Genomic DNA, 56,086 nt, shown 5'->3' with positions numbered 1-56,086 from the left:
ACTCCGACGCCGCGATAGTGATCACGCCATCGACCAGCCGGTGGTTCAACCGGGCCAGCATCCGCTCACGCAGGTGTTCGGGCACCGAGGGCGACCGGGCAAGGTCGAAAACCAGCTCGACCCGGCTGTCCGTGGTGTTGACTCCCTGCCCACCCGGGCCGGACGACCGGGAGAACCGCTCGGTCAGCTCCACCGCCGGGATCACCAGCCGCTGAGTGACCACCAGATCGTCCGCCATGCCTCAAGCATGCACAGGCTTGCGCGCGTACGCATCGCCGGTATTGGCCGTTCATCGCCGCGCGAGGGCCGGTAACGTCCGCCGGCATGAGACCTTTCCGCCTGCTGGTGGCCGCCGTGGCCGCCGCGTCCGTGCTCGCGCCGGCCCTGCCGGCCGCCGCCCAGACCGACCGGCTGCCGTCGTGGCAGCTGACGCCGACCGGGACCACCAACCAGTTCCGTGGCCTCGCCGCGCTCAGCCGTACGACGGCGTGGGTCGCCGGCGTCAAGGGAACGGTGCTCCGCACGACCGACGGTGGCCAACACTGGCTGAACGTCTCGCCTCCGGACGCGGCCGCGCTGGAGTTCCGGGACGTGGAGGCCTCGGACAGCCGGCACGCGACCGCGCTGGCGATCGGCGACGGCGATGCTTCCCGGATCTACTCCACGTCCGACGGCGGCGCCCATTGGACCCGTACTTTCACCAACGACGACCCCAAAGCCTTCTACGACTGCCTGACGTTTTTCGACACTCGACGCGGCCTCGCGTTGTCGGACCCGGTGGACGGGAAGTTCCGCATTCTCTCCACTGTGGACGGCGGACGGACCTGGAAGGTGCAGTCAACGGACGGGATGCCGGCCGCACAGACCGGCGAGTTCGCCTTCGCCGCGAGCGGCACGTGCCTGGTCAGCTCCGGCCCCTTCGACGCGTGGTTCGCGACCGGCGGCGGGACGGCGTCACGCGTCTTCCACTCCACCGACGGCGGCCGGCGCTGGCACGCGGTGGACACACCCATCCCGGTCGGCGCCACCGCCGGCATCTACTCGCTGGCGTTCCGTACGCCATGGCAAGGCATCGCCGTCGGCGGCGACTACAACACGCCAGCCAGCGCGCCGAACGCGGCCGCGGCGACGATCGACGGTGGGCGTACGTGGCACGGATTCACGGGACCAGGGGAATACCGGTCCGGCGCGGCGTGGGTGCCCTTCACACGGGCGACAGTGCTGGCCGTCGGCCCAACCGGCAGCGATGTCACCCGGGACGGCGGGCGCACCTGGCAACGCTTCGACACCGGCAGCTTCGACTCGGTCGAATGCGCGCCGGACGGCGGCTGCTGGGCCTCCGGCTCCGCCGGCCGCGCCGCCCGCCTCCGGTAAAAAGCCGTACCCCCACCGAAAAGTGCCGCCCCCGAATCGAGACTTCTCCGGGGTGCCGACAGTTTCGGGCCGTACTGTTTCGGGCCGTACACTGTGCCCGCTCGGCGCGTCACCACGAGAGTCACAGCTCCATCGACCACTCGCCCCACGCCCACCACCGGGCCGTCGAGGTCGTCCTCACCGAGGCGGGGCACGAACTCATCGAGCAGGTGGTGGACGACCTGCTGACCGACGAGCTACGGCTCATCTCCGGCCTTGCGGAAGGCGACCGCGACCAGCTCGCCGAGCTGCTGAAGGCACTGCTGGCGGCCGTCCACGAACGGGTCGACCCGGAGCCGAGCTCGCCGGTCGGCTATCAGAATCCCTGAGCGCAATCTGGCACCGATTCATCGTGGCTCTTGCCCAGAACGAGCAAGGTGGGACATATTCAGCCAGACCCATTGTCACGATCTGTCGAGGTGCCGATGACCGTACGTCGTATCGCCCGGATCTGTGCTGCTCTCGCCGCGTTCGTCCTGTGCGCGACTCTCGTCCCAGCCGCCAGCAACGCGGCTGCCAGCGCCCCCCCCCTACCAGCACTACGTGGCTCTGGGCGACTCGTACGCCGCCGGCCCGCTGATCCCGCTGCCGCGGCTCGATCCCCTGTTGTGCGTACGGTCCACGAACGACTACGCGGCCCTGCTCGCGTCCCACCTCGGGCTGTGGTCGTACACCGACAACACCTGCTCCGGTGCCGACACGAGCAACATGACGGGCTCGCAGTCGCTGGTGCTTGGCAGCCACGCGCCGCAGTTCGACGGCCTGACCGCGGCCACCGACCTGGTCAGCATCTCTATCGGCGGCAACGACTACAGCGTCTTCGGCTCGATCGTGGGCACCTGCCCCGGTCTTAAAGACAGCGACCCGACCGGCGCGCCCTGCAAGGCGCATTTCACCGTCAACGGCACCGACACCCTGCTCGCCGCGCTGGCCAACACCACCAGACCAACATCACCACCGTCCTTAACGGCATTCACCAGCGATCACCGCACGCGAAGGTGCTGGTCGTCGGCTACCCCGCGGTTGACACCGACCAGCGGTTACTGCGCCGATCTCCCGCTCGCCGACGGCGACTACGCGTGGGCGGACTCACTGGAGCGCGCGCTGAACGCGGCGGCTTCCAGCGCCGCCGCCGCGACCGGTTCGACCTTCGTCGACACGTACGGCCCGTCCCTCGGCCACGACGTCTGCGCGCGGCGACGTGGCGTGGGTGAACGGCAAGGACCTGAACCTGCTGGCCGCCGCGCCCTACCACCCGTTCTACGCCGGGATGGCGGCAGAAGCCTCGCTCGCGTACAACGTCCTCGCCGGCCAACCGGCCAGTGCCGGCACCGCCCAGCAGGCCTTCGCCGCCGCGCAGGCGACGCAGCGGCTGCAGCCCAAGGCCGTCGACCCCAACACTGCGAAGCTGGCCAAGCTTCTCGGCCTCCACAACGGCGCCCCGCTGAGCCCGACCGCCCAGCAGGCCCTGTTCCCCACCCACTAACCGTCGCCAAGGCCGGCGTTCGACCTGCGGACGCCGGCCGCTGGCGGGACTATCAGCGGCATGACAGATCACACGTACCGAGTCACCGAAATCGTCGGATCGTCCACCGAGAGCATTGACGCGGCCGTACGCGGCGCCATCAGCCGCGCCGGGCAGACGCTGCGCGGCCTCGACTGGTTCGAGGTCACCGAGATCCGCGGGCACATCACCGACGGCCAGGTCGAACATTTCCAGGTCGGGCTGAAGGTCGGCTTCCGGCTCGAGGACACCCCATAACCGGCGTCAACCACTGCTTCGAAACACCCAGTGCGGCGCGAAATTGTCGTAGGTGTCTGTTTTTTTTTCCCCCTCCCTTTGAACGGGCGGGGGGTGGGTTGAGAGGTGGACCTTAATTTTTAGTTGAACATTGGTCCTCGAACCCGCCCCCCACCCGTCACTGGGTGGGGGTGATTTTTGGGGGTGGGTACGACAGTTTCGCGCCGCACCGGCACTCGATGCCAACCCAGCCACACACTTCCGCGCCACTGCCACTGCACGTAACCGCTGACGCTGCTCGCTGCCGCTAACCCAACCTCGCCCGCGCGGCGGCCGAAGGCCGCCCAGGTTTGTGGCGGTGGGGTGCCCGCCCTTTGGGCGCCCCGGCGACACGAACCGGACGCGCCGCCGCAGGAACTGCGGCCATCGGCTCTGCCATCAACTGAGAGCGGTCTCGAGCTCGGTTGTCAGTCGAGACAGCGACCGGGCTCCGACCACCGAAAACACGACCTCGCCGTCGCGGTAGACGGACAGCGTCGGGTTGGCCAACACGCCGGCCTCGCGGGTGATGCCCGGATTGGTGTCGGTGTCGACCTTCGCGACCTTCAGTCGGCCCTCGTACGCCTGCGCGACCGAATCCAGCACCGGCACCATTCGCCGGCAGGGCGGGCACCAGGTGGCCCAGAACTCCACCAGGACGGGGATCGAGCTACGCCGGACCTCCGCGTCGAAAGTGTCGTCGGTTACGTTCACAACGCTCACCGCAACTGCTCCTCAGCTTGTCAGGGATGCCTCGCACGCGGGCGCGCGCGCACTGGACCTGGGCGGCCGCGGCCAACCGGGCGGCGAGATCGGCACGGGTGCGCTGCAGCCGGTCGATGCCGTCGTCCAGGTCTGCGAGCTTGCGCACATACGCCTCCTGTGATGCGGCGCACACGTCAGCGGACGCGTACCCGGCCCGCAGGCAGTCCACGAAAGGACGGGTCTCCTCCAGCGCGAACCCGTTCTCCACCAGCGTCCGGATCTGCCGTACGGCCCGCAGGTCCGTCTCGTCGTCGTAGCGGCGGTAGCCGTTCGACGACCGCTGGCTGGCCAGCAGTCCCTGTTGGTCGTAATAGCGCAGCATGCGCGTACTCACCCCGGCCAGCGCGGCCAGCTCACCGATCAGCACCGGCACCCCTCCCACGAGACGAACACGGATCCTCGACCCGCGCCCCGACGCTAAACTCTGACAAGCACGTCAACGCTAGACCGCGTGCTCGGGCGTCGCTATGAGGACGACCAATCCGGGACGTACCCCGCAGCCGGCGATCAACCGGTCAACTGCTACAAGTGATTCCGGTGAACCCTCACCCAACCATCGGCCCTGGTGCGGCGTCTGAGTAGCTGTGACAACCGTGACCGCCACCATGGACCTACCGCTAGGAGGGCACTTGGTGCGCGCGGACGAGACTGCCGTGCGCGAGCTCTACGAGGCGGAATACGGCCGGTTGGCAGGGTGGTCCAACAAGCTGGTGAACGACACGGAGCTGGCGCACGACATCACCACCGAGTGTTTCGTACGCCTGATGGCTCGTTGGACGAAGGTGACCCAGCCGCGGCCGTGGCTCTACATGACCGCGACCAACCTGATCCGCGACCACTGGCGCCGGCAGCAGCGTGAGCGCAAGGCGCTGGTACGGCTGGCCGAGGCGCCGCAGAACGTGCCAGCGCCGGACCCGACCCTGCGTGACCTGGTCGAGAAACTGCCGGACCGGATGAAGACGGTGGTGCTGTTGCACTACTACGCGGACCTACCCGTACATGAGATCGCCACCGTCCTGGGCAAGGCCGACGGCACGGTGAAGAGGGCGCTCTTCGACGCCAGGCAGAAGCTTTCCGAAGCGCTGAAGGCCGACGAGACGCCGCACAGCCAGGAGCACAGCCGATGACAGACCCGTTGGATCGCATCTTCGCCCAGCCGGAGCCGCTAGCCCCGCCGCAGGGCCATTTCGGCGCGATCGCCGCCCGGGCCAAGCGCCGCAAGATGCGCCGGGCCGGCGTGGTGTCCGCGGTGTTGGTGCTGGTGGTCGGCGTCGGTACGGCCGGCGGCGCGGTGCTGCACCAGCGCGGCGAACAGCCGCCGACAATCGCCGCGGACGGGTCGCAGTCACCTCCGCCGCAGGTCTACAAGGATGCCCCGGATGCCGCCTCGTCCAACCCGACGCCGGCGAACCCGGCGAGCGGGATCCCCAAAGGCGCCCTCCCACTACCTACACACTTCCAACCGTTCTCAGTGAGTACGATCGTGGCGACCACGTATGTGATGGGCAACAGCACCGGCTGCGGTCGGTCGAAATGCACATCCGTGGTACGCAGCACCGACAACCGGCAGAGCTGGCGGACGCTGCCGGGACCCAAAGCAGCCACTCCCGGCCAGTTCGACACTGCCGAGACCAGCCCGGTCGACGACGTAAGGGAAGTGCGGTTCGCCACCCAGATGCACGGCTGGGCGTACGGCGGCGGGCTTTACTCCACGCACGACGGCGGCGCCAGCTGGCACCAGCAGTCGGTGGGCGGCACCGTCCTGGACCTGGCGATCAAGAACAGCACCGCGTACGCGCTCGTCGGCCAGTGCGGCGGCACGTCCTGCGACACGGTCACGCTGATGTCCACCGACATCCACTCGGACGGCTGGAAGGCGGTCAGCGGGGTCAAGCCCGGCGCCGGCAGCGGCCAACTGTCCTTCGGGCAGGGCGGGGTCGCGATCATCGGCAGCCAGGTCTACGTGTTCCAAGACGCGCGGTGGCGGGCCGCCGCCGCGGCGCCCTGCTCGGTGCGGCCGCGGTCAGTGACCGCCAGCGCCGGCAGCGGCCGGATCTTCGCGCTCTGCCCCGCTGGGGACTCCGGCGCCGGCTCCTCGTCCTTCACCACCGTCTACTCCGACGACCAGGGGCAGAGTTGGCACGGCAGCGGCACCCCCGTAAGACTGTCCAACGCGGCGCAGACCACCTTCACCGCGGCGAGTTCGCGGACGGTCCTCATCGGGGACTCCGACTCCTCGATCGGCACTCCCAACCTGCAGGTCAGCCGGGATGCCGGCAACACCTTTGCGACAGTGTCGTCGCTACCCAAGAAGACCGGCGGCTGGCGGTACGTCGGTGCGACCAGCGCGTCCAGCCTGGTGGCGCTGCCGGCGACCCCGGACGGCAGCCTCTACGTGAGCGTTGACACCGCTTCGGACTGGGATTCGCTGCCGCTGTCCGGCTGAGGTTTGTCGACCCCTTCGCGAACGAACTCGACGTTTTCGCTGCCGACACGCCGGTGGCCGCTACCAGAACGTCGAGTTCGCGGTGTCAACGACGCGAGACCTCAGACCGCGAGGACGCGGGCGTGGATCGACGTACGCTGCTGCAGTGCTGCCCGCAACGCGCGATGCAGGCCGTCCTCCAGGTAGAGCACGCCCTGGAAGTCGACCACGTGCGGGAAAAGGTCGCCGTAGAAGGTGGAGTCCTCGGCCAGCAGCCGATCCAACGCGAGCTCCCGCTTGGTGGTGACCAGTTGGTCCAACCGGACCGGCCGGGGAGGGATGTCTGCCCACTGCCGCGCGGTCAGACCGTGCTCAGCGTAGGGGCGTCCCTCGCTCACCGCCTTGAAAATCACGACCGCTCCCTTCATCGCGCCCACCCGACGCGACCCCACCACCCTAGTCGAGCCAGCCGGCCGCTGAGTTGTTGGCCGCAGTTCCTGCGGCGGCGCATCCGGCTCGCGTCGCCGGGGCGCCCAAAAAAACGGGCACCCCACCACCACGAACCTGGGCGGCTGAGTTGATGGCCGCAGTTCCTGCGGCGGCGCATCCGGCTCGCGTCGCCGGGGCGCCCAAAAACCGGGCACCCCACCGCCACGAACCTGGGCGGCCTCCGGCCGCCGCGCGGGCGGGTGGGGATTCGTGTGGCTGGGATAGCGTGGGCTGGGTGGTGTCAGGGGCGCTTGACGGCGCGAAATTGTCGTACGTGTCTGTTTTTTCTTTCCCCCTCCCTTTGAACGGGCGGGGGGGTGGGTCGAGAGGCAGACCTTAATTTTTAGTTGAACATCGGTCCTCAAACCCACCCCCCACCCGTTCACTGGGTGGGGGCAAATCTGCCGGAGGGGTACGACAGTTTCGCGCCGCACCCGGTTTTCAGGTGCAGCTGGGTGGCTCGGCGCGGGCCGGTTCTGGGGGTGTTGGGAGGGCGGCCGGGGACGCTTCTGCCGAGGTGTAGTTGCGGATCGCGGGTACAAACAGGGCGACCATAAGGACGACGATCACGCACACGATGCCGCCGCCGACCCAGGAGGCGGAGGCGCCGAGGCTGGCGGCGACGACGCCGGCGCGTACGTCGCCCAGGCGTGGTCCGCCGGCGACCACGACGGTGAAGACGCCCTGCATTCGGCCGCGCATCTCGTCTGGGGCGTAGACCTGCAGGATCGTCTGCCGGTAGACGCCGGAAACGAGGTCGGCCATGCCGGCGAAGGCGAGCAGGACCACCGCCAGCCAGAGGTGACCGGCGAGGCCGGACAGGGTGACCGCGACGCCCCAGCCGGTCACCGCGACCAGCAGCGCGACGCCCTGCCGGCGGACTCGCCCGATCCAGCCGGACGCGAGGCCCCCAACCACCGAGCCGATCGAGATTGCCGCGAACAGCCAGCCGACCGCCTCGCCGCCGCCGAACCGATCCGCGCCGATCTCCGGGAACAGCGACCGCGGCATCGCCAGCACCATCGCGACGATGTCGACCGCGAAGGAGGCGAGCAGCACCGGTCGGGTCGCGATGAAGGCCAGACCCTCCACGATGGACCGTAGGCCCGGCGGCGACTTCGGGCCGGACGGCGGCATCGCGGGCAGCCGGATCGCCGCGTAGAGCGCGAAAGTGAACAGCACGGCATCAAGTCCGTAGGCGATCGCGTACGAGCCGTGCGCGACCAGGACGCCGGCGAGCAACGGTCCAGCGATGGTGCCCACATTGGACGCGGTGAAGTTGAGAGTGTTGGCCGACGGCACCAAATCCACCGGCAGCAACCGCGGGATGATCGCCGACCGGGTCGGCGAGGTGACGGCGAAACCGGCCGACTGCAAGGCCACCAAGGCGAAAATCAGCGCGATGCTGCGCATTCCCAGCAGGGCTTGGAAAAACAGCCCCCCCACGTCGACATCCAGGTGACCACCGACGAGACCAGCAGCACCACCCGCCGGTCGAAGGCATCAGAGATCGCCCCACCGGCCAGCCCGAAAAGAACCAGTGGCACCAAAGCCGCGGCGCCCAGCGCGCCCACCCACAGGGATGAGCCGCTAACCGCGAAAACCTGCACGGACACAGCCACCGCGGTGAGCTGAAACCCGACGAAAGACACCGCGTTTCCAGCCCACAACCGACGAAAGTCGGTGTGCTTCAACGGTTTCGTGTCGATCGCCGCGGTGCGCAGCCAGCGCAGCAAGGTCACGGAGAAAGCCGCTCGACGACCCAGTTCTGGCCGGTACGCCGGAACCGCAGCCGGTCGTGCAGCCGGCTCGGCCGGCCCTGCCAGAACTCCACAGTGGACGGTACGACCCGGAGCCCGCCCCAGTGCGGCGGCCGCGGCACCTCGTCCCGATAGCGCTCGGACAGCCGGGCGCTCGCCTCCTCCAGCACCTCACGCGAGGAGACCACGCTGGACTGTTCGCTCGCCCAAGCACCGATCCGCGATCCGTACGGCCGGCTGGCAAAGTACGCGTCCGACTCCGAATCATCCACCCTGACAACCGATCCGGTCACCACGACTTGGCGTTGTAGCGCATACCAGGGAAACAACAGGCTGGCGTGTGGATTCACCAGCGCTTCCCGGCCTTTGCGTGACCGGTAGTTGGTGAACAGCACGAGTCCGCGCTCGTCGACGCCTTTGCACAGCACGGTACGGCTGCTCGGCTGGCCGTCGGCGGCCGTGCTGAAGACCATCGCGTTCGGCTCGACCACACCAGCCGCGTACGCCTGGTCGTACCAGCGGCGGAACTGCTCAAGCCAACTGCCGGCGAGGTCGGCTTCGGCGAGCCCGGCGAGTGCGTAGTTGAGCCGCGTCCCGGCCAACTGGGCGGCCGGGTCGTCCGGCGGTGGTTCGGTCACCGTCCTATCCTCACCCCGCCCGTCCCGCCTGCGCATGACCACCCCAGGCCGACGGTCCTATCGACGATCCTCAGAGGATGTCGACCGAAGGTGGCCGCCAGCTGCCTTGGAGTGCTTCGGGTTTCGGCGCGTACAGGCGCATGGTGAGCGAGAACTCGCCGGTGGCCGGGATCGGGAGCCAGTTATTCCGTGGCACCGCCACGCCCGGATCGGCGTTCTGGACGGTGATGTCGACTGAGCCGTCGGCGTTCTTGGTGAGTGGGAGCTGGTCGCCCAAGGAGAAGATGCCGGTGGGATTGGCGACCAGGAAACCGTCGGCGTCATATGCGGTGAGCGACCAGAACGCGTTCACCGGTGGCAGTTGACCGGCCCGAAAGTGCAGCCGGAATCGCCGCGGAATGCCTTTGTCGTCGGCCTTTGCGGTGAAAGCCGGGTACAGCGCGTCCTCAGCCAGGTTGGCGCCCAGTCCGAATCGGGAGATGTATCCGCGCAGTGGGTAGTTGGTGCTGTACGTCCCCCAGTCGAGGCTGTAGACCCAGCCGTCGACGGTACGAGCCCGTGGATCCCGATAGGCCGCGATCCGCTGCTTGGCCGCCTTCACCGCGTTGTCCAGGACCGCGGCCTCGGTCGTGGGCTTGCCGCCCGGGGTGATGCCGAGACTCGCGAAACGTCGTACGGCTGGCTGGTCGGCGGCAGCTGGCGGATTGGCGGCCATCAACGTACAAAGCCTGGTGAAAAACGTCGACCCGTCCATCGCCGCGACGGTGGAAATCGGGTTGGCTTTGCGGCCAGCCTGGCTCAACGTGATCCCGGGCCGGGAAAGGGCGGGGTTCTCCTGCCAGGCGCTCAGTGGCGCCAGCTCGATCTCGCGCTCAATCGCGCCGACCGCGGCGACATCGCCGGGTCCGTCGACCTGGACGCGGACGATGACCCACACCGTACGGGTGGGCAGTCCAGCCGGGTCATGCCGGCCGGGACGCTGCCGGTCCAGCCTGGGCCGGTAATCAGGTAGGTGAACGCCGCGGCCGGCTGCCCCGCCCGGGTCTGCGGTTTTACGCTGCTGGGGTTGTGCACGGTGTTGGTCCAGGCGTCGAGTAGCTGGATCAGCCAGTAGCGACCCGGTTCCATCTTGGGCACCTGGAGCACCAGCGGCTCGGCCTTGAGGTCCAGCCACGCCTGGGAATAAAGGGTGTCCCGGTTCATCCGCACGATCAGCCGATCGGCCGCGGTCGGGAACGAATCGTTGTGGACGAACTGATTCGCCGGACCGCTCGCCGCGCGAGTGGCGTCCATCAGCACCAGCGGATAGCCGAAGACGTACGCATCCGTGGCAACCGCGGCCGGCTCGTTGCTCTCTGTGCCGCTGCCACTCTTGTTCGCGCCGCAGGCGGACACCACCGCGCCGGCCGCCGCCACTAGCCCCACCCGAAGGGCCATTCGCCGGCTGACGTCATGCACCATCTGGGCTCCCTCACCATCAACGGGCTACGGCAAAGCATTTCTGTGCAAACAGGCGTGGTTTCTTGCGAACAAACATCGTTGCGAACCGCGGTCGCGCGTATTTAACGTCCTGGAGCAGGATTTGTCCAACCTTATTCGAGTATCGAATCAGTTACTTTCGATGACCTCGCGACTCGCACCGGTGGTCGGATGGGAGACGATGGGCGGATGACGCCAGCCCTCACACTCGACCACATCGCCGACGCGGCGACTGTCATCGATCCAATTTTTCTTGGCACGCCTCAGTTTTTCGACGCTGGGCTGGCCGAGAAGTACGGTCGCCAGGTGTTGCTGAAGGTCGAGACACTCAATCCACTCCGGTGTTTCAAGGGCCGCGGCGCGGACTACTTCATGCGTACGGTCGGCCCCGGCCGGGAGGTCGTCTGCGGATCAGCCGGCAACTTCGGCCAGGCGATCGCGTTCACGGCCACTCGACGCGGCATCTCCGCGACGGTTTTCGCCGCCGAGAAAGCAAATCCAGCCAAGGTGGCGAGAATGCGCGCGCTCGGCGCCGAGGTCGTCCTTCGCGGCGCGGACTTCGATGAGGCCAAGTCCGCCGGTCGCGCGTACGCGCGAGAGCACGGCCACCTTTTCGTTGAGGACGGCCACGAGCCGCTGATCAGCGAAGGCGCCGGCACGATCGGCCTGGAGCTGGCCGCCGAACGGCTGGACACGCTGCTCGTACCCGTCGGCAACGGCGCGTTGATCAGCGGCGTCGCGCGCTGGATGAAGGCGCATTCGGCGGGCACCAGGATCGTCGGCGTGTGTCCGGCCGGCGCGCCGTCGATGGAGCGGAGTTGGCGGGCCGGAAAGGCGATATCCACCGAACGAGCGGACACGTTCGCGGACGGTCTGCAGGTACGCGTACCGATACCGGCGGCGATCGACTGGATGCGGACGGTTGTCGACGATGTGGTGCTGGTTGATGACGACGCGATCTTCGCCGCGCTGCTGACTCTGCGGGACCACTGCGGTCTGTTGCTGGAACCGTCGGCCGCGACTGGGCTCGCGGCGCTGGACGTACATGAGATCCCCGGTGGCCGGGTCGGCACGATCCTCACCGGCGCCAACTACAGCCCGGAGCTGCTGAGGCGTTTGACCGGCGATCACCGCGGATAGGAAGTAGGACGACCGGCATGCACGGCGGTCTGCCGCGCTGCATGATGTATCGGCTGACTCATCCTCTGCCCGCGGGAGCTCGTACCAATGCCGAAAGACTTCAAGCCAGGGTTGGAAGGCGTCGTCGCCTTCGAGACGCAGATCGCCGAACCGGACCGTGACGGCGGCGCACTTCGCTACCGGGGCGTGGACATCGAGGACCTGGCCGGCCAGGTCTCCTTCGGCAACGTGTGGGCGTTGCTGGTGGACGGCCGGTTCGGGCCCGGGCTGCCGCCGGCCGAGCCGTTCCCGATCCCGGTGCACTCCGGCGACATCCGGGTGGACGTGCAGTCCGCGGTCGCGATGCTCGCGCCGTACTGGGGCCTCGGGCAGCTGCTGGACATCAGCGACGAGCAGGCCCGCGACGACCTGGCCCGGATTTCGGTGACAACGCTGTCTTTCGTGGCGCAGTCGGCGCGCGGGATCGGGCTGCCGGCGGTGCCGCAGAAGGAGATCGACAAGGCTCGTACGATCGTCGAGCGGTTCATGATCCGCTGGCGCGGCGAACCGGATCCAGCGCACATCAAGGCCGTCGACGCGTATTTCACCTCCGCCGCCGAACACGGCATGAACGCGTCCACCTTCACCGCCCGGGTGGTCGCCGCCACCGGCGCCGACACCGCGGCCTCGATCTCGTCGGCGATCGGCGCGCTGTCCGGCCCCTTGCATGGCGGTGCACCCTCACGCGTACTCAAAATGCTGGACGAGGTCGAAAAAACCGGCGACGCAGAGGCGTGGGTCAAGAAGGCGCTCGACGAGGGCCAGCGGCTGATGGGCTTCGGCCACCGGGTCTACCGCGCCGAGGATCCACGAGCGCGGGTGCTCCGGCGTACGGCCAAGGAACTGGGTTCGCCACGGTACGAGGTCGCGCAGGCGCTGGAAAAAGCCGCGATCGCCGAGCTCACCGCCCGCCGGCCGGACCGGGCGCTGCGTACGAACGTGGAGTTCTGGTCGGCCGTCGTGCTGGACTTCGCGGCCGTACCGGCGCACATGTTCACCTCGATGTTCACCTGCGCCCGTACGGCCGGCTGGAGTGCTCACATCATGGAGCAGAAGCGGCTCGGCAAGCTGATCCGCCCGTCCGCCGAATACCAGGGCCCCGGCCCGCGCAAACCCTGCGAGGTCGAGGGCTGGGACGCCATCTCCCCGATCTGATCTGACCCGTCCGCTCCGCTGGCTGAAAGCCCAGAGATGCAGGTCACGCTCCCCGCGCATCGAGGCGAGTGGCCTGCGGTGGGAGGATCGGGGGGCAAATCGCACCCGATCCTGAGAGGTCCCGATCGTGAGCAGCGCCAGCCCACCAGCCATCCAGATCCCCGTTGACCTGCTGCCCGCCGACGGCCGGTTCGGCTGTGGGCCGTCCAAGGTACGTCCGGAGGCGGTGGAGGCGCTGGCCAAGGTCGCGTCCAGTTACCTGGGCACCTCGCACCGGCAGCCGGCGGTAAAAGACCAGGTCAAGCGGGTACGGGACGGCATCAAGCAGCTGTTCTCGGTGCCTGCCGCTACGAGGTGGTGCTCGGCAACGGCGGCACCACGGCGTTCTGGGACGCGGCCACCTTCGGCCTGATCCGGGCCAACTCGCAGTTCCTGTCGTTCGGCGAGTTCGGCGGCAAGTTCGCCACCGCCGCGAAAAAAACCGCGCCGCACCTGGGCGAGGCGACCGTGATCAAGGCCGAGCCCGGCGACGCCCCCAGCTTCCAGCTGACTGACGGCGCGTCGACGTGTACGCGACTCCGCAGAACGAGACCTCCACCGGCGTCGCTATTCCGGTCCAGCGAGTCGCCGGTACAGACGCGTTGATGCTGCATGACGCCACTTCGGCGGCCGGTGGCCTGCCCGTCGACATCACCCAGTCCGACGCGTACTACTTCGCCCCGCAGAAGAACTTCGCCTCCGACGGCGGCCTGTGGATCGCGATCCTGAGCCCGGCCGCGCTGGCCCGGATCGCCGAGATCAAGGAATCCGGCCGCTGGCAGCCGGCTTTCCTGGATCTCGCGACCGCGCTGGACAACTCGGTCAAGGAACAGACGTACAACACGCCGTCGCTGGCCACCCTGTTCCTAATGGCCGAGCAGACCGAGTGGATCCTCGGCAACGGCGGCCTGACCTGGGCGGTCTCGCGTACGGCCGAGTCGTCGGACGTGCTTTATGACTGGGCCGAGCAGTCCAGCTTCGCCCACCCGTACGTGACCGATCCGGTGAAGCGGTCCGCGGTGGTCGGCACCATCGACTTCGACGACGCGGTCGACGCCAGCAAGGTCGCAAAGACATTGCGGGCAAATGGGATTCTGGACACCGAGCCGTACCGCAAACTGGGTCGCAACCAGCTCCGAATCGCCATGTTCCCGGCAGTCGACCCGGCCGATATTCGGGCGCTGACGGCCAGCATCGATTACGTGGTCGAAAAACTCTCCTGACGCGTGGCGCCGTTGCGGCGTGGCAAGGCCGGCGATCCGGTCCCCACGTCGTACGGTGGAGGGTGCCTGCCATCGACGATTCCCGGAGGTTTGCCGATGCGACCCGTCCGGTTCGTCGCCCTTGCGGAGGACGGCCGGTCACTCGTACTCAAAGACGAGTCGGGCCGGATGCTGTCGCTGGCGATCGACGAGCGAGTGGCAGCCGCGATTAAGACGGACCGCGCCGGCGTCGCCGGGCAGCTGGCGATGGAGATGGAGAGTGCCTTGACACCTCGCGACATTCAGGCACGCATCCGCTCCGGCCAGTCCGCGGAGGAGGTCGCGAAAGCGGCCAACACCCCGCTGGAGAAGATCCTCCGGTTCGCCGGCCCGGTGCTGCAGGAACGCGCGATGATCGCCGACCACGCCCGGCGCACCCGGTTGCGTACGTCCGAGTCCGGCTCGTCGCTGTCCGCCGTGGTGGACGTACGGCTCGCCGGCCACGGCGTCGATCCGGACGCGGTGGAGTGGGACGCGTACCGGCGCGAGACCGGCACTTGGCGAGTGGTGGCCAGCTGGCCGTCCGGCAAGGCGACCGCGTATGCCGGCCTGGGACATGGACGCGGCCCGCAGCGTGGTCAGCCCGACCGACCAGATGGCGTCGTACCTGTCGGTGGAGAAGCCGCCGGAGATCCTGGTGCACGACGAGATCGCCGCCGAGCTGGACCTCGGCGACGTGGACACCCAGGAGCTGCCGCGGATGTCGCCGATCTCGGTGCTGCGCCCGCGCCAGCCCACCCCCCCCGAGCCGGAGCCCGAGCCCGTGCCGGTCGCTCAGCCGACCCCGCCGCCCGCGCCTCGACAGGCCGCGCCGACCCCGCCGCCGCCGTGCGTACGCAGCCGGCCGCCAAAGCCAAGCCGGAGCACCTCCCGCACACCGAGCCCGAACCCGAGCCCGAACCGGTGCAGCCCGAGCCGCAGCGCGCCGAGGCGGCTTCCGGCAGTGGTTCGCGCCGCGGTAAGCCCGAGCTGCCCGGCTGGGACGACATCCTCTTCGGCGCCCGCCCGCACCGAAACTAGTCCTTTCTCGCGTTTTTCGCGGCAACCACTTGCCCTGTTTCCGCCTTTTGTATCTAATGGCCCTCGTTTTCCGGTGGATGGGGCCCGCGGACAAACAGCGGAAGGGAACCATGGGCAAAGATGTCGAAATTCGGGTGCTCGGGCCACTGCAAGTCACCGTCGCCGGACGTTGTGTGCAAGTCCCGGACGGAAAACCACGGACACTGCTCGGCGCGCTGATCGCCCGCGCCGGGCACCTGGTCAGCTTCGACCGGCTGGCCGACCTGATCTGGGACCAACGGCCACCCGAGCGTACGGCCGCGGCACTGCAAACCTGCGCGTGGCGGTTGCGACGCAGCCTCGGGGTGGACGTGATCAGCACGCACCCGCACGGCTATCGGCTCAACGACAGCGAAACGCGGGTTGACCTGATCCGGTTCCACCAGCTGCTGACCAGCGCCGCAGCGGCCCGCTCGGCCCGGTCGCCGGCCGAACGGGATCACCTCACCGAGGCGCTCGCGTTGTGGCGCGGGCCGGCTTTCGTGGATATTCCGTCGTCACCGCTGCGAGACGAGATTGTCCCGCCGCTGACCGACGAAGAACGCCTCGCCGCGTACGAGCGGCGGATCGATCTCGATCTGAACCGCGGCCTCGCGGACCGGGCGATCGCCGAGCTGCGCACGCTGATCGGCGAGCATCCGCTGCGCGAGTCGCTCTGGAGCCGGTTGCTGAAAGCGCTCGCGCTGGCCGGCCGGCCAGCCGAGGCATTGGCCGCTTACCATGATTTTCGCGGAAAACTGGTCGACCAGCTCGGGGTCGAGCCGGGCGGCCAGCTCTCCTCGGCCTATTTGCGGCTGCTCACGCCATTGCCGCGAGCCGCCGAACCGGCGATCACGCGCCCTCGCCGGCATAACCAACGGCCGTACGCCTGAGACGTTTTCGGGAGCCGGATTTTCTTGCCGGCTCCCGACATTCGGCTACCACCAACCGGTGCAGGCGACCTCCGGGCGGTTGCCGGCCTTGCCGCAGGCCCGCATCAGGTGTCCCTGGTCGTTGTAGGCGGCGGTAAAGGTCGTGCGGCTGTTGGTGGGAATCGTGGTGATGCTGAGCTGCTCCCAGTGCGCGCCGCCGTCATAGCTGCGGTCCACCCAGACCAGGTCGCCGGGATCGCCGTTGGAAATCCGTCCCCAGCCACAGACATTGTTGGTATTGGCCCGCAATTCGATCGTACGCGACCACACCGAGGTCGAACGCGCGGTTTTGGCGGTGTTCTGGTTGCAGCCGTCCGCCGCGTTGGCGGCCGACGGCGCGGCCGCCACCAGGCCGCCGGCCAGCCAGCAGTCCGGTCACGGCCAGGCTGACGAGTGTTCTGCGCTGAAATCCCATGCCTTGCTCCCTCTTCAAGACTGGCGCGCATCCGTTTCGTACGCGCCTGGCCCTGACGTTAGGGAGCGGCCCTCACCGTTGGCTCACAGTCATCTCACCGCCAGCGAGAATGCACTTTCTCGTCGCGACCGCCGATCGCCGTTGACCGGTGCCACAAATGTGCGTACGTCAGCAGAAATCGCTCCACCGATGCGAGCTGATCTGGTCGTTGGCGAAAGAGCCGTCACTGAAACGTTCGATGCCGAGGTTGAGGTCGCCCCAGCTGTCTCCACGGCTCAGGCACATGAACGGACCGCCGTAATTGATGTCCTTGAACATCAGCACCCCGTCCAGGTTGGCGGCATACCCGTTGTTCCAGACCGAAGAAGCGGTGTCGTTGAAATTCCCGCAGCCGCCGGAAAAAAAAACCAGTTCGCCGAGTCACCCGACCAGTAGCAGCCATTCACGTAGTTGCTCTCGCGATAGGCATGGAAATTCCCGTCCGCCAACGGCCGAATCCCGGTCGGCTTCAGGTTGCTGGGATGCGGATTTCCCATCGCCTGCTGGCCGGCCGACGGCACCGGCGCCGCCGCTGCGCCGGTGCTGACGACTGCCGGAACACCCAAGGCGACCGACACCGCGACCGCGGTGAGCACTGCCTGCACACTTGTCCTCATCGTTCTTCTTCCTCTCTTGCCTGCGTGCGTACGCAGGCAAAACCGGGGCGCCGGCTCAGGACGAGACAACGGCGCGGGGCGCGTACGACAGCGGCGGTTTCCAGCCGGTGCCGGTTGTCGACCTCGGTCCGGTATTGCTGCTCGACCGCCGTCGCGTACTGCGCGTCAAGCCGGTGAGCAGTGGCGGCGAGGTCCGTCCGGTTGGCGCAGGTCGCCTCGGCGACCGCTGTGCGGATTTCCGTCGCCCGCGCGGCCGGCGTGTCAGAAAACGACACCGAAGCGCGCATTTGGTCGGGCGTACCGAAAGCGAAGCCCATCGCTCGTACGCATGTGCTCCAGTGGCCCACTGCGGCGAGATAGGCAGGGTCTGCCAGCACCCGCTGCGCGCGTAGCCCGGCCAGCGTGTCGGTGACCTTCTTAGCCTGATACCAGGCCGAAAGATCGAGGTAGAGGGTCCGCTCAGCAGCCGACACGCACCCTTGTGCACTGTGCTGAACAACTCCACCACCGGGCACCACGGCTTTAAGACCGGTCGGCGTCGGGCCATTCAGAGCGGTGACGGCGGCCTGCTGCCGCTGTGGTGACAAGGTGGCCAGATAGCGGCTGTTCGGATCCGCCGCGCGCAATTGATCAACCTGCCGATACAGGTCACTCCCATAGCCGTGCCGGCTCGCCCACGCCACATCGTCAACGACGTAAGGGAAAGTCTTCTGGTCGGGGATCTGGTTCGGTGTGGTGACCCAATACTGGAAGCCATCTTCCCGCATGCACCGCTGAATCAACAGCTCTTCGGCGCGTCCGAGCAGCGCGGAATCGGCGACTGGTGCCGATGTCGCCGCCGGGCGTACGGGCGGCTTCGAGGTGCTGTCCGTGGCTCGCGCCACAACCACTGCACCGACCCCAACAGTTAATACAACCAGTGCGACTAGGAGAAAAACTCGACCGCGCGGCATGAGGTCCCCCGTCGACGCCGGATACCGTGACGGTAGCCGGGGAATTCTCACCCACCCATCGCTCACCGACGACTCACCAATGTCGTCGTGACAAAGCGATAATCGGTGATTGACATTTATCATTGTTGCCAGACATGGAAAACCCGGGCGAAGGAGCTCGCCCGGGTTTCGGAGTGGGGTGAAAGGATCAAAGAGCCGCTGTCATCGCATCCAGCGCGCTGTGCTGGCGGGCCGCGTCGATCGAGTCGAGAGGTCCGGCCCACGACAAGCCGTAGCGGTCCATCCCATCGCGGTCATGTGCGTACGCTGAATCGGCTTGCCTGCCAAGGAAAGTCGCGTACGCATTGCCAGTCGCGCGACTGAGCTCGCCGAGGTTGCGGACGAAGACTCCCTTGAAGGAGGGTCCGTCGCCGCCGCAACTGGACGGCTCGCAGGGCTCCCGCAGAATGCCATTCGGCGCGATCACCGAACTCGTGGTGGCCGCGTCCGCGATCTGCCGGGCCGTGGTCAGATAGCCAGCGTTGCCGGTGGCCTTGTTCAGCTCGACCAGGCCGCCCAACACAATGCCCTGGTTATAGGTCCAGGTGGTCTGGCCGTTGTTCTTGCAGGTGGAGTTGTCCAGGCCGTCATTGATCAAGTGGCTGCCGTTGATCATCCCGCTGGCCGCGAACCAGTTCCAGATCTCGGTGGCCTTGGCCAGATATCCGGTGTCACCGGAGATCCTGTTGTGCAGGGCCGCGGCGAGTTTGATGTAAAGCTCGTTGGTGACGGCGTTCTTGTAGTCTTTCTGCGTCCGCCAGTAGATTCCGCCGCCGCATGTGCCGTCCTTGAAAGAATAGATGTAGTCGGCGTCTGTCCTGGCCATATCCAGGTAACGGCTGTCGCCGGTCAGGTCGTACGCGCGAACCCACGCGAGCCCCCACCAGCCGGTGTCGTCCATGTAGTCGTTGGTGAAGTTGCCGCCTTTGTTCTTGTCAAAGGTGTTCGCGATGGCATAGCGATAGGCGGTCGAGCCGGAGCGCTGACTGTAGTCGATCAACGCGGTCAGGTCGTTGGCCGAATTCCACCAGCCGGTGGTGTTCCACAGGCCGGTTCCGTTGTTGTAGAACTGCATCAGCGCGGTCGCCGCCGCGTCCGCGTGGGTGCCCGCGTTGACCGTCGAGCGGGCCCACGGCGTACAAGCGATGTCCGAGCGGTTGCCGGCCTTCCCGCAGGCACGCAGCGCGCCGACGCCGTGGTTCGCCGGGTCGTCGACGTTGTACATCAGCGTCCGCCAGCCACGCTGGCCGGTCGGAATCGTGGTGTCGCCGAGCTTGCTGCCGCTCGACCAACTGTTGCCGCCATCGAACGAGCGGTCCAGCCACACCTCGTCGGTGGGGTCGCCGTTGTCGATGCTCGCCCAGCCCATGTTGTCGCCGTCGGAGATGTGCAGCACGATCTGCCGGCCGAAGACAGTTGCGTTAACGGGCGTCCGGTCGCCGGCCGCCACCGCCGGATCACGCTGGTCACAGTATTTGTTGCAGACCGCGGCCGCCGGCGCCGCGGTTTGCCGGCACCGCCGGCGCCAACAGGAACGTGGCGGCGGCCGCGATCGCGAGCAGACGAGTGGATTTTGGCACGGATAACCGCCTCCTGGCACGGATCGGGCAGCATGGCTGCGGCCAGCCAACCGGCACCTGGGAACGTTGTCAACCGCTATCGAACGAAAGGCGAGTGTTCGCCCAGATTTCGACCCCTGACCGCGCCCGCCATCTCACCACCCAGCCCTCGCGCCCCACTCGCGCCGCACCTACCCAATTGCAAAATTTTCTCGCGCGCGCGTCCTCAAACCCACCCCCCACCCGATCACTGGGTGGGGGCAAGAAAACAGTATGGATACGACATTTTCACGCCGTAGCAAGTACTTCACACCCATCCGAGCGGCACCGGCCTTCAACCCAGCCCCGCCCGCGCGGCGGCCGAAGGCCGCCCAGGATCGCGGCGGTGGGGCGCCCGCCCTTTGGGCACCCCGGCGACACGATCCGGACGCGCCGCCGCAGGAACTGCGGCCAGAGGCACAGCCTTCAACCCAACCCCGCCCGCGCGGCGGCCGAAGGCCGCCCAGGATCGCGGCGGTGGGGCGCCCGCCCTTTGGGCACCCCGGCGACACGATCCGGACGCGCCGCCGCAGGAACTGCGGCCAGAGGCACAGCCTTCAACCCAACCCCGCCCGCGCGGCGGCCGAAGGCCGCCCAGGATCGCGGCGGTGGGGCGCCCGCCCTTTGGGCACCCCGGCGACACGATCCGGACGCGCCGCCGCAGGAACTGCGGCCATTAGCGAGGCACCCTGGCGAGTTGCCGGGACTGGGCGACCAGCTGGCCGTTCTCGTCGTAGACCGTGCACTCTTCGTCGAACCAGCCGTCGGAGACGAAGTCCCCGTGCATGTACGCGCGCAGCCATCCAGGGGCCGGCACGGCCCGCAGGTAGGTGGACAGCTGGACGGTCGGCGCCCAACCCCAGCGGCCGATGGTTCGGGTGACTGGCGGCAGAGCGTCCACGGCCAGCAGCGCCAAATAAGGGTCGGTCGGCGAGCCGTCGGCCGCTCGTACCCACCCGGACACCGCCAACGACCCGTCCGACTGGGTCATCGCGGCCTCCGACTCCGGTGTCATCCGCAGGTCGACATGCCGCATCAGGCCGTACTCCAGCCCGCCGGGGATCTCCACCGGCACCCGCCGGCAGTCCTCCGGGCGTACGAGCGGCAGCGGCACCTCGCGGGCGTACGTGTCCGCCGGCTCGTCGGAGAGCCGGCTGGTGATCACTGACGACGACAGCGTCACCACGTCGTTCTGGACGAGCGTCGTCCGGTGATAGGCCACCGTCTTGCCGGTCTTCAGCGTGTCCACCCGCACCTCGGCCTCGCCCGCGGCCGGCGCAGACAGGTAGTCGGTGGTGATGGCGACGACGTGCGGATGCGGCGACGCGTACGCGGCCGCGCGGGCCATCGGGAGGTTCAGGTAGCCGCCGTTGAGCATCCCCACGACCGACCAGTCGGGGTCCAGCTGGACCCGGTATCGGCCGTCGCCGGTCTCTTCGACCGCTGTCGCACGCTCCAGCGCGCCTTCTATCTGCGTCACGCTCCCAGTCTCACCCGGGGGTGCCCGAGCTGCGCATGATTGATGTCCCGTGTCACAGTTCGAAGCATGGATGAGCAGCCAGCGCCGGAGTCTCCGGGCCTGTACGCGCCCGGAGCCGCCGTTCTGGAGCCCAGCCCGGAGCAACCCAGCCGACCCTGGTGGTGGCAGCAGCCGCACCGCGTACTCACGTCCGCGATGGACCTGTGGTTCGAGCCGAGATCGCCGGTGCCGTACGCCGGCCCGACCCGACACTGGAAAGTGGGCCTCGCGCTTGCGCTTGCGCTGCTCTTCGGTCCGTTGCTGTGGGTGACGACGGCGACCCTCGCTCTGCAACGCGGCGGCCCGACCAGCCCGGTCGCCGGCATCGACCTCCGTAACGGTTTCGGGGACACGCTGGTCGGCGTACTTCTTCAAGCGGTGCTGCTTTTTTCGCCGCTGTTGGTGTCGCTTTCCTGGTCCTACGGATGTCTGGCGATCGGCTGCTTAATCTCGGCCTACGGCCCGGCTCGCTGCCAATGCTGGCTTCGGACACCGGTCTCACGCTGAGTGGTCTTTACCTCCCCGCGCTGCTGCTGGGCGGCTTGGTCGGCGTGCTGCTGCGGCAGGTGTTCGGCGGCTTCGCCACCAGCCCGGAGATCACCGGCGGTGACGCCGGTCAGCTCATTCGGGCCATCGTGATCGCGCTGCTGCTGGCAATCCCGACCGCGGTGGCCGAGGAAGTGGTGGCGCTCGGGCTCGCCTACCGGCTACTGGAGCGGCTCGGCTGGCCGGTCTGGCTGATCACCCTCGCGTTGGTCGTGCTGCGTGGCAGCTACCACATCTACTACGGCATCAGCGTCGTGTCGCTGCTCGGCTGGGCGTACTTGTCGGTCCTCTTCTACCGCCGCTACCGCCGGCTCTGGCCGCTCATCCTGGCCCACGCCGCGTACGACACGGCCTCCATTACCACCGCCCTCGCCGCCTCCACGCAGATCGCCGTGATGGTCATCCTGGGCTACCTGCTGCTGCCGATGGTCGCGCTCGGCACCCTGATCAACCAGCTGCGGGCTCGGTGGGGCCAGCCGCACCCGTCCACCGACATCATCCGGCCGGCCGCCAGCTGGAAGTCGCGCCTACTTGCGTCCAAACCGTTGCTTTAGCACCCCGAACACCCCCGTCCGACTGAGCACCGCCCAGCCGCCCAGGACGACGAACCAGCACGCATAGGTCGCGATCGGGCTGATGTACGCCAGCGCCGCCGAGCAGATGAACACCAGCCCGAACACCACCGCGTTGATGGCGTCCTTACGCCACGCTTTGGGATCCACGCCAGCTTTCAGCAGGTTGTTGCTCAGCGCGTACCACTGCAGCCGCGCCCGCATCAGCCCACCGAGCCCGATGCTGATCGCGTAGATAGCCACCGCGATCGGTTGGCCGCCATAGTTGGCCAGCAAGTACGACGGGAACGGCATGACCGCGATGACCAGCAGATACTGCAGGTTGAACAGCGACATCCGACGGTCGGCGTACCCGATGTCGTGGAACATCTCGTGATGCGCCATCCACTGCGAACCGATCACGTAGAACGACAGGATGAAGGTCGCGAATGCCGGCAACGCCGTTTTGTTCAGCGCCTCCACCATTGCCTGCGAGCTCAGGTTCTGCGGGATCTTGATGTCCAACACGAGCAACGTCATCGCGATCGAGAACACCCCGTCGGACAGCCCGTGATGCCGCCCCAGCGGAAACCGCCGATCCCGCCCCTTTTCCTCCTCCTCACGAACGGCCCCTGCACTTCTCTCCTGATCAGTCACGCCGGTACTGTACTTCCCGCTCAATCCCAGTGGCGGCCGGAGCCAGCTCATCGAGAAGGGCCGTCGCGACCCGCTCCCCGAAGACCGCTGTGCCAAGTTCGCGCATGGCGTCGGCCAGCGCTGGATCCCACGGCGCGTCCGTGACGCGGCCGACGCCAGGGCCGGAGACGATTCCGCGTATGCCGGCCACTTAGTCCAAAATGGACATCCGCCAAGGCACGGCGCCGGTTTGGTCCATCAGGTACACGGCAATCCGAATGCCCTCGCCGTCCGAAGTCGCCGTGGTAGTTGACCCGGCATTGGAGGCTGCGCAGCAGCAGACCGCCGACGGTGCTCGGCCAACCGGACAGGCTCACCAGCGGCGGGCGGCGCGGGCCGAAGCTGGACAGTGCCAGGGCCAGTACGCCGGATTCTCGACCCCCAGATTTCGCTGCCGGAAAAGAAAGAATGACGCTCGCCCAAAGATGGGCCAGGGCAAGACGGCAGCCTGGCCGGCGTTCGCGCAGACGGTGAAGTAAGCCGCGGCCAATGAGTTTGTCGTCTGGGTGGATGCCGGCGGTCAGTACGAGTGTGGACAGCTCATCGGCGGAGACGCCCGCGTTCTCCCGGAGCAGCCGGCGATGCTGCGCCGTGACCAGCGGCTCGTTTCCGAAAATCGTGCCCACCGCCCGTAAGACAGGACCGGACGGGCGGCTCTGGTCGTCCAGCGCGTGCTGGTCGCCTATCACGTCGACCCCGAATGCCGGCAGCAGAACACCGTTTGCAGGAGCGCCATCTCCAGCCGCTCGTTGGCCTCACCGAACTCGTGCGGGATCGCTACGTACGACTCAGCGTTGTCGCCAATGGCGAACCGGAACATCTCCGGCGGCACCCGGCGGATCGCCATCATCGCCTCTCCATGCTTGCACGCTCCCCAACCGTACGGGTGCTGGCCTCCACCGTGCACCTGCCCCAGACCGAGTCGAACCGCACCTGGCCAATAGGTGACGGTGACTCAGCGGTTGCGGAAGATTCACACGGAGATCGACTACGCGACGGCCGAGGCGTATGGGTGGGGTGATCTGGACCTCGGCATGGGTTTCATCAGACGCGGCAGGGGCGACGGTCCACGATTGCGCCGGATGTGCAGGTTGAGATTCTTGATTGACTTCTGGAGCTGAATCACGAGCGTTATCGTGAGGAAGTAGCACAGGGTTTGCACGACAAGAAGAGAGTAAAGCCGGCCGCCAAGCGCAAAACTGCGCCTGACCAGGCGGACGAGTCGATGCTGTTCTAAACAATGCCGCAGGTGAATCACAGACAGGGGAAATGAGATGGTCACAGCAGCTACCACCGTAGGTCTCTTCTGGTTGTACACATTAAGCATAACGATAATTCTGCAACCGGTACTCTCTGCCTCATTGATCTGGCGGCCAGTGGCGCGAAAAAAGCGTCCAGAAAGTCGCACTCGAGCCGGATTCAGGACTGCAAACTTCACGCCGATCCGAGAATGCAGGAGCAGCGCTGGACAAAGGTAGAGAACTACTGCGTCAAAGACGACGAGCGCACTCTGGCCACAAGAGTCAATGCGCTACTGATGATCTTCCTGCCGCCGCTCGTGGTTCTGGCGATTTTCTCCGTACTGACGGCCATGTTCGGCAATGCGGTGCCGCAGTGGATATTCGGAGACGAGCGGTTGCCGAGGATCGTCTTTATTGTTGCCATCTCCATCCTCCTTGCCCTCGCATGGTTCTTTGTCGAACGGCACAGACTGGCGAAGGAGATATACACGCTGGTGGGCTCCACGACCAGAGCAGTCCAGCTGACTACCAGCAACCAACCAGAGGACGCCAGGCAACAGCTCCAGTCGGAGTTAAGTCTCGTCTCGTCTCAGCTGGCGAGGCACACTGCTCATTCGCTTGTGCTGGGTCAAGGCGACAATCGTACGACATTGGCCGCCCACGGCCGGGCCATCGCGGACAAAATCCAGGGACTGCAGCTGAGGCTGCCGACCGAAACCTCCGCCGTTATCGAGGCTCAAACGCTTCTGGGCAAGCTCCTCTACGTGATCGTAACCGACGAGTGGAGAACGATCTCGGTCGATCCAGCCGAGGTCGAGCGATACAAGCTCGAAATCCGGCGCGAGCAGGCGACTCGACGGCGCGTTATCCGGCGAGCCATCGTAGCTGCCTTCGGCATTGTCGTTGCGGCCATAACGTCCCTGTTCAAATAGATACGAGGCCAGGAACCAGTCTATGAAGGTCGCCACCACGACGCCCGAGGATATTTTCGGCACTCATATTCACTATATCATTCCTCCCTTCCAGCGCCCGCATGTATGGGATGAAGAGGAACAGTGGCAACCGTTCTGGGAGGATGCGACGCGAGCAGCCGAACGGGTTCTTCACGTATTTGATGACAAGGGCGCGGCGCTGCTCCTCGATTTCTTTGGTACGGAACCCCCTGTCCTCGGCCAAGAAAGATATCCCGGAAGACCAGATGCGTCCGCCGGTATGGGCCCTCAAGGTCATCAGGCGACTTACACTCGACGAGTTCGACGTGCAGTTCGCCGCGACACGGTGTCGACTCGACATCGCATTTGTGAAGCTCGTGACCAGTGGCGACGAGGTGGAAGATTTTCTTCACTGCCACGGTCGACGTGGCCTTCCATGCCTCAGCTCTTCCAACGCACCCGTAACCCGCGGCTGCATTTGGGTTCAGCCGCCGCGCACCTGACCGTCCCCGTAAAGGGCGTCGATATCGATCAGCAACAAATCCTGGCGCCTGCCAGCGGCCTGCACCAAGTCGGGATAGAAGCCGTGCAAGGAGTACAGCGCAAGAACCGCATCGCGGCTATGGTGGCCTTGGTCCTCGAGCAGGTCACGGAGACGTTCGAGACGTTCTACGTCCTTCATGCCGCGCGGCTGTTGGGTGGCCTTGGCCTCGCCCAAGAGCACGACCTGCGCGTGCGAGGACTGCGGTCGCTCCCCCGGCGCAAGAGCCAGAACGTCGATCTCATGCTTGGTACGAGCAGCAGGGTCCGCGATCTCGGCCGACCCAACCGCGCCTACGCGTACGGGAGTCTCGTCGAAGGCAAATGCGCGGGTCCACTCCCGAGCAGTCTCCTCAAAGTGCGGGCCGAGAATCTTCGAGTGAAAGGTTGGCTTTGAGTCCTGCCATGCCACCTGCGCTCGGCCATGTTCGATGAGGTCGACCATAGGCAAGGTGATGAGCTGGTTGAACCGAATGACCGGATCGGCGACGGTGATCACGGGACTGCGCCCTTTGAGCAGATCCTGCTCCTTGCGCAGGTAGCCGGTGGATTCCAGCACATCGAGGGGCGCGGCCACCGCCGAGCGCTGTTTTTCCAGCATCGCTCCGATCTTCGAGGGAGTGGACGCACCTTGCGCCACTGCGGAAAGTAGATCGTAGTACAAAGTGCGATGAGTGATCCGCGGATCTTCGCGGAGCAGGAACTCCGCCTCCACCCGCGAGTAGAGTGCGCGACCCGGATCTAACAACGTATGTACGACCCAGTCGTCGAACTCTTGGGGATTGCGCGGAGGCTTTCCCGAGGTCAACGGCTGATAACCAGGAGCGCCGCCAAGGACCGGGGCGTGTCATGCCAAGTGTGTAAGCCGGAGGTGTACCCAATCGACTGGCCTGTTGGTTGGTCGGAAGGGACACCGTATGACTCGGAACATTTCGTCTCGTCGTGATGATGAGACGGCGGCTGCGCGGCTGACGGGGGCGCTCTCGACCGCGACGATCGATGCTCTACTAGCGGACGCGAAGGCCACTGGGACGCCGGTAGACGGGGCGAACGGTCTGCTGAACCAGATGACCAAGGCGGTGCTGGATCGGACGTTGCAGGTCGAGATGAGCGACCACCTGGGCTATGAGCACGGCGCGCCGGAGGGACGCGGGTCCGGCAACTCCCGGAACGGGCTAACCCGCAAGACCGTGTCCACGCTCAGCGGCCCGGTCCAGATCGAGGTGCCGCGGGACCGGAACGGGACGTTCGAGCCCACGATCGTACCCAAACGTGCCCGTCGTTTGGGGAATATCGATGACATGATCCTGTCTTTGTACTCGCGAGGAATGACAACTCGTGACATCGAGGCGCATTTACTTGAAATATATGGAGTAAACGCGTCCCGGGAGTTGATCTCGAACATCACCGACGTGGTCGTCGACGAGATCAAGCTGTGGCAGTCACGGCCGCTGGACGAGGTCTACCCGATCCTCTACATCGACGGGATCCGGGTCCGAATCAAGGACAACGGCGTGGTCACCACCAAGGTCGCGTACCTGGCCATCGGAGTGGACGTGGACGGCCGCAAACACTCCCTCGGATGCTGGATCCAGGACACCGAGGGAGCCAAGTTCTGGGCCAAGGTCCTGACGGACTTGCGCAACCGCGGCGTGCGGGACATCCTCATCGCGTGCTGCGACGGGCTGACCGGGCTCCCGGACGCGATCCGCTCAATCTTCCCTGACACCGTAGTGCAAACCTGCGTCGTGCACGTCATCCGCAACGCCATGCGGTTCGTGTCCTACAAGGACCGCAAACCACTGGCCGCGTCGATGCGCGAGATCTATACCGCGCCCACCCTGGAGGCCGCCGAGCTCGCCCGCGACGCGTCGCCAAGACCCACGGCAAACAATACCCCGGAGCCGTCGACGTGTGGAACAACGCCTGGAACGACTTCACCCCCTTCCTGGACTACCCCGCAGAACTCCGGAAAATTGTCTACACCACCAACCAAATCGAATCCATCAACTTCCAACTCCGCAAAATCACCAAAAACCGCGGACACTTCCCCGACAAAGACGCAGCCATGAAACTCATCTACCTCGGACTACGCAACATCTCCACCCAACGCGGCGGAGCCTCAGGAACAGGCACCTGGGGCTGGAAAATAGCACTCAACACCCTCACCCCACTATTCCCCGGCCGCCTAACATTCTGATATAATAAGACAAGTAAGCCAATCACCTCCGGCTTACACAGAAATCGTGACAGGCTCAAGGACCGAGTCAACCAGTAGCGCCGTAGCTGGATCCTCCACACCCCAATGGATACGAGCCGTACGGAAGTCGAACGCCGGCAGCCGTAGGTCAAGCACGGCTCTCCCGCGCAGCGGCTTCGTGCCCGACAGCAGCTCACTCATGATGCTCATCGCGGACCCGCACAGCACGATTCGCCCACCAGGCGCCTTGCCGAACTGTGACTGGTCGTACAGCAACTGCAAGAACCCCGGCACCTCCGGCGAGTGCTGCAACAAGTACGGCAGCTCGTCGATCACAAGCAGCGATGCGCCTGGTGCCCGATTGACGACGTCGAGAGCGGTGGGACAGTACGTCCTGCCATCCGTCGAGGCGGAGCGCTCCAGGGCGCACTCCGGCGTGGGCAGCGATCAACTCGCTGAATCGCTGAAGCGCGAGGACCCTGCCTTCCTCTTGTATCGCCGTCAAGTAGAGCCCCCCTGCGGCTTCAGTCAGTGCCTCCAGCAGGAACGACTTCCCGTTGCGCCGCCGGCCGGACACGATCGCCTGCCGCAGCTGCACCGCTGGGTCCAACAGGAACTCACGCAACAGGGACCACTCACGGTCTCGGTCCAGGAGACGCTTCGGCTTTGCAATTAGTTCAGCCACGACGACTCCCAAAACTGACTATGTACAGCAGGACGAATTCCGTAGACTTGAACCTTAACAGCTTTGGGTGCCCGGTTCTCGTCGCGGGACACCTCTGACCGCGCTCGTGCGCTGGAACCTTCCTGGAGAAGATAGGAGGCGGCGACCTTGACGACCAGGCATAGCGTCGGCGGCTGGCGATGGCATGCCGATTCCATCCTGAGTTCGCCTTTGGTAGCGGGTCGGCAACACACGCCGAGTCGACGCCGAGCAATCCCATGCGCGCAATACGTGTAGCAACGCGTTCAGTCCCCTTTTACGAAATTCCCGCGACCGACGCGTCAAGCGCTGAAGCAGACCCCGATCTCCCTGAACTCGGCGATCTGGAACTGGACATGCACAAGTTGGCCGACCTCGCTGATCAGTCAACTGACTCACTTACGACAGTTCTGTATCCACTCGTACGCGCTTACCGCTCCTGGATTTCCCGCCGTCAGGCGGGAAATCGGTCAACCAGGCGAACACCTCCAGGATTTCACCAGCGAGGCGCACGAAAATCTTGCGGCAGCGGCCCGAGCCGCAGACCGTATCGAGGCCGGCATCGACTTGATCCGCGATGACCCAGTGTCACTGGCCAAGTGGTTTCGGGCATCCAGGGATTGCCCATGGCGAGTTGGGTGAGTGCGTCGAAGAAAAAATGCCTTCCGTGTTTTGCGGCGGTGGCGAGGTAGCTGCGGATCGCGCAGAACTGGCGGGCGCCGGTCATGGTTCGTAGGCAGCCGGACACTTTCTGCCGGATTTTGATCATCCGAATCTCTCGCTCCGCAGCGTTGCTATCAAAATCTACGGCCGGATTGGTGGTGAAGCGGAGGTAGCAACCTCAAGAATGCCTCGCCGAAGTCCCTTGATGCTTGTTCGGATCCAACGCCCTGCTTCCCACTCGACAGTCAACGAGTCCATCCTCTTCGAGTTGCCTCGCGGCTACACAGCGCTCCTGTTCGTTGCCTGCTACCTATCTGCCGGCCACGCGAGGCTCTCTACATGAGCGCAGGCTGTTGACTGTTCGTCCGGAGTGCTGGTTACTGCTGGACGCCGACGTTGAGGAGGCTGATGTCGCTGTATTGGGAGTGCAGGCGGGCACCGGTCACCTTGGAGCCGACGAGGTAGACGGCCTTGCTGTAGCGCAGGGGAATGGTGGCCGCCTGCTGTTGCACCTGCAGGTCGAGCGCGGCCCAGGCGGCCTGCGCGGCGGCCGGGTCGGTGATCTTGGCGGCCGCGTCCATTGCCGAAATGATGGCCGGGTCGTTGAGTTGCGCCAAGTTCTGGTTGCCGTTCTGGACAATCTGCCGACCATCGAAAAGCGGCGGAATCACCGTCGAGGCGGACGGCCAGTCGGCGGACCAACTGGCATAGACCAGCTCGTCCTCGGTCGAGGGCTTGCCGACCGTCGTGTAGAACTGGTTGCGGGCAATGGGATTCGGTGTGACGGTGATTCCCGCGGTGTGGCGAAGGCCGCCTTGATCGCGGCCGCCGTACGGCCACCGGAAGCATTGTTGATGAAATCGAGTTTGATGTTTTTCGGGCAGCTCGGCGACTGGGCGATCAACTGCTTCGCGTGGGCCGGGTCGCCCTGCGGCTTGTTCGCCAGTCCGTACGGGTCGATTTTGCGGTAAGCGGAAAGCGATGGCGTGATCATGGTGGTCGCGTACGTACCAAACTGGGTGCCACCCAGGGCCGTCAGATAGGTCTGCTTGTTCATCGCATATTCGTACGCCTGCCGGCATTTGAGGTCCTTGACCTTGGCCGTGTTGACCGCGAGATACCAGACAAAGCCATCAAATCCGCTGACCACCCGCTTGCTCAGGCCACTGTCGTTGAACACCTGCTGCGCCTGCTGCACGGTCACCTGGGTGTTGCCGAACGGAATGGCCTGCTGGTCGGTGCCCTTGTCGTGGATCAGCCGGTCGGTGATCACCGACGCGTCCAGGCCGACGGTGAAGACAATGCTGTCCGGCAGATTTCGCCGAATATGGTCCATGCTCTGATCCCAGTGTGGGTTGCGGACGAACACCACCCGCTGGTCCTTCACGTGCTCGGAGAACATGTACGGCCCGTACGAGAAAGGCATGTTGTCGTATTTGACGCCGGTGTCTTTGTCCTTGCGTACGGCCGCGAAAATGCCGAGGGTAACCGCGTAGTTGAATTCCGGCACGGGCTGGCGGAGTTGGTACGAGATGGTGTCACCGGTGCAGGTCACCGACGGCAGGCCCTGCGGTTGGGTGTAAATCCCCTGATAGGTGTCGCCGCCCTTCAGATACTGCCGCTGGTAGAGCGGGCCATCGGTGAGAAGCGACGAAAAGGAGCGTTCCACACCGTATTTGAAATCAGCGCAGGTGACGTCTTTGCCATCCTGCCATCTCAGGTTCTTTCGTACGGTGAAACTCCACTGGGTGAAGTCGCTGTTGTGCTGGCCGGTGTCGGTGGCCGCGTCCGCGCCGATCTTGGTGCCGGCGAGACCGGCCGCGTTCACATATGAGGTCAGCGTCGGCGCATAAAGGACGGCGAGATGTTCTTCCGGGGTCACATAAAGCCGCGCGGGATCGTAATGTTCGAAATCGGACTGGCCGAGCAGCTGGAGCGTGCCGCCACGAGCGCCCGGCGCGTCGATGGCACTGCCGGAATCCGGCGTGCTGCAGCCGCCCACCAACAGGGCCGCGGCCATCGCAGCCGCCACCGTCCGCCCCGTTTTCCGACCGACCGACATCGCCGCTGTCCCCTCTCCTTTTCCCCGACCGTAACGAAACCTTAAACAGCTTAAGGTGCGAGTCTGGGCACTGTCTCCCAACTGTGATCTTTGGCCAGTCCAGTCGACGACCGCGCGCTGGAAATCAACTCGAGTTAACCCACTGTCCACGATGGACCACTGTTCACTAGAGCCGCAGCGCGCTGGAGCCGAGCATAGTGGCCACCACCGCACGGGTGAGTTCAGCGACCTCGTCCGGCCCGTTGGGGGTGAGTTTACCGTTCAACAGCAGCGAACCGAGGCCGTGCACGAGCGCCCAGCAGCCGATCATGAAGGCCGGCCGTTGCGCTGCCGGCACGGCGGCCGCCACTCGCGCGGCGAGCACCTCGGTGACCGCGGCGGACGCGGCGGTCGTCTCCGGATGCGATCGTGTGCACGCGTGGTCGAACATCAGCCGGAACAGCGCCGGATGGGCCACCGCATACGCCACGTAAGCCTGCGCCATCGCCACGTACTCGTCTCCCTCGGCGGCCGCCGAGTCCGCGGCCAGCAACTCGGCCCGCAACTCCCGGTAGCCGTGAATGGCCAACGCGGCGAGCAGCGCGTCTTTGTCCGGATAATGCCGGTACGGCGCGGTCGGCGAGACTCCGGCGCGGCGGGCCACCGCGCGCAGCGACAGGTCGCCCTCGTCGCCCTCCTCGAGCAGACTGAGCGCCGCCGCCAGGCAGGCGGCCCGCAGGTCACCATGGTGATAGCCGGCACGCAATGTTGACACTGCTTACTTCCTCTCCGTATGTTAGCAGTGTACACATCGACAGGAGGCATTCTCATGACAACGCTGGCCACTGAGGTCCGGCTCGCGTCCCGCCCGCACGGCTGGCCGACCGCGGCGAACTTCGAGATCGCGCAGGCGACCCTGCCGGACCCCGCGCCCGGTCAGGTCCTCGTCCGCAACCTGGTCATGACGGTCGACCCGTACATGCGCGGCCGAATGAACGACACGCGTTCGTACGTGCCGCCGTTCGCGATCGGCGAGGCGCTGGACGGCGGTGCGGTCGGCGAGATCGTGTCGTCCACTGTGGACAGTCTGCGGCCGGGCGATGTGGTGCTGCACGGGCTGGGCTGGCGGAGCCACGCGCTGCTGGATGCCAAGAACGCCACCAAGGTCGACCCGACGGTCGCGCCGGTAAACGCATATCTGGGCGTCCTCGGAATGCCCGGTCTCACCGCGTACGCGGGACTGCTGAAACAGCGGAATTCCAGCAGGGCGATGCCGTCTTCGTCTCCAGCGCGGCCGGCGCGGTCGGCCAGGTGGTGGGGCAGCTGGCCCGGATTCGCGGCGCCTCCAGGGTTGTCGGCAGCGCCGGCAGCGCGGACAAGGTCGCGTACCTGACCGACGAACTCGGATTCGACGCGGCCTTCAACTACAAAGACGGCCCAGTGGCCGACCAACTGGCCGCGGCGGCGCCCGACGGCATCGACGTCTATTTCGACAACGTGGGCGGTGACCACCTGGAGGCCGCGCTCAGCCGCCTCAACGTCCACGGCCGGATCACCTCCTGCGGCATGATTTCGGTCTACAACAACACCGAAGCCAGCGCCGCGCCGCGAAATCTGGCGCTGATGATCGGCAAGCGGATCACCATGCGTGGCATGCTGGTCAACGACCACGCGAGCCTCAAGGACACCTTCATCGCCGAGGTCGCGCCGCTGATCGCCAGCGGCGAGCTGCGCTACCGGGAAAACGTCGTCGACGGCCTCGCCCAGGCCCCCGAAGCCTTCCTGGCCATGCTCCGCGGCGAAAACACCGGCAAAATGCTGGTCAGTATCTGATCTGAGGGTTCCTACTTCGTTTTTGATCATGGGAAAATCCCGCACTTTCCTCGGAAAGTGCGGGATTTTCCCATGATCAAAAACCGTGTCAGTGGCGCCCATGGTATTTGTCCTTCGTCAGCGGGTGCGGTGCAGGCGCCGGGCTTTGCGTGCCTCGGACCGTACGTGCCGGCGATTGTTCTCGGCGATCAGATCGTTACGCCGCTCGGTGGCCAGTGCGGTCAGCATTTGTGGATGCATGAACATGGTGTTTCCTCCTTTCTCAATGAGCCTTGCGTTGGTGGCGGTCGGCCCGGCGGATCCGGCGGGCGGCGGTCAGAACGTGCCGACGGTCGTTCTCGGCGACCAGTTCGTGCTGACGTTCGGTGGCGAGTGCGGACAGCATCTCCGGGTGCAGGAACATCTCGATCTCCTCGGCTTGGTGGTTCGTGCTCTGGTGAGATCAATATTGGTCCGTACAGGCCTCAGTGGCATCCGGAGCGGATGCGTATCTTCCCTGTTCAGGGCATACCTAGATGGCTCGGGGCGGGCCCTAGCCTGAGTTTCCTCGCTAGTTTGATCTTGGGTGGTGTTTTGCCTGGTCAGGTGGGTTCTGGATGGTGGCTGGGTGTATTACCTAAGTCGTGTCAGCGGGTGGGTGCGTAGTGGTGGATGTTGAACAGGTCGGCGAGTTTTTGTTGGGTCCAGGTCATGTCTGTGAGCATGCGTTTGGCGCGAGGGCGTCCTTTGTTGCCGTCGTGGTAGAGCAGGACGGTTTCCTGGATTCCTGATAGTTCGTTTAGCAGTTCGCGGACGGACATGTGTATATCGGCGTGTTCGGCTTCGCGGCGCATGAGGTGGGCGATGGTTAGGGCCAGGACGCAGTAGAACACGTGGACGCGGATTTTCTGGTCGGTCCAGTGGTGCATGGGGCTGAAGGAGACCACGTGAGTGTCTTTGAGTTGACGGAATCCGGCTTCTACGTCGGATTGGGAGCGGTAGCCGGCGACAATGTCGGTGACGGGCCAGTCGTCGTGGCCGGTGAACAGGATCCGTTTGCCGAAGATCCGGTTCTCCAGGCGGGTGCGGGCACGCCGGTCGGTGCGCCAGGTCAGCCGCAGCTCAGCCGGTTTGTCGCCGGTCAGCGTGGTGGTGATGATGTCGCTGACCCAGCGGTGTCGGCAGATCGTGGCGATCTCGGTCTGGACTGCGGCACGGGATTTGCGGGTGCGCCCGCGCGCCAGGCGGCCCTGCAAAGCGGTGAGCTTGCCAGTCACGGTGGCGAGCGTCTGGTCCAGGCCACGAACCTGTTTGGCGTGCAGCGTCGTCGAATGCGTGAGCACGGCGCGGCGTGTCACGCCCAGCGCGGTGACGGTGGTGTCGACATGGGTCAGGCCGCGATAGCGGCCGGCGTCACCGTCGGCGTCGACCGGCCGGTACCGGGATTTCGGTATCGCCAGCAACGCCGGATGGTCGCTCGGTGGCAGTGAGCCGATGAACCCGATCCCGGTATCCTCCACCAGTTCGTGGTTGTCGGCGGAATTCTGCCCGGCGTCGTAGACGATCGTCAGCGACTCCACGGAGGTAGTCAGCTGCCGGTACCGGGCGACCAGTTCGTCGATCATCGCGCTGAACTGGGTGACATCCGGCCGGTCTCCCGGATAGGTATGGGACAGCACCGGAACCCCGCCGTCGCGGGTGACCACCAGGCCCAGCCCAACCAGCCGCAGGTCCACCCGCTTCTGCTTCGCCCTGCCCCGCTGCGCGATCGGCGCCTTCTCGTTGCCGGAGTCGATGAAGGTGGCGAAGTTGGTCATGTCCAGCACCAAACCGGTCAGGTCCAGCCCGAACTCGGTGACGATCCGCCGCCCTAACTTGGTTTCGATCGCTCGCAGGTCGGCTACCGACAACCGATCCATCGCGTTCCAGAACCGGCGATGGTCGGTCGCGCCGCGCGGTAGCCGCAGCCACCGCGCGCCGGCCGTGGAGGCCCACCAATCGGCGAACGCCAGCTTTGAGCACGGCGCCACGATCCGGTTCGCCGTCGCCAACGCGATATACGTGCCCACCGAGGCCAGCGCGTCCGCCCGGCGCGACACCACACCATCGACCGTCCCCACCACGTCCAGTCGCTCCAGCATCGACCACACCGCGGCCAGATCCCCGAACGCCTTGTGTTCGCTACGCACCGGTTCACCGGCCGCCGCGTCGGTCAGCTTGGCCACCACCTCCTCCGCGCTGCCCAGATACTGCTGCGACACGATCCGCGGCTTGCCCTGCACCCGCGCGGACTCGACCAGGTAGTAGTACGTCTTCCCCGCCTGGCGCTTCCCTACGATCGACGGCATATATAGGTAATACACCATCGACGCCTACAACCCAAACACCACAACACACAAAACACGCCGAACGATCAGCTAGCAGGGGAAACTCAGGCTAGACATACCTAGGAAAAGCCGCCGGGAGCCGCCGCGGCTGGTGATACGAGGATCGGTGAAGCCGCTAAGCCACTGTGCTCAACACGGGTGGTGGTTCTGGGTGGGGTTGGCGAACGAGAATCCGGCGTGTTCTAGTTCGGCTTCGATGCGGACGCGTTCTATGGAGTGGGCGAAGCCGCAGGTGCTGCAGAGGTCCTCGGCGATGCCCAGCGCGGCGCAGGCGTCTGACAGCGTCCGGTCGTACGCCAGCTGGATGCCGTGATAGCGGGTGGCGGACAGGTGCTGCGGGGAGTCGATCATGGTCCGCAGCCGGCGCAGGGTCGCGGCCGTACGCTCCAGTGGCGGCCCCGCCGGGGCCGGGCCGCATCGCCAGTCATGCCAGTGCTCACTGAGCCAGGAGGCAGCGCGGCCGGCGTTGAGGAACATCCGCACCAACAACGCGGGCACCGTGCACATCACCAACAACAGGGCCACGTCCGCCGCCACCAGGAGGCCGTTCATGTGTTCTCACGGTATTCCTGTCCGCCGACCCGAACAAGGTAATTAGCGGACCAACCGTGGCTTACGAACGATCGGCCCGGCGGGCGGACACCGGCTCGCTGCGGTGGCTGTCGTCCAGGTGATCTTCGGTGGACCTGGCCAGCAGCCGCGACTGCGCCGGCGGCGGCGCAGGGGCGGGCGCGGGTTTGATGCCTGGCACGGCTTCCAGTGGTCCTTCGACCTCGGTAGCGGTAACCAGATCCTCGGTGCTGCGACCGGGCGCGGTGCTGACCGCGCCGGCGGCGACCAGCCGGATGCGGGGCAGTCGGCCGCTTTCCCACCGCATCCGGGTGCCGTGCCGGTACGCGCGTACGGCCGCGAGCACACCCACGGCCAGCAGCACCGAGACACCGCCGATGACGAATCCGGCCCGTACCCCGAAAACCTGGCAGATCATGCTCACGAAGATGGCCCCGATCGGGGTGCCACCGAAGAACACCACCATGTAGAGCGCCATCACCCGGCCGCGCAGCTGTGGCGAGGCGCCGAGCTGGACCCGGGCGTTGGCGGCCGTGTTGCAGGCGATCAGGAAACCGCCGGTGGGGACGAGCACGACGCCCGCCAACCAGAACCACGGCGTCGCCGCGACCGCGATCTCCAGCGCCGCGAAAACCGCCGCGTACGCGAGCAACGCGGTGGCCGGTGGCCGGGTCCGTCGGCGGCTGCCGACCAACGCTCCACCCAGTGCGCCGACCGCGAAACATGTCGACAGCAGGCCAAAACTCGCCGCACCGACGCCGAAATCGGCACGGGCCAGCAGCGGAATGGTGAAGTTGAAGTTCATCCCAAGGGTGCCGACCACCATCATCAGCGCGAAAACCATCATCAGGTCCGGCCGGGACCGTACGTATTGCACCACTTCTCGCAGTTGGCCGCTGGCCCGGGCCACTCGCTCGGTCCGGAACAGCTCGGTCGGGCGCACCTGGAAAAAGGCCCACAGGACCGCGATATACGTCAGCGAGTTGAGCAGGAAAGCCGGGCCGACTCCGACCGCGGCGATCACCAGGCCGCCGACCGCCGGGCCGAGAATGCGCGCGCTGTTGAAGGTCGCCGAATTCAGCGACACCGCGTTGGGCAGCAGCAACTCACCGCCGACCAGCTCGGACACGAACGCCTGCCGGGCCGGGTTGTCGAATGCCTGCGCCATTCCCAACGCGGCCGCGAAAAGGAACACGTGCCACACCCCCACACCTGCCCGGAAACCACCAAAATTCCCATACCGGCGGCCAAAAACCCGAGAACAGTCTGGGTGATCATCAGCATCCGGCGCTTGTCGAACCGGTCAGCGATCAGGCCGCCGTACAGGGTCAGCACCATGATGGGCGCGAACTGCAGCGCGGTGACGATCCCGATCGCGGTGGCCGAGTTGTGGGTGAGCTGCAGGACCAGCCAGTCCTGGGCGGTGCTCTGCATCCACGAGCCGGTCAGCGAAATAATCTGACCGGAGGCGAACAACCGATAGTTGCGTACCCGTAGTGACCGGGTCATGTCCCGGATGGCGTTTAGTCGGCCCGGGCTCACAGCATCTGGGTGGTTGTCGGCATGATAGTTAGCTTAGCTCAACAATCCGCCCTGTGACTTTTCGGACATGCGTGAGCTAGGACACGGTGGCCCGTTTGGGCCACATTGTTGAAAAATTCGCAGCATCGGGAAATCAGCCGAGGCCGAGCAGTTTCTCAATAGGTGAGATGGCGAAATAGATGACGAACAGCGCGGCGATTCCCCACAGCAGCGGATGCACTTCGCGGCCACGGCCCTGCGCGCCGCGGATCACCGCGTACGACACCAGCCCGGCACCAATGCCCACCGTGATGCTGTACGTGAAAGGCATCAGGACCACGGTGAGAAAAGCCGGGATAGCCACCCCGTAGTCGGACCAGTTGATGTCCCGGATCTGCGTCATCATCAGGAATCCGACCACCACCAGCGCCGGGGTGGCCGCTTCGAAAGGCACCACCGCGACCAGCGGGGTGAGGAACATCGCGACCAGGAAAAGCAGGCCGGTGACCACACTGGCGAAGCCGGTACGCGCGCCTTCGCCCACTCCGGCGGCGGATTCCACGTAAACGGTCGTACTGGAAACACTGCCGACGCCACCGGCCGCGGCGGCGGCGCGCGTCGACCAGCAGCACCCGGTCGAAGCCGGGCAGGTCACCCTTCGCGTCCAGCAGGTTGCCTTCCTTGCTGATCCCGACAATGGTGCCCATCGAGTCGAAGAAATCGCTCAGCGCCAAGGTGAAGACAAACAGCAGCGCGGTTACCACGCCGACCCGCGACCACGAACCGAGCAGGTTGAACTGGCCGATCAACGACAAGTTCGGCACCTGCAGAAACTGCTCCGGGAGTTTTGGTACGACCAAATGCCAACCGATCGGGTTCACCGTCTTCCCGCTGACCGTCGGCCCCACCTTGGCGACCGCCTCAATGACGATCGCGAGGACCGTGCTCGTGACGATGCCAATCAGGATGCCGCCCTTGACCTTGCGGACCACCAGGATCGCGGTGAGTATCAGGCCCACCACGAAAACCAGCGTCGGCCAGCCGCTCAGGTTGCCGGCGACACCCAGCTCGATCGGCGTGCCGCCGGCGGACTTGCGAACGAAACCAGCGTCGACGAACCCGATCAAAGCGATGAACAGGCCGATGCCGACGGCGATGGCGGTCTTCAAATCCCCTGGTAAGGCGTTGAAAATCGCCCTTCGGAGCCCGACCAGCACCAGGATGACGATGACAATTCCTTCGATGACCACCAAACCCCATCGCGTCGGCCCAGGTCATCTTCGCGGCGATCCCGAAAGCGACAAAGGCGTTCAGGCCGAGCCCGGTGGCGAGAGCGAACGGATATTTCCCGATCACTCCCATCGCGATGGTGACGATCCCGGCGATCAGCGCGGTCGCGGCGGCGACCAGCGGGATCGCGTCGGCCGCCGAAGCGACACCGCCGATGAACTTCTTGTCCGCATCCATCGCGGTACCGATGATCAGCGGGTTCAGCACGACTATGTAGGACATGGTGAAAAAGGTGACGAAACCGCCGCGTACTTCCTGCCACCAGCTCGAACCGCGGGCGGAGATCGCGAAATAGCGGTCCAGGCCGCCCATCGCACCCTTTGCCGTTTTTGTCGAGCTGGCCTTGGATGTCATCGCGGCTTCCTCCGGTCGGGCTGCTGAGGTCGTCGACGAGCAGCCTGCCAGATGGGGCCGTCGATGCGTACGGCCAGATCGCGACACGCCCAACGCGCGGCGCGCCGATCTGGATCGAACCCGAGACCGCTCAAGTGGCAGGCGTGGGCGGGGGCACATAACGTCCGCCATGACCGACACCAACTGGAGGGGGTACGACGTGTCGTACAACGACGAGCGTGACGGCGGATCCGGCGGCTACGGCGGCGGAGACGACAACAGCGGTGGTTATGGCGGCGGCGGGGACTCTGGCGGCGGCGACCGTCGCGGGTCCGATTCCGGCGGCGGGTACGGCAACGACTCGAACGACTCCGGCAACTCCGGCCGCGACTCAGGTGGCTCCGGCGGCTCTTACGGCAATGACTCCGGCGGCTCCAGCGGCGGCGGCTACGGCAACGACTCCGGCGGCTCTTACGGCAACGACTCCGGCGGTTCCAGCGGTGGCGGGTACGGCAACGACTCCGGTGGTAATGACTCGGGCAGCTCCGGCGGCTCGTACGGCAACGATTCCGGCGGCTCCGGCGGCGGGTTCGGCGGCGGGGACGACAGTCGCGGCGGATCAGGCGGCGGCTACGGCGACAGTGACCGCGGAAATGACCGCGGCGGCGACTCTGGCGGCGGTGGCCGGCAGGGTGACTCCGGCGGCGGCCGCGATGACGACCGCGGTGGCGACTCCGGTGGATTCGGTGGCAACAACGACAGCGGCGGCTACCGCGACAACGACCGCTGATCTGCGCGCTTAGAACCGGGCCGCTCTCCCCGCACACGGGAGGGCGGCCCGCTTTTTTTCGCGATCGAGCGTACGAGCTGGGTGACGATCCGCCGACTGACCACGTCGGGGTAGCCTGCAAAGTATGCCGCCGGTCCCTGCTGAGCGGGCCAAGTATCCGGCTCGCCCCACCCCCGAGCCGCTCGCCGTCGACGCGGTGAAAGTGGTCGCGATCGGCATCGGCCTGTGGTTCGTCGCGACCGCCGGCGTGCTGGTGTCACTGCCATGGCTGACCGCCAACGGGCACGGCTCGTGGCTGTGGACCTGTGTCTCCGGCATCGTGGTCGGCTTCCTCGGCCTCGCCCTCTGCTGGCGCCGCCGCTCCCGATTGGGCGTACGCATCGCCGCCCGAGACGATGGCGGGGAGATGATGCCGCGGCTGCCTCGCGAGGATCTCGAGGCACCCGACCGCGCCGAACCCATGCCGTGAGTTCCTCGCGGGGGCGCACGTACCCGCGGCCCTGACAGGCCGGCGCCCAACGGGGTCAGGTTGGGGCTGGTTGTGCCGCATGCGGCCGTGCGGGTCGGCGGTGGGCATGGCAGCATCAGGGCGCATGAGAATCATCGCCAAGATCGTGGTCACAGCCCTCGCGCTGTGGGCCACCACGTTCCTGCCGGGGATCACCCTCGGCGGGAGTTCGATCTGGGTCAAGGTCGGCACTTTGCTGGTCGTCGCGATCATCTTCGGAGTGATCAACGCGATCATCAAGCCGGTGATCAAGACCCTTGGATGCGCCTTCTACGTGCTCACCCTCGGGCTGATCGCGCTGGTCGTGAACGCGCTGCTGTTCCTGCTGACCGGCTGGCTCGCAGGCCTGCTGCACCTGCCATTCACAGTGACCGGCTTCTGGCCCGCCCTCTGGGGCGCCATCGTGGTGGCCATCGTCAGCTTCATCCTGCACCTGATCATCCCCGACAGCATCGACGAGGGCGCCAAGAGCTAGTCCCAAAAGGGTCCTGCCGCTGAGCGGCAGGACCCCTTTGACCACCGCTGAACCGGTGTGGCAAGGATCGCCTCGCGGCGAGTGGCGCAACGCGGCTCCAGCCGAACGGTAGTCCGCGAAGGCTTTTTTAAATGCGGCCCGGGGATACCGAGCCACACCGGCTGTTCCATAGTAACTCGCCGTCGGCCGAGATCATTCCGGCTGGAGGCCTCGATCGCAGAACCTCCGCGAGGGTGACGTTCTGAGGGGTCAAATCCCTACAAACTCCCTCCAGAACGTCACCCTCGCGAGGGTCAGAGTTCTGAAGCCAGCGGGATGTCCAGGAGTTCGGCGACGGTTTCCGGGTCGGCGCCGCCGAGGATGGGGTGCCGGCCGGGGAACTCCGCGAGCCGCCACGGCTGGTCGAGGACGACGGCCTGCTCCGCTGGCACGACAACGTCCGGCGCGACGCGTACGTGATCCGGTGGCGGCACGTCGACACCGGCGAGGGCCTCGGCCAGGCGGGCGTAGAGCAGCGGGAGAACGGCCGCGTGTACGGACCGGGTGGGTCGCCCAGGCGCCGCAACAGATCGGTGGCCGACGCCGTGTCCTCCAAGACGTCAAGCAGGCCCGTACGACAGCCGAGAGCGGCCAGCAGCTCGTCATCAAGTACGCCACCGACCGAGTCGTCCACATCGAAGAGGCTCGGCGGGCCACCGCTGGGCCGAAGCTCCGGGACCGGGTCATAAAGACCGACCAGCTCGGCAGCGGAGGGCAGCCTGAGCTCGGCTGGGCAACGGCCGGCCAGGACTGGGCGGTGGGCGAACCACCAGCGCAAGTACGGCGTCACCGGGACGATCCGGCCGTCCATAAGCTCGCCCGTACAACTGGCCATAAGAGCGTCCCGGGCAGGCGGCGCGGCAAGCAGCCGGAGAGCTTGCGGCCAGGCGTCCGGGCGGATCAGCTCCAAGTCGCGTACGGCCGCGAAGCGAGTCAGTTGGACCGGCTCACCGTCCAGGGCGTCAGCGACCTCGTCGGCCCAGTCGGACGCCCCGTCCAGCGCCAGTCGTCCACGTCGGACAGATCCAGGTCCGGCTGGTCGACCACCGCGAAAGTGGCGAGAGTGCCGACGGCGGCCAACACGTCCGCGCCGTAGTCCTCGACCAACTGCCGGTCGGCGGTCCCGAAAGGCACGTCCGCGCCGATCAGCCAGGCCAGCGGCGCGCCCGGCAGCAGCAGCTCACCAGCGGGTCGCCAGTCGCCCTCGGCGTCCGGCAGGGCCAGATCGGCCAGCCACGGCAGCTCCCCCGGGCCGATGCCGGTGGCCGCGACCAGCGCCAACACCGCTTCGGCGACCGGCGCCGGGTCATCCAGCTCGTACGACTGCTCGACCTCTGCTCGGACCCGATCATCGGCCAGCACGGACGCTGGCGACGCCTCTCGCGCGCCCAGCCGAGCCAACAGCGGGTGGGCGGCGTCCGGGTGCGCGATGCGCAGGCCCAGCGCGGCGACCGCCTCCGCCGGCAGGTCGTCCACCGGCAACAACACCTCGCGGGCGCCGGTGACCGTACGCCCGTCGACCAGCGGCACCCGGATGGCGGCCACCTCGCCGATCTCAGTGCTCGGATCGTGCCGCAACGCGATGTCAATCGCGTCGTAGAAGTCGTGCCACCAGGAGGGTTCGCCATCGGCACCGGCGAATGCCTCGACCACCTCGGCGAGGCCCAACCGCCGGACGCCCAGCGCCCGCAATGCTGGCGCGGTCGCCGAGGTCCACCAGCCAGCCGGGAGGATGCCGTCGAGTACGTCCGCGGCGATCTCCACCAACGGGTCGTCAACAACCAAAGCGCGACTCGGCGGCAGCCACTGGCCATGCGTGTCAGGCAACCAAACGGCCGTACGCAACTGGGCGTCGACGGCCGCTCGTACCAATGAGTCCACAGTGGACAGTGGGAGGTCCGGCCCAGGCAACAGCCGGAGCACCGCCGGGTGCTCGGAGCAGCCCGCGATCAGATCGGCGACCGCCTCGGCGGCCTGCTCGGCAAGGAACCGGGTGACCGCCGCCGAATCCGGCACCCGGCGCCGGTCCGGCGAAGTCGGGAAAGTGCCGATCAGCCGTACGGGCAACGAAATCCGCTCATCGGTGGGCGTCGGCGCGTAAAGCACCTGCGCCGCGTCCAGCGCTGCCGGCTCCCCGGCCTCGGTGAGTGGCACGGCCGCGGTGACCCGCCATGCCTGCCGGATCCGCTCTTCCACCGGCCGGTCGGCGAGCAACTCCACCGGCAGGTCACCGGCCGTCGTCACATATCGCCAGTGCCGGGTTTTCTCGCCGTCCGCAAGGGCAACCGTCTGCTCGTCGACCTCGGTCCGGCGCAGCACCCGGCCGTTGACGTCCACTGTGGACAGTGTCGGCAATGCCAGCAAGAGGCTCGCGGGCACGCTGTCTAGCGCTGCTCTTACGGCTGCCAGGGCGGCATCGTCGCGCAGCGGGAGCCGAACTTCGGTGGCATAGCCGTCCATCGGCGCTCCCGGTGCCGGCCAGGCCAGCCGCAGCACCGGCGCGCGGCCATCCCGACGGTCCAGCTCAGCCGCCGCGGCACCGCCCAGCTCTCGCACGGCTTTGTCCGTGTCGGCAAGGGAAAACCTGATCCCACCGGTGGTGGACCGGATCTCCGGTTCGTCGCTGACCGCGAGAGTGGCCGCGAAACCAATGCCAAACCGACCCGTACTGCTCTGCTCGTCGCGTTTTCCGGACGCCCGCAGCGAAGTAAGGCCATCGACGCCCTCGGCGTCCAGCGCGGCGCCGGTGTTGGCCGCGGACAGCACCCGGTCGACCAGCGTCAGCCGCAGCTCGCCGGCGATGCCGGCACGGACCGCCGCGTCACTCGCGTTCTGCGCGAGCTCGACGATCAGCCGGTCCGCGTACCCACCCAGGACCAGGTCTTCCTCGGCGTTAGCGTCCTCTCGGAACCGGGTCGGCGACGACCGCCAGGCCGCCAGCACGGCCTCCCGGCGTGCCGCGGTGTCGTACCGGTCGCTCACCCGTGGCCGAACGGCTCTGCGTCGTCGCCCACCGAGCCATCGCCGGCAGGGGTCTTGACCAGATCGACGGCATTGTCATCGAACGCGATCGGCGGTGCGCTGATCGGCGTGGTCGCCTGCACCAGCGCCTCCGAGTGCGCGCCGCAGCCGTGGTCGATCGCCACCGCCCGGCCGTCGTCGGGCGCGAACATGTTGCCGCAGACGCCGAACATCGACCGCAGCGAGCCGGCCAGCGGCAGAAAGAAACCGCAGGTCCCGCAGCTCGCCGGCGCGTGCTCGGCGAGCGGAGTGTGCGGTCCGGTCTCGCCGGAGTGCCAGCGGTCGGCGGCCTCGTCACGGCCCAGCCGGGACATCACTCGTACCCGACCGACGCCCAGCTCGAAAGCATTCGGCTCGTCGACGAAGTCCTCGACCTCTGGCTCATAGCCGGCGTAGGTCGGGACCAACCGGTCGTCATCGGGATCGGTCGGCACGATGTCGCCGACACCCAGGTCGCCCGGCCGGATCCGCTCACTCCCAGGGCAGCCATTCCGGCGCCAGCACGGAGGCGTCGCCGGGCACCAGGACGACCTCGCACACGGTGGCCACCCGGGCCCGCGGCGGGCGGGCGACCGTCACCGACCACTCCCACCCGACATAGCCGCGCTCCAGCGCGGCGAACCGGTGCGACACCAACCGCTCGCCGTCGGCCCGCACACCCAGATGTTCGCCGACCTTGCCACCCTGCGCGGCATCGGCGGCGGCGGCCCGCGCGGCGTCCACCGCGTCCGCGCACACCTTGTCGACTTTCTTGTCGACCTTCTTCGGAACCAGCCGCAAAGTAGCCATCGTGGTCCCATTCAACACCACCGCCGGCCACCCCGGGACCGGCAAGGGTTTCCTTTCCCGCCGGCCTCTGGGGGTCCCTGCGGTCGTACAGCGGAGGCGGTGGGTAGCGTGACGGCCGTGCGTACGATCCGGGTTTTGGCGCTGGTGGTGGTCCTCGCCGCGGTGGCGCTGGTGGCCGGCTGCGCGAAGCCGCTGCCGCTGGCCCGGTTGGTCAGTGGCGGGCAGTTCGCGAGCAGCCCAGCAAACGCCTTCTGTTTCGACCTGAACACCACCAAAACGGCGTGTCGTACGACTGATGCCCTGCCCGGCCGGCTGACCGTCAAGGCCGGCGCGCCGGTCGGCATCGAGGTGCCGGGTGAGCTGTCCGGGGTGCCGTGGCTGGTCCGGGTGGTGGCGGCGACCGGCACGGGAAAGACGCAGGCCCAGACCACCCCACCGCAGCTCGGCGCGTCCTACCTGTCGCTGACGCCCGACTTCGGGGACAACCAGGCACTGCTGCTGGAGGTCATCGGCCTCTCCGCCGCCGGCAACCAAACCGTCGTCGTCAGCCGCTGGTCCTTCCTCCTCATCCGCAGCTAACACGTACCTGCTCGTACGCAGCTAGCACGTACCTGCTCGTACGCGGCCAGGACGCCATCAGCCCCCTGCCCAGCCAACCGCAACCCGCCGAACCCCAACCCCGCCACCCCAGCCCCGCCCCCCCCACGCGCCAGGGGCGCACCGTTCGCGGCGGTAGGCCCACCCCACGCTTTTTCGGGGCGGGCCTACCGCCGCGAACGGTGCGTGGCCAGCGGCAGGAACTGCCGCCAGAAACTCAGCCGCCGGAAACTCAGACCTCTAGTTCGCGGGCGACGGCGTGCACCATTTCGGCGACGGTTTTGGCGGCCTTGCGGTCCGGGTATCGGCCGCGCCGCAGGTCCGGCTGCACCTTCATCTCCAGCAGCTTGATCATGTCCTCGACCATGCCGTGCAGCTCTTCCGCCGGACGGCGGCTGGCTGCGGCCAGTGACGGCGCCTGGGCGAGGATGCGTACGGACAGCGCCTGCTCACCGCGGCGTCCCTCGGCGACCCCGAACTCCACTCGGGTGCCGGGTTTCAGGTCGGTCGTCCCGGCTGGCAGCGCACCCTTGTGCACGAAGACGTCGCCGCCATCGTCACGGGACAGGAAACCGAATCCCTTTTCGACGTCAAACCACTTCACCCTGCCGGTGGGCACCGCTTACCTCGCTGACCTCGGGCCGCGTTCGGCCCCGACTCATCGCACTGTTGGACGGTTGCATCGCCTCGGTTTCGCCGCACTGGCGGCGATCCCAGGAGCGGGCGCCCGAATGGGCGCCCGGCCTATCAGGCTAGCGGTGCGGGCCGACAGAGCAAGCGGGTAACCGTCCGACTCTTTCCGACAAAAGGGCAGGATTAACAAAACTCCCCCGAAAAACTGCCCGCTTTGCGGCAATTATGGCGATCAACTGGCCGGCGAGATCGCCGCCGCTCCGGTGCCGGTGACGACCCGTACCGGCGCTACGGCTGGCCGGGCTGAGTGGCTCGGCGCTGCTGGACGCGCACCGGACCTGGGGGGCAGCTATGTGCTGGGCTACATCGTGGTCGAGCAACAGGACCGCAGCCCCGCCGCCGAGCGGGCCTGGCGACCGCCGGTGCGTACGGACTTCCCCCTCACCGCCGAGATCGACCCGTACCAAGGCGCCCGCGGCTGGGACGAACAGTTCGACATCGGCCTGGAAATGATCTTCGACGGCATCGCCGCCCTCGCCGCCCACTCCCGAGTGCGGGACGGGGCGGCAACTGACGGTTAGGCGTGGCGGGTGGTTGCGGCTGACTCCAGGCCCAGCTCCTGGATGGAGACCTCGCGCATCTCGACCTTGCGGACCTTGCCGCTGACCGTCATCGGAAAATCTTCGACGACACGTACATAACGCGGGATCTTGTAGTGGGCGAGCTTGCCGGTGCAGTACGAGCGCACCTGCTCGGCGGTGAGGTCCGAAACGCCGGGGCGCAGCTTCACCCAGGCCATCAGCTCCTCGCCGTACTTCTCGTCCGGCAGCCCGATGACCTGCACGTCGACGATGTCCGGGTGGCTGTAGAGGAACTCCTCGATCTCCCGCGGATAGATGTTCTCGCCGCCGCGGATCACCATGTCCTTGATCCGGCCGACGATGTTCAGGTAGCCGTTGCCGTCCATCACCGCGAGGTCGCCGGTGTGCATCCAGCGGGCCGCGTCAATCGATTCGGCGGTCTTCTCCGGTTCGTTCCAATAGCCCAGCATCACCGAATATCCGCGCGTACACAGCTCACCGGCGGTGCCCTGCGGCACGGTCAGGCCGGTCGCCGGGTCGACGACCTTGACCTCGACATGCGGATGTACGGACCCCACCGTCGACACCCGCGTCTCGATGTCGTCGTTCGCGCCGGTCTGGGTCGACACCGGCGAGGTCTCGGTCATCCCATAGCAGATGGTGACCTCGTTCATGCCCATGTCGCTGATGACCCGTTTCATCACCTCGACCGGGCACGGCGAGCCGGCCATGATTCCGGTGCGCAGACTCGAAAGGTCATAGTCGGCGAAATCCGGCAGCGCCAGCTCGGCGATGAACATCGTTGGCACGCCGTACAAAGACGTGCACTTCTCATCCTGCACGGCCTTGAGCGTGGCGGCCGGATCGAAGCCCGGCGGGCAACACCATGCAGGCGCCGTGACTGGTGGCCGCGAGATTTCCCATCGTCATGCCGAAACAGTGATAGTACGGGACCGGAATGCAGATCCGGTCCTCCTCGGTGTAGCGGCAGCCTTCTCCGACGAAATAGCCGTTGTTGAGGATGTTGTGATGCGAAAGCGTGGCACCTTTGGGAAACCCGGTCGTACCGGAGGTGTACTGGATATTAATCGCATCGTCACACGAAAGATTTGCCTGCGCGGCGGCCAAATCCGCTGGATCGCCGTGACTGCCCCGCGCCAGCAGCGAATCCCATTCGGCCGAGCCGAGCAGGACGACCTGCCGCAGATCCGCACAGTCGCCCCGAACTTCCTCGATCATCGCCGCGTAATCGCTCGTCTTGAACTTCGGCGCGGCGACCAGCATCGTGATGCCGGCCTGCTTCAGCACGTACGCGAGCTCATGCGTGCGGTACGCCGGGTTGATGTTGACCATGATCGCGCCGATTTTCGCGGTCGCGTACTGCACGAAGGCCCACTCGGCACAGTTCGGCGCCCAGATCCCGACCCGGTCGCCCTTGCCCATGTCGGCGTCCAGCAAGCCCAGCGCCAGCTGGTTGACGACCTCGACGAACTGCCCGTACGTCCATCTCTTCCCGGCCGCTCGATCCACCAGCGCCTCGCGCTCGGCGAACCGCGCGGCGGTGCGGTCGAGGTTGTCGCCAATGGTGTCGCCCAGCAGCGGGATCGTCGAGATCCCGGACGAATACGACGGCTGGCTGGTCACAGGCCACCCCCACGGATCGGGTACGCGATCACTGCATCATGTCGCGCCCCGCGCCGCCGCGAAACCCGACAACCGAGCAGGTCCACCACCAGCTGGTTGCCGACTCAGTCCGTCGGCGGGAGTTCCAGAGCGGGGTGTTTGTAAGGCAGCTGATCGAGCGGCAGCGGGAACACCGTGTCCTCACCGAACGGCGAGGCTGGGCCTTGCCGCTCGAAGAGCAGCTCGTTCACCGGGAGGTGGCCGGGCTTGGGCACATTGCGCGGCGCGGCGGCTGTGGCGCCCTCAGCCGGCACGGGCTCGCCCTCCTCGGCCGACGAATTAGTCTCGTCCACGGTCATCGCGGGATCAGCCTCCGGAAAGCTCGGAACCCCCCAGGCAGGGCGGTCGCGGTCACCAGCAGGCTAGCGTTGATCCAATGGGCGACGAAAGCCAGCACCCGAGCCGACAGCGCGGGCTCGCCGACCACCTGCGTGCGCTCGACGACAGCGCACTGGTGGAGTTGCTGCGTGCCCGCCCGGATCTGGCCACTCCGCTGCCGCCGGATCTGTCCGTGCTGGCCAGCCGGGTGCACTCGCGAATGTCGGTGGCCCGCGCCTTGGAGCAGCTGGACCGCTTCAGCATCGAGGTGCTGGACGCGGTGCGGCTCTGCGAGCCGCCAGCGACGACCGCGGACGTGCGAGCGCTAGTCGGCGAAGTCGTGCCGGTGGCCCGGGTGACGGCGGCCATCGAGCGGCTCCGGACGATCGGCCTGGTATGGGGTTCGGACGAGTCGGTACGAGTGGTGGCCGGCGTCGCCGAGGCCGCCGGCGGCTATCCGGCCGGCCTCGGCCGACCGGCCACCGAACTGACCGGCGGCGCGAAGGTGCCCAGCCGGGCCGAGCTGGCCGCCCAGGTGGCGGCCGCCCCGATCCCAGCCACCGAGGTGCTGCAACGGCTCGCCGCCGGCCCGCCGGTCGGCACGATCCGGGGCGCCCGCCGGCCAGCCGCGCCAGGCGACGAGTCACCGGTCCGCTGGCTGCTCGCGCACGGCCTGCTGATCCCGACCGGCGACGACACGGTCGAACTGCCCCGCGAGGTCGCCCTGCTGCTGCGCGGGTCCAGCCCCCGCTGGGCGACCTGCATCCGGACCCGCCGGAGCCGGCGTCCCGCAAGTACGCGCCGGACGCCATCGACGAGGCCGGCGCCGGCCAGGCCGCGGAAGCGATCCGGGTGGCCGAGGCGGTCCTGGACACCTGCGCGGTCGAGCCACCGGCCGTCTTGCGTGGTGGAGGCGTCGGCGTACGGGAGCTCCGCCGAATCGCGCGTACGGTCGGCGTCACCGACGAGATCGCCGGCATGCTCCTGGAGAGAGACGTGTCACGCCGCTGGCCTGCTGGACGCCACCTCGGACGCGGACCCGCAGTGGCTGCCAACCGCTGAGTACGACGTATGGCTCGGCCGGTCGGCGGCCCAGCGCTGGCAACGCCTCGCCGCCGCCTGGCTGACGATGACCCGGCTGCCGATGCTGATCGGCCAGCGGGACGACCGCGATCGGCTGATCAACGCGCTCTCCACCGAGGTGGTCCGATCCAGCGCGCCGGTGGCCCGGATGGACGCCCTGCAGGCGATCGCCGCGCAACCGCCAGGGAGCGCACCCGAGCCGGCCGGCATCGTCGCGTACGTCGACTGGACCCACCCTCGCCGCGGCGCCAACGGCCGCGACGACGCCGTGGTGGCCGCGCTGGCTGGCGGAGGCGGCGGCGCTCGGCATCACCGGCCGCGGCGCGCTCACCCGCTTCGGCCGCGCGCTGCTGGCCGACAAGCCGGTGACGGACCTGCTCGGCGACCTGCTGCCGACCCCCCTCGACCACGTACTCGTCCAGCCCGACCTGAGCGTGGTGGCGCCCGGCCCGCTGGAGCCGGACCTGGCCGGCGCGATGGGCATGGTCGCCGAAGTCGAGTCGGCCGGCGCCGCGACCGTCTACCGGGTGACCGCCGGCAGCCTGCGACACGCCCTGGACGCCGGCTGGTCGGCGGACCGGATCCACCACCTGTTCGCCGACCGTTCTCGTACGCCGATCCCGCAAGCTCTGACGTACCTGATCGACGACACCGCCCGCCGGCATGGCGGCCTGCGCGCCGGCTCCGCCGGTTGCTACCTGCGCAGCGACGACGCGGCCCTGCTCGCCGGCATCCTCGCGGACCGCGCCAACACACCGCTGCGGCTGCGCCGCATCGCGCCGACCGTCCTGGTCAGTCCACTCTCTCGTGAGCGCGTCCTGGACGGCTTACGAGCCGGCGGATACGCGCCGGTGCCGGAGGACACCGACGGCGCGGTGGTGATCAGCAAGCCCCAGTCGCGCCGGTCGACGCTGCGCATGCGGTCCATCCGGCCCGGCGCCGACCTGCCGGTCCTGGACGACGAACGCCTCGCCGGCATGGTCCGGGCGTTGCGAGTCGCCGACGCGGACGCCCGACGGTCCCGGCGTACGACCACCACGATCGACATGACCGAACTGCCCGGCATGACCACCGCGACCACCCTGTCCGTCCTCCAGCGCGCCGCACGACAACGCAGCCGCGTACAACTCGGCTATGTCGACGCACACGGCGGCACCGTCCAACGGACCATTCGCCCGGTCTCTATCGGCGCCGGCTATTTACGCGCCGAAGACGACCGTACGGACGTGCTACACACTTTTGCCCTGCACCGCATCACCGCCGCCACCCCATTGGACCCCCACCCAGAAGAATCCTGACCACCCCGAATGCGGTAAATTCCTCGCGAGAGTTCGACATCGTGGATGTCGAGCGAGTCGTTGGGCCAGGTGGACTGGGGCAGACCGGGAACCTGGCCCTGCGCGTTTTCTGTTCAACATCTGGTTGATACAAATGTCTCGCTGATGTGGCCGTCGAGGATTCGTCGGTATTCCGGGCGCCCCAGGTGCGCCGCTCGAACTGCTCCGGCGACGATGTCAGCGAACCAGAACATCGGCTCGTCCAGGCCATTCCTATGATACACAACGAAAGTCCAGTTTTTGGCATGGAGAAGCGCACGCCCATCACGGTCTGCACATCGCGGCGGTCAAGCACCGGAGTCCGCGACTGGAGATAAAGAGTTTCAATTCCTCGAGACCGCAATTCGAAAGCCACCGCCTCAAGGCAGGCAACTCTCGCGCGCTCCTGTCTTTCGCGCAGGGGCGGCGAACCGATGCTCACAACATACGGAACATCGACATCGCAGCAGATCTCACGGGACTATGTGCGGTCGACTCGATAATGCGCGTACGCGCCGGTCGGGGCAGCACCCTGGACCCTGACAGTCTCTCAGACAGGGCAGACATGTTCATACTGGAGCCGAAACGTGGTTGCGGCGCGCGCGTTCAACTGCCTGGGTATCGCTTTATGGAATCGATTACGGCGGCCACTTCCGAGGCATTCGAGAAGCCCGGTTGTACGGTCGGTTGGCGGCGGACAGTGTTAGCCGGAAGCCGAGTTTGTGGCGCTGCGGTCGAAATACCGCCTTCGCGGACCGCTGGGCGCTCAGGCGTCGACCTTTTTGCCCCAGACGTGTACGGGGGTGCCGATCTTGGTGATGCCGAAGAGCGACTGCGCGTCTCGGAGCAGCATGTTCACGCAGCCGTGCGAGCCGCGTACGTTCGTCGCGTACAACGGGCTGTCCACGTCGGCGGCGTGCAGGCCGAAGTCCTTGTAGAACTGGGTCCAGAACGGCAGCGGCACGTTGTATTCGGTGGAGATCGTGTACGCCTTCTTCTGCCCGACCTCGAACGAACCGATCGGAGTGGCGTCCTCGGCCTTGCCGGTCCGTACTGGCACCGGCCCGAAGGTCACCTTCCCAGCAGTGGCCACCCAGAGGATCTGGTGGGTGAGATCGACGCAGACCGTCGGAGCGTCGGTGGCCTTGCAGGAGCTCAGGTCGGTGGCGGCCAGATCGCGGGCCACTTTCGCGGTGACCGCGTCGGCGACGCCGTTCGTGGTGGGCACCTGGGCCCACTGCTGGAACTTGGTGATCGCCTGGCAGATCGCCGGCTGCGGCGAGCTCGCGGTGACTGGGCCGAACTGCTGCCCGTACGAAGTCGTCAAATATGCCACCACGTCGCTCTGCAACGGCGCCGGGCGGGCACATGGGCCGGTCGGCAGGCCGCGGCTGGAGCGGTCCTGAATGACCCGACTGGCGGCCGGCTGGGCCTGCGTGGTGGACGCGTTCGCGTCGGCGCTCGCAGCCGGCCTGAGCAGCGACGCGATGCCCGCGATGCCGGAGACCGCCAGCACCAGAGCGGCCAGCACGCGGATGTAGCGAGGGGTGGGAGCGGGCCGATGGGCACCCCGGCGCGGGCGCCGGTGTGAGCTCTTCCCATCTCTAGGCATCGAGATCCACTGTAGCCGAGGGTTACCGGCAAACCGGACCAGGGTAAATGACGCCGTTGTGAGTCATCCAACCACTCCCTGCTGTAACGATTCCGACGGCCTGCCCGAACAGGCAGCGCGCTCACAGCTTCATCGCCGTACGCCCGTCCGCTGTTTCACCGCAGCCTCTTCCGGTCAGCGGTAGCGGGACGGCTGCTGACATTCACGGCGTACCGGAGTGCCGTCACGGCTGGCGGCGAGGCACACTTAACGGCTGTGACTGATGGCCCGCTGATCGTCCAATCTGACAAGACACTGCTGCTCGAGATCGACCATCCTGCCGCGCAGGAGTGCCGGCTGGCGGTGGCGCCGTTCGCGGAGCCTGGAACGCGCTCCAGAGCACGTCCACACGTACCGCATCACGCCCTTAGGGCTGTGGAACGCGCGCGCAGCGGGCCACGACGCCGAGTCGGTGATCGACGCGCTGGTCCGGTTCTCGCGCTTCCCGGTGCCGCACGCGCTGCTGGTCGACGTGGCCGAGACCATGGACCGGTACGGCCGGTTGCAGCTGTCCGCCGATCCGGTGCACGGCCTCATCCTGCGGGCCACCGACCGGGCCGTGCTGACGAGAGATCAGCAGAAACAAGAAGATCGCGCCGATGCTCGGCGCGAGGCTGGACGACGACACGGTGCTGGTGCATCCGTCCGAGCGCGGCCGGTTGAAACAGGCGCTGCTGAAGGTCGGGTGGCCGGCCGAGGACCTGGCCGGCTACGTCGACGGCGAGGCACACGCGATCGCACTGGCCGAGGACGGCTGGGTGCTGCGCGACTATCAGAAACAGGCAGTCGACTCGTTCTGGGCCGGTGGCTCCGGTGTCGTGGTGCTGCCGTGCGGTGCCGGCAAGACGCTGGTCGGTGCGGCCGCGATGGCCCGCGCGTCGGCGACCACCCTGATCCTGGTCACCAACACGGTCGCCGGCCGGCAGTGGAAGCGCGAGCTGGTCGCCCGTACGTCCCTGACCGAGGATGAGATCGGCGAGTATTCCGGCGAGCGTAAGGAAATCCGGCCGGTCACCATCGCCACGTACCAGGTGATGACCACTCGCCGAAAGGGCGAGTATCGGCACCTGGATCTTTTCGACTCCCGTGACTGGGGTCTGGTCGTGTACGACGAGGTGCACCTGCTGCCGGCACCGATCTTCCGGCTGACCGCCGACCTGCAGTCCCGCCGGCGGCTCGGGCTGACCGCCACACTGGTACGTGAAGACGGCCGCGAAGGTGACGTTTTCTCTTTGATCGGCCCGAAACGCTATGACGCGCCATGGAAGGACATCGAGGCACAGGGCTGGATCGCGCCGGCCGAGTGCACCGAGGTGCGGTGACGCTGACCGAGGCCGAGCGGATGGCGTACGTACGCCGTCGCCGAGCCGGAGGAGCGCTACCGGATGTGCGCCACCGCGCGTACGAAAATACCGGTCGTCAAGAAACTCCTGGAAAAGCACGTCGGCGAGCCGGTGCTCGTGATCGGCGCGTATCTGGACCAGCTCGACCAGCTGTCCGCGGAGCTGGAAGCTCCAGTCATCGAAGGGAAAACGACCAACAAGGAACGCGAACGCCTCTTCGACGCCTTCCGCCGCGGCGAGGTGCCGACGCTGGTCGTCTCCAAGGTCGCGAACTTCTCCATCGACCTGCCCGAAGCGGCGGTAGCGATCCAGGTGTCCGGGACTTTTGGCTCCCGGCAAGAAGAAGCGCAACGACTCGGTCGCGTCCTGCGACCCAAGGCCGACCACCGGCAGGCGCATTTCTACACGGTCGTCTCACGTGACACCCTCGACGCTGATTACCGCGCACCGGCAGCGTTTCCTCGCTGAACAGGGTTACGCGTACACCATCGTCGACGCCGACGACCTCCTCGGCCCAGCGATCCCGGACGTCGGCTGAGTCTCTGGCCGCAGTGCTGTGTTGATGGCCGCAGTGCCTGCGGCGGCGCATCCGGATCGCGTCGCCGGGGGCCCCAAAAAACCGGGCTGCGCCTCTGGCCGCAGTGCCTGCGGCGGCGCATCCGGATCGCGTCGCCGGGCACCCAAAAAAACCGGGCTGCGCCTCTGGCCGCAGTGCCTGCGGCGGCGCATCCGGATCGCGTCGCCGGGGCACCCAAAGCGTCTTGCCGGCACCGCACGGCAGCACCACGACACCGAGCCCACCGGCCCAGAACGAGTCGACTGCCTGTTTCTGATAGTCGCGCAGCACCCAGCCGTCCTCGGCCAGTGCGATCGCGTGTGCCTCGCCGTCGACGTAGCCGGCCAGGTCCTCGGCCGGCCACCCGACCTTCAGCGCGCCTGTTTAAACCGGACGCGCTCGGACGGATGCACCAGCACCGTGTCGTCGTCCAGCCTCGCGCCGAGCATCGGCGCGATATCTTCTTGTTTCTGCTGATCTCGTCGCCAGCACGGCCCGGTCGTGTGGCCCGAGCTGTGAGTTCATAGGTGTTCGATCGGCCTGACAGCTGTCAACCCCGTGCCGCTACGCGGTCCATGGTCCGGCCACGTCGACCAGCAGCGCGTGCGGCGCCGCGAAGACGATGAGTCGGCGGCCGCGTGCGGTGGTTCCATGTCCGTGACGTTTTCTGCCGCTGACGTCATGCGCGGCTACCTGCTCGCGACTGCCAGCCGGGACCGTTCACCGACCCGAACTGACATGGTCGCGCGAGCAGGGTATGCAGTTGCCGGAGGTCGGCCGAGGGACGGCGATGTGACTCAATGACCCTCGACCGGAGGGCTGTGGAGCACGATTCACGGCTCGTCGTCACAGCACCCGCAGCCAGCACGCCGTCCGGCGGAAGAGCGGACGAGACATGTCAGTGGTCGAGGACACATCGATCCAAGCTAGCGGGAGCAGGATGGAAGGTGCAGCCGGACCTGCGGCGCGGCGCGATACCCGGACCGCAAGGACGCCAAAACCGTGCGCCGGAATGGTGCACGCACGTCGCCGCGAACAGAGGTCTCGAGTTTTCGGCGCTGAAGTTATCTGGCGGCAGTTCTGACGGTGGCAACGCTCCCGTTGCGCGCGGTAGGCCACGCCCACGAAAAAAGCGTGGGGTGG

The 56,086-nt window shown here is 66.8% G+C and carries 58 protein-coding genes and 10 pseudogenes (1 of these 68 cut by a window edge); 24 read left to right on the top strand and 44 right to left on the bottom strand.

All coding sequences use genetic code 11. From position 1 onward, the window contains the following. Nucleotides 1–238, bottom strand: partial view of an alternative ribosome rescue aminoacyl-tRNA hydrolase ArfB gene (arfB, locus tag GNX96_RS32910; protein WP_163571857.1) — the 5' portion only. It extends 194 nt beyond the left edge of the window; 238 of the gene's 432 nt are visible here — the first part of the coding sequence; the start codon lies at nt 236–238; its stop codon lies beyond the left edge, outside the window. 86 nt (nt 239–324) lie between these two features. Between arfB and GNX96_RS32905 the strand changes: the two genes are divergently transcribed. From GNX96_RS32905 to GNX96_RS32890, 4 genes are all read left to right on the top strand, one after another. Continuing rightward, nucleotides 325–1,374, top strand: coding sequence for a WD40/YVTN/BNR-like repeat-containing protein (locus GNX96_RS32905; protein ID WP_279582117.1), 1,050 nt, complete (start codon nt 325–327; stop codon nt 1,372–1,374). A gap of 212 nt (nt 1,375–1,586) precedes the next feature. Next, a complete protein-coding gene (locus tag GNX96_RS32900) occupies nt 1,587–1,742 on the top strand; it encodes a hypothetical protein (RefSeq protein ID WP_163571856.1) in 156 nt (51 codons plus the stop codon). 214 nt (nt 1,743–1,956) lie between these two features. Then, the gene (locus GNX96_RS32895; protein ID WP_279582116.1) at nt 1,957–3,018 is read left to right on the top strand and encodes a GDSL-type esterase/lipase family protein; all 1,062 of its coding nucleotides are present in this window, start codon (nt 1,957–1,959) and stop codon (nt 3,016–3,018) included. Continuing rightward, entirely contained in the window at nt 2,960–3,175 is a 216-nt protein-coding gene (locus GNX96_RS32890; protein ID WP_163571854.1) for a dodecin, read from the top strand. The genes GNX96_RS32895 and GNX96_RS32890 overlap by 59 nt, the downstream gene beginning before the upstream one ends. Nucleotides 3,176–3,592: 417 nt before the next feature. Here the strand turns inward: GNX96_RS32890 and GNX96_RS32885 are convergent, their stop codons facing one another. Next, nucleotides 3,593–3,907: a thioredoxin family protein gene (locus GNX96_RS32885; RefSeq protein WP_279582115.1), complete on the bottom strand. Its 315-nt coding sequence runs from the start codon at nt 3,905–3,907 to the stop codon at nt 3,593–3,595. Continuing rightward, on the bottom strand, nt 3,864–4,325 hold the full coding sequence (locus tag GNX96_RS32880) for a MerR family DNA-binding transcriptional regulator (protein ID WP_163571852.1): 462 nt from the start codon (nt 4,323–4,325) through the stop codon (nt 3,864–3,866). Before GNX96_RS32880 ends, GNX96_RS32885 begins: the two co-directional genes overlap by 44 nt. A 265-nt stretch (nt 4,326–4,590) precedes the next feature. Here GNX96_RS32880 and GNX96_RS32875 point away from each other — a divergent pair, with 265 nt between their 5' ends. Then, nucleotides 4,591–5,085, top strand: a complete 495-nt coding sequence (locus tag GNX96_RS32875) for an RNA polymerase sigma factor (RefSeq protein ID WP_279582114.1) — start codon at nt 4,591–4,593, stop codon at nt 5,083–5,085. Further along, the gene (locus GNX96_RS32870; protein WP_163571850.1) at nt 5,082–6,404 is read left to right on the top strand and encodes a sialidase family protein; all 1,323 of its coding nucleotides are present in this window, start codon (nt 5,082–5,084) and stop codon (nt 6,402–6,404) included. The genes GNX96_RS32875 and GNX96_RS32870 overlap by 4 nt, the downstream gene beginning before the upstream one ends. A 101-nt stretch (nt 6,405–6,505) precedes the next feature. On the opposite strand, the gene GNX96_RS32865 is transcribed toward GNX96_RS32870, so the two are convergent. The 6 genes and pseudogenes from GNX96_RS32865 to GNX96_RS57040 all read right to left on the bottom strand — a co-directional run. After that, complete coding sequence (locus GNX96_RS32865) at nt 6,506–6,796, bottom strand: type II toxin-antitoxin system VapB family antitoxin (protein WP_163571870.1); 291 nt, start codon at nt 6,794–6,796, stop codon at nt 6,506–6,508. 517 nt (nt 6,797–7,313) lie between these two features. Continuing rightward, nucleotides 7,314–8,318: an MFS transporter gene (locus GNX96_RS32860; RefSeq protein ID WP_313885833.1), complete on the bottom strand. Its 1,005-nt coding sequence runs from the start codon at nt 8,316–8,318 to the stop codon at nt 7,314–7,316. Continuing rightward, nucleotides 8,267–8,614, bottom strand: a complete 348-nt coding sequence (locus tag GNX96_RS61590; RefSeq protein WP_313885832.1) for an MFS transporter — start codon at nt 8,612–8,614, stop codon at nt 8,267–8,269. The genes GNX96_RS32860 and GNX96_RS61590 overlap by 52 nt, the downstream gene beginning before the upstream one ends. Beyond that, nucleotides 8,611–9,270, bottom strand: coding sequence for a pyridoxamine 5'-phosphate oxidase (gene pdxH / locus GNX96_RS32855; protein WP_279582113.1), 660 nt, complete (start codon nt 9,268–9,270; stop codon nt 8,611–8,613). The genes GNX96_RS61590 and pdxH overlap by 4 nt, the downstream gene beginning before the upstream one ends. Before the next feature lie 70 nt (nt 9,271–9,340). Next, entirely contained in the window at nt 9,341–9,985 is a 645-nt protein-coding gene (locus GNX96_RS57045) for a DUF1214 domain-containing protein (protein ID WP_279582131.1), read from the bottom strand. Nucleotides 9,986–10,180: 195 nt separating this feature from the next. Beyond that, a pseudogene (locus GNX96_RS57040) lies at nt 10,181–10,473 on the bottom strand (DUF1254 domain-containing protein); the annotation flags it as partial. A gap of 465 nt (nt 10,474–10,938) precedes the next feature. Here GNX96_RS57040 and GNX96_RS32845 point away from each other — a divergent pair. The 5 genes and pseudogenes from GNX96_RS32845 to GNX96_RS32825 all read left to right on the top strand — a co-directional run bounded on the left by GNX96_RS32845 (nt 10,939) and on the right by GNX96_RS32825 (nt 16,315). Beyond that, nucleotides 10,939–11,889: a threonine ammonia-lyase gene (locus GNX96_RS32845; protein WP_163571848.1), complete on the top strand. Its 951-nt coding sequence runs from the start codon at nt 10,939–10,941 to the stop codon at nt 11,887–11,889. A gap of 87 nt (nt 11,890–11,976) precedes the next feature. Next, nucleotides 11,977–13,083, top strand: coding sequence for a citrate synthase 2 (locus GNX96_RS32840; RefSeq protein WP_163571847.1), 1,107 nt, complete (start codon nt 11,977–11,979; stop codon nt 13,081–13,083). 127 nt (nt 13,084–13,210) lie between these two features. Then, a pseudogene (gene serC / locus GNX96_RS32835) lies at nt 13,211–14,345 on the top strand (phosphoserine transaminase). Nucleotides 14,346–14,441: 96 nt separating this feature from the next. Next, nucleotides 14,442–15,404, top strand: a complete 963-nt coding sequence (gene sepH, locus GNX96_RS57035; RefSeq protein WP_279582112.1) for a septation protein SepH — start codon at nt 14,442–14,444, stop codon at nt 15,402–15,404. Nucleotides 15,405–15,514: 110 nt separating this feature from the next. After that, complete coding sequence (locus tag GNX96_RS32825; RefSeq protein ID WP_279582111.1) at nt 15,515–16,315, top strand: AfsR/SARP family transcriptional regulator; 801 nt, start codon at nt 15,515–15,517, stop codon at nt 16,313–16,315. Nucleotides 16,316–16,360: 45 nt separating this feature from the next. On the opposite strand, the gene GNX96_RS32820 is transcribed toward GNX96_RS32825, so the two are convergent. The 6 genes from GNX96_RS32820 to GNX96_RS32795 form a co-directional block, all read right to left on the bottom strand. Further along, nucleotides 16,361–16,702, bottom strand: coding sequence for a glycosyl hydrolase (locus GNX96_RS32820; protein ID WP_163571845.1), 342 nt, complete (start codon nt 16,700–16,702; stop codon nt 16,361–16,363). Nucleotides 16,703–16,937: 235 nt separating this feature from the next. Continuing rightward, entirely contained in the window at nt 16,938–17,087 is a 150-nt protein-coding gene (locus GNX96_RS32815) for a hypothetical protein (protein ID WP_163571844.1), read from the bottom strand. Beyond that, the gene (locus tag GNX96_RS32810; protein ID WP_163571843.1) at nt 17,087–17,425 is read right to left on the bottom strand and encodes a hypothetical protein; all 339 of its coding nucleotides are present in this window, start codon (nt 17,423–17,425) and stop codon (nt 17,087–17,089) included. Before GNX96_RS32810 ends, GNX96_RS32815 begins: the two co-directional genes overlap by 1 nt. Next, on the bottom strand, nt 17,422–18,309 hold the full coding sequence (locus GNX96_RS32805; RefSeq protein ID WP_163571842.1) for a hypothetical protein: 888 nt from the start codon (nt 18,307–18,309) through the stop codon (nt 17,422–17,424). Before GNX96_RS32805 ends, GNX96_RS32810 begins: the two co-directional genes overlap by 4 nt. Before the next feature lie 256 nt (nt 18,310–18,565). Further along, on the bottom strand, nt 18,566–19,867 hold the full coding sequence (locus tag GNX96_RS32800) for a glycoside hydrolase family 76 protein (protein WP_279582110.1): 1,302 nt from the start codon (nt 19,865–19,867) through the stop codon (nt 18,566–18,568). An 824-nt stretch (nt 19,868–20,691) separates the two neighbouring features. Next, a complete protein-coding gene (locus GNX96_RS32795) occupies nt 20,692–21,495 on the bottom strand; it encodes a thioesterase family protein (RefSeq protein WP_163571841.1) in 804 nt (267 codons plus the stop codon). Between the two features lie 66 nt (nt 21,496–21,561). Between GNX96_RS32795 and GNX96_RS32790 the strand changes: the two genes are divergently transcribed. Continuing rightward, entirely contained in the window at nt 21,562–22,041 is a 480-nt protein-coding gene (locus GNX96_RS32790; RefSeq protein WP_163571840.1) for a hypothetical protein, read from the top strand. After that, complete coding sequence (locus tag GNX96_RS32785) at nt 22,011–22,634, top strand: CPBP family intramembrane glutamic endopeptidase (protein ID WP_163571839.1); 624 nt, start codon at nt 22,011–22,013, stop codon at nt 22,632–22,634. Before GNX96_RS32790 ends, GNX96_RS32785 begins: the two co-directional genes overlap by 31 nt. Here the strand turns inward: GNX96_RS32785 and GNX96_RS32780 are convergent. The 4 genes and pseudogenes from GNX96_RS32780 to GNX96_RS32765 all read right to left on the bottom strand — a co-directional run bounded on the left by GNX96_RS32780 (nt 22,608) and on the right by GNX96_RS32765 (nt 24,234). Next, a complete protein-coding gene (locus GNX96_RS32780; RefSeq protein WP_163571838.1) occupies nt 22,608–23,288 on the bottom strand; it encodes a TMEM175 family protein in 681 nt (226 codons plus the stop codon). The genes GNX96_RS32785 and GNX96_RS32780 overlap by 27 nt on opposite strands. After that, nucleotides 23,281–23,478, bottom strand: coding sequence for a DUF2399 domain-containing protein (locus GNX96_RS65405; RefSeq protein ID WP_163571837.1), 198 nt, complete (start codon nt 23,476–23,478; stop codon nt 23,281–23,283). The genes GNX96_RS32780 and GNX96_RS65405 overlap by 8 nt, the downstream gene beginning before the upstream one ends. 82 nt (nt 23,479–23,560) lie before the next feature. Next, a pseudogene (locus GNX96_RS65400) lies at nt 23,561–24,016 on the bottom strand (TIGR02679 domain-containing protein); the annotation flags it as partial. After that, nucleotides 24,013–24,234 (bottom strand): hypothetical protein, encoded by a 222-nt coding sequence (locus GNX96_RS32765; protein WP_279582109.1) that lies wholly within the window; start codon nt 24,232–24,234, stop codon nt 24,013–24,015. The pseudogene GNX96_RS65400 and the gene GNX96_RS32765, both read right to left, overlap by 4 nt. Before the next feature lie 543 nt (nt 24,235–24,777). On the opposite strand from GNX96_RS32765, the gene GNX96_RS32760 reads away from it, so the two are divergent. Continuing rightward, nucleotides 24,778–25,500: a hypothetical protein gene (locus GNX96_RS32760; RefSeq protein WP_163571835.1), complete on the top strand. Its 723-nt coding sequence runs from the start codon at nt 24,778–24,780 to the stop codon at nt 25,498–25,500. On the opposite strand, the gene GNX96_RS32755 is transcribed toward GNX96_RS32760, so the two are convergent. Then, nucleotides 25,493–25,798 carry a hypothetical protein gene (locus GNX96_RS32755; RefSeq protein ID WP_163571834.1) on the bottom strand — a complete coding sequence of 102 codons (306 nt, stop codon included), beginning with the start codon at nt 25,796–25,798 and terminating at the stop codon, nt 25,493–25,495. The genes GNX96_RS32760 and GNX96_RS32755 overlap by 8 nt on opposite strands. Before the next feature lie 186 nt (nt 25,799–25,984). Continuing rightward, on the bottom strand, nt 25,985–26,755 hold the full coding sequence (locus GNX96_RS32750) for an ATP-binding protein (RefSeq protein WP_279582108.1): 771 nt from the start codon (nt 26,753–26,755) through the stop codon (nt 25,985–25,987). Nucleotides 26,756–27,008: 253 nt separating this feature from the next. Here GNX96_RS32750 and GNX96_RS32745 point away from each other — a divergent pair. Next, a pseudogene (locus GNX96_RS32745) lies at nt 27,009–28,240 on the top strand (IS256 family transposase). Nucleotides 28,241–28,273: 33 nt separating this feature from the next. On the opposite strand, the gene GNX96_RS32740 reads toward GNX96_RS32745, so the two are convergent. The 5 genes and pseudogenes from GNX96_RS32740 to GNX96_RS32720 form a co-directional block, all read right to left on the bottom strand. Continuing rightward, entirely contained in the window at nt 28,274–28,576 is a 303-nt protein-coding gene (locus GNX96_RS32740; RefSeq protein WP_163571832.1) for an ATP-binding protein, read from the bottom strand. An 863-nt stretch (nt 28,577–29,439) separates the two neighbouring features. Next, nucleotides 29,440–29,763 (bottom strand): annotated as a pseudogene (locus tag GNX96_RS32735) (IS66 family transposase); the annotation flags it as partial. Between the two features lie 220 nt (nt 29,764–29,983). Next, nucleotides 29,984–30,277 carry a hypothetical protein gene (locus tag GNX96_RS32730; RefSeq protein ID WP_163571831.1) on the bottom strand — a complete coding sequence of 98 codons (294 nt, stop codon included), beginning with the start codon at nt 30,275–30,277 and terminating at the stop codon, nt 29,984–29,986. Further along, nucleotides 30,274–31,638: an ABC transporter substrate-binding protein gene (locus GNX96_RS32725; RefSeq protein ID WP_279582107.1), complete on the bottom strand. Its 1,365-nt coding sequence runs from the start codon at nt 31,636–31,638 to the stop codon at nt 30,274–30,276. The genes GNX96_RS32730 and GNX96_RS32725 overlap by 4 nt, the downstream gene beginning before the upstream one ends. Nucleotides 31,639–31,834: 196 nt before the next feature. Next, complete coding sequence (locus tag GNX96_RS32720; RefSeq protein WP_163571829.1) at nt 31,835–32,422, bottom strand: TetR/AcrR family transcriptional regulator; 588 nt, start codon at nt 32,420–32,422, stop codon at nt 31,835–31,837. Nucleotides 32,423–32,476: 54 nt separating this feature from the next. Between GNX96_RS32720 and GNX96_RS32715 the strand changes: the two are divergent. Next, nucleotides 32,477–33,480: pseudogene (locus tag GNX96_RS32715) on the top strand (NADP-dependent oxidoreductase). Between the two features lie 117 nt (nt 33,481–33,597). On the opposite strand, the gene GNX96_RS57030 reads toward GNX96_RS32715, so the two are convergent. From GNX96_RS57030 to GNX96_RS32685, 7 genes and pseudogenes are all read right to left on the bottom strand, one after another. Then, nucleotides 33,598–33,726, bottom strand: a complete 129-nt coding sequence (locus GNX96_RS57030; RefSeq protein ID WP_279582106.1) for a hypothetical protein — start codon at nt 33,724–33,726, stop codon at nt 33,598–33,600. Nucleotides 33,727–33,742: 16 nt separating this feature from the next. After that, entirely contained in the window at nt 33,743–33,883 is a 141-nt protein-coding gene (locus GNX96_RS32710; RefSeq protein ID WP_163571828.1) for a hypothetical protein, read from the bottom strand. Between the two features lie 223 nt (nt 33,884–34,106). Then, nucleotides 34,107–35,807: an IS1634 family transposase gene (locus tag GNX96_RS32705; protein ID WP_163571827.1), complete on the bottom strand. Its 1,701-nt coding sequence runs from the start codon at nt 35,805–35,807 to the stop codon at nt 34,107–34,109. Nucleotides 35,808–35,975: 168 nt separating this feature from the next. After that, the gene (locus GNX96_RS32700; protein ID WP_163571826.1) at nt 35,976–36,398 is read right to left on the bottom strand and encodes a hypothetical protein; all 423 of its coding nucleotides are present in this window, start codon (nt 36,396–36,398) and stop codon (nt 35,976–35,978) included. A gap of 61 nt (nt 36,399–36,459) precedes the next feature. After that, nucleotides 36,460–37,611 carry an MFS transporter gene (locus GNX96_RS32695; RefSeq protein WP_279582130.1) on the bottom strand — a complete coding sequence of 384 codons (1,152 nt, stop codon included), beginning with the start codon at nt 37,609–37,611 and terminating at the stop codon, nt 36,460–36,462. Beyond that, the gene (locus GNX96_RS32690) at nt 37,494–37,925 is read right to left on the bottom strand and encodes an MFS transporter (protein WP_163571824.1); all 432 of its coding nucleotides are present in this window, start codon (nt 37,923–37,925) and stop codon (nt 37,494–37,496) included. Before GNX96_RS32690 ends, GNX96_RS32695 begins: the two co-directional genes overlap by 118 nt. Nucleotides 37,926–38,091: 166 nt before the next feature. Continuing rightward, nucleotides 38,092–39,581, bottom strand: a pseudogene (locus GNX96_RS32685) (NCS2 family permease). 169 nt (nt 39,582–39,750) lie between these two features. On the opposite strand from GNX96_RS32685, the gene GNX96_RS32680 reads away from it, so the two are divergent. The 3 genes from GNX96_RS32680 (at nt 39,751) to GNX96_RS32670 (ending at nt 41,333) form a co-directional block, all read left to right on the top strand. Continuing rightward, nucleotides 39,751–40,350 carry a hypothetical protein gene (locus GNX96_RS32680; protein WP_163571823.1) on the top strand — a complete coding sequence of 200 codons (600 nt, stop codon included), beginning with the start codon at nt 39,751–39,753 and terminating at the stop codon, nt 40,348–40,350. Nucleotides 40,351–40,474: 124 nt separating this feature from the next. After that, on the top strand, nt 40,475–40,819 hold the full coding sequence (locus GNX96_RS32675; RefSeq protein ID WP_163571822.1) for a DUF2530 domain-containing protein: 345 nt from the start codon (nt 40,475–40,477) through the stop codon (nt 40,817–40,819). A 124-nt stretch (nt 40,820–40,943) separates the two neighbouring features. After that, nucleotides 40,944–41,333 (top strand): phage holin family protein, encoded by a 390-nt coding sequence (locus GNX96_RS32670; protein ID WP_163571821.1) that lies wholly within the window; start codon nt 40,944–40,946, stop codon nt 41,331–41,333. Between the two features lie 127 nt (nt 41,334–41,460). Here GNX96_RS32670 and GNX96_RS32665 read toward each other — a convergent pair whose 3' ends face one another. The 4 genes from GNX96_RS32665 to GNX96_RS57020 are packed head-to-tail and all read right to left on the bottom strand — an operon-like array spanning nt 41,461 to nt 45,227. Continuing rightward, nucleotides 41,461–42,282, bottom strand: coding sequence for a hypothetical protein (locus GNX96_RS32665; protein WP_163571820.1), 822 nt, complete (start codon nt 42,280–42,282; stop codon nt 41,461–41,463). Between the two features lie 23 nt (nt 42,283–42,305). Next, the gene (locus GNX96_RS32660) at nt 42,306–44,354 is read right to left on the bottom strand and encodes a sacsin N-terminal ATP-binding-like domain-containing protein (protein ID WP_163571819.1); all 2,049 of its coding nucleotides are present in this window, start codon (nt 44,352–44,354) and stop codon (nt 42,306–42,308) included. Continuing rightward, on the bottom strand, nt 44,351–44,827 hold the full coding sequence (locus GNX96_RS57025; RefSeq protein WP_279582105.1) for a DUF3027 domain-containing protein: 477 nt from the start codon (nt 44,825–44,827) through the stop codon (nt 44,351–44,353). The genes GNX96_RS32660 and GNX96_RS57025 overlap by 4 nt, the downstream gene beginning before the upstream one ends. Nucleotides 44,828–44,864: 37 nt before the next feature. Next, nucleotides 44,865–45,227, bottom strand: a complete 363-nt coding sequence (locus GNX96_RS57020; RefSeq protein ID WP_279582104.1) for a DUF3027 domain-containing protein — start codon at nt 45,225–45,227, stop codon at nt 44,865–44,867. A gap of 63 nt (nt 45,228–45,290) precedes the next feature. Between GNX96_RS57020 and GNX96_RS32650 the strand changes: the two genes are divergently transcribed. Then, the gene (locus GNX96_RS32650) at nt 45,291–45,761 is read left to right on the top strand and encodes a hypothetical protein (RefSeq protein ID WP_163571818.1); all 471 of its coding nucleotides are present in this window, start codon (nt 45,291–45,293) and stop codon (nt 45,759–45,761) included. A 250-nt stretch (nt 45,762–46,011) separates the two neighbouring features. Here GNX96_RS32650 and GNX96_RS32645 read toward each other — a convergent pair whose 3' ends face one another. Next, nucleotides 46,012–46,398 (bottom strand): cold-shock protein, encoded by a 387-nt coding sequence (locus tag GNX96_RS32645; RefSeq protein ID WP_163571817.1) that lies wholly within the window; start codon nt 46,396–46,398, stop codon nt 46,012–46,014. 277 nt (nt 46,399–46,675) lie between these two features. Here GNX96_RS32645 and GNX96_RS32640 point away from each other — a divergent pair, with 277 nt between their 5' ends. Further along, on the top strand, nt 46,676–46,993 hold the full coding sequence (locus GNX96_RS32640) for a hypothetical protein (protein ID WP_279582103.1): 318 nt from the start codon (nt 46,676–46,678) through the stop codon (nt 46,991–46,993). Here the strand turns inward: GNX96_RS32640 and GNX96_RS32635 are convergent. From GNX96_RS32635 to GNX96_RS57015, 3 genes and pseudogenes are all read right to left on the bottom strand, one after another. After that, nucleotides 46,990–48,637 (bottom strand): annotated as a pseudogene (locus GNX96_RS32635) (AMP-binding protein). The gene GNX96_RS32640 and the pseudogene GNX96_RS32635 sit on opposite strands and share 4 nt — an antisense overlap. 104 nt (nt 48,638–48,741) lie before the next feature. Beyond that, nucleotides 48,742–48,975: a hypothetical protein gene (locus GNX96_RS32630; RefSeq protein ID WP_163571815.1), complete on the bottom strand. Its 234-nt coding sequence runs from the start codon at nt 48,973–48,975 to the stop codon at nt 48,742–48,744. Between the two features lie 52 nt (nt 48,976–49,027). Further along, a complete protein-coding gene (locus tag GNX96_RS57015) occupies nt 49,028–49,363 on the bottom strand; it encodes a hypothetical protein (RefSeq protein ID WP_279582102.1) in 336 nt (111 codons plus the stop codon). A gap of 27 nt (nt 49,364–49,390) precedes the next feature. On the opposite strand from GNX96_RS57015, the gene GNX96_RS57010 reads away from it, so the two are divergent. Continuing rightward, complete coding sequence (locus GNX96_RS57010; protein ID WP_279582101.1) at nt 49,391–50,056, top strand: hypothetical protein; 666 nt, start codon at nt 49,391–49,393, stop codon at nt 50,054–50,056. Here GNX96_RS57010 and GNX96_RS57005 read toward each other — a convergent pair. Continuing rightward, entirely contained in the window at nt 49,994–50,287 is a 294-nt protein-coding gene (locus GNX96_RS57005) for a hypothetical protein (RefSeq protein WP_279582100.1), read from the bottom strand. The genes GNX96_RS57010 and GNX96_RS57005 overlap by 63 nt on opposite strands. Before the next feature lie 155 nt (nt 50,288–50,442). On the opposite strand from GNX96_RS57005, the gene GNX96_RS57000 reads away from it, so the two are divergent. Further along, complete coding sequence (locus tag GNX96_RS57000) at nt 50,443–51,375, top strand: helicase C-terminal domain-containing protein (protein WP_313885831.1); 933 nt, start codon at nt 50,443–50,445, stop codon at nt 51,373–51,375. Nucleotides 51,376–52,159: 784 nt separating this feature from the next. Here the strand turns inward: GNX96_RS57000 and GNX96_RS32620 are convergent. Beyond that, on the bottom strand, nt 52,160–52,924 hold the full coding sequence (locus GNX96_RS32620) for a L,D-transpeptidase (protein ID WP_163571814.1): 765 nt from the start codon (nt 52,922–52,924) through the stop codon (nt 52,160–52,162). A gap of 336 nt (nt 52,925–53,260) precedes the next feature. Between GNX96_RS32620 and GNX96_RS32615 the strand changes: the two are divergent. Continuing rightward, nucleotides 53,261–54,925 (top strand): annotated as a pseudogene (locus GNX96_RS32615) (DNA repair helicase XPB). A gap of 216 nt (nt 54,926–55,141) precedes the next feature. Here the strand turns inward: GNX96_RS32615 and GNX96_RS32610 are convergent. Beyond that, nucleotides 55,142–55,427: pseudogene (locus tag GNX96_RS32610) on the bottom strand (DNA repair helicase XPB); the annotation flags it as partial. Nucleotides 55,428–56,086 lie beyond the last annotated feature (659 nt).

The organism is Fodinicola feengrottensis (assembly GCF_010993775.1).
In the GTDB taxonomy this organism is placed as follows: domain Bacteria; phylum Actinomycetota; class Actinomycetes; order Mycobacteriales; family HKI-0501; genus Fodinicola; species Fodinicola feengrottensis.
Note: the sequence above shows the minus strand (reverse complement) of the source record. Positions and strands in the feature narration are given on the sequence as shown.

Bases quoted from the DNA above. Each gene is read 5' to 3' on its own strand.
- GNX96_RS32905 (WP_279582117.1), top strand. From the start codon at position 325: ATGAGACCTTTCCGCCTGCTGGTGGCCGCCGTGGCCGCCGCGTCCGTG.
- GNX96_RS32890 (WP_163571854.1), top strand. From the start codon at position 2,960: ATGACAGATCACACGTACCGAGTCACCGAAATCGTCGGATCGTCCACC.
- GNX96_RS32870 (WP_163571850.1), top strand. From the start codon at position 5,082: ATGACAGACCCGTTGGATCGCATCTTCGCCCAGCCGGAGCCGCTAGCC.
- GNX96_RS57045 (WP_279582131.1), bottom strand. From the start codon at position 9,985: ATGGCCGCCAATCCGCCAGCTGCCGCCGACCAGCCAGCCGTACGACGT.
- GNX96_RS32845 (WP_163571848.1), top strand. From the start codon at position 10,939: ATGACGCCAGCCCTCACACTCGACCACATCGCCGACGCGGCGACTGTC.
- GNX96_RS32840 (WP_163571847.1), top strand. From the start codon at position 11,977: ATGCCGAAAGACTTCAAGCCAGGGTTGGAAGGCGTCGTCGCCTTCGAG.
- sepH (WP_279582112.1), top strand. From the start codon at position 14,442: ATGCGACCCGTCCGGTTCGTCGCCCTTGCGGAGGACGGCCGGTCACTC.
- GNX96_RS32825 (WP_279582111.1), top strand. From the start codon at position 15,515: ATGGGCAAAGATGTCGAAATTCGGGTGCTCGGGCCACTGCAAGTCACC.
- GNX96_RS32815 (WP_163571844.1), bottom strand. From the start codon at position 17,087: ATGTTCAAGGACATCAATTACGGCGGTCCGTTCATGTGCCTGAGCCGT.
- GNX96_RS32810 (WP_163571843.1), bottom strand. From the start codon at position 17,425: ATGAGGACAAGTGTGCAGGCAGTGCTCACCGCGGTCGCGGTGTCGGTC.
- GNX96_RS32790 (WP_163571840.1), top strand. From the start codon at position 21,562: ATGGATGAGCAGCCAGCGCCGGAGTCTCCGGGCCTGTACGCGCCCGGA.
- GNX96_RS32785 (WP_163571839.1), top strand. From the start codon at position 22,011: ATGCTGGCTTCGGACACCGGTCTCACGCTGAGTGGTCTTTACCTCCCC.
- GNX96_RS32760 (WP_163571835.1), top strand. From the start codon at position 24,778: ATGCAGGAGCAGCGCTGGACAAAGGTAGAGAACTACTGCGTCAAAGAC.
- GNX96_RS32755 (WP_163571834.1), bottom strand. From the start codon at position 25,798: ATGACCTTGAGGGCCCATACCGGCGGACGCATCTGGTCTTCCGGGATA.
- GNX96_RS57030 (WP_279582106.1), bottom strand. From the start codon at position 33,726: ATGTTCATGCATCCACAAATGCTGACCGCACTGGCCACCGAGCGGCGT.
- GNX96_RS32710 (WP_163571828.1), bottom strand. From the start codon at position 33,883: ATGTTCCTGCACCCGGAGATGCTGTCCGCACTCGCCACCGAACGTCAG.
- GNX96_RS32705 (WP_163571827.1), bottom strand. From the start codon at position 35,807: ATGCCGTCGATCGTAGGGAAGCGCCAGGCGGGGAAGACGTACTACTAC.
- GNX96_RS32700 (WP_163571826.1), bottom strand. From the start codon at position 36,398: ATGAACGGCCTCCTGGTGGCGGCGGACGTGGCCCTGTTGTTGGTGATG.
- GNX96_RS32690 (WP_163571824.1), bottom strand. From the start codon at position 37,925: ATGACCCGGTCACTACGGGTACGCAACTATCGGTTGTTCGCCTCCGGT.
- GNX96_RS32680 (WP_163571823.1), top strand. From the start codon at position 39,751: ATGACCGACACCAACTGGAGGGGGTACGACGTGTCGTACAACGACGAG.
- GNX96_RS32675 (WP_163571822.1), top strand. From the start codon at position 40,475: ATGCCGCCGGTCCCTGCTGAGCGGGCCAAGTATCCGGCTCGCCCCACC.
- GNX96_RS32670 (WP_163571821.1), top strand. From the start codon at position 40,944: ATGAGAATCATCGCCAAGATCGTGGTCACAGCCCTCGCGCTGTGGGCC.
- GNX96_RS32630 (WP_163571815.1), bottom strand. From the start codon at position 48,975: ATGACCGTGGACGAGACTAATTCGTCGGCCGAGGAGGGCGAGCCCGTG.
- GNX96_RS57015 (WP_279582102.1), bottom strand. From the start codon at position 49,363: ATGGCCGCCGTCACCCGGGCCACCGGCACGACTTCGCCGACTAGCGCT.
- GNX96_RS57010 (WP_279582101.1), top strand. From the start codon at position 49,391: ATGGGGTTCGGACGAGTCGGTACGAGTGGTGGCCGGCGTCGCCGAGGC.
- GNX96_RS57005 (WP_279582100.1), bottom strand. From the start codon at position 50,287: ATGCCGGCCGGCTCGGGTGCGCTCCCTGGCGGTTGCGCGGCGATCGCC.